Annotated in this window: 56 protein-coding genes, 2 tRNA genes and 1 pseudogene (2 of these 59 only partly in view); 20 read left to right on the plus strand and 39 right to left on the minus strand. The window is 70.2% G+C overall.

What is annotated here, in order from left to right:
- The 11 genes from ACH34R_RS12850 to ACH34R_RS12900 form a co-directional block, all read right to left on the minus strand.
- Positions 1-122: the 5' end (the start) of an ABC transporter ATP-binding protein gene (locus tag ACH34R_RS12850; protein WP_397561603.1), read on the minus strand. It extends 937 nt beyond the left edge of the window; only the first 122 of its 1059 coding nucleotides appear in the window; it begins with the start codon at positions 120-122; the stop codon falls past the left edge of the window.
- 34 nt (positions 123-156) lie between these two features.
- Positions 157-1041 carry an ABC transporter permease gene (locus tag ACH34R_RS12855; protein WP_397561604.1) on the minus strand — a complete coding sequence of 295 codons (885 nt, stop codon included), beginning with the start codon at positions 1039-1041 and terminating at the stop codon, positions 157-159.
- A gap of 121 nt (positions 1042-1162) precedes the next feature.
- Positions 1163-2098 (minus strand): ABC transporter permease, encoded by a 936-nt coding sequence (locus ACH34R_RS12860; RefSeq protein ID WP_397561605.1) that lies wholly within the window; start codon positions 2096-2098, stop codon positions 1163-1165.
- A complete protein-coding gene (locus tag ACH34R_RS12865; protein ID WP_397561606.1) occupies positions 2098-3156 on the minus strand; it encodes an LLM class F420-dependent oxidoreductase in 1059 nt (352 codons plus the stop codon). Before ACH34R_RS12865 ends, ACH34R_RS12860 begins: the two co-directional genes overlap by 1 nt.
- Positions 3157-3195: 39 nt before the next feature.
- The gene (locus ACH34R_RS12870) at positions 3196-3939 is read right to left on the minus strand and encodes an enoyl-CoA hydratase/isomerase family protein (RefSeq protein ID WP_397561607.1); all 744 of its coding nucleotides are present in this window, start codon (positions 3937-3939) and stop codon (positions 3196-3198) included.
- Positions 3940-3969: 30 nt separating this feature from the next.
- Positions 3970-5595, minus strand: a complete 1626-nt coding sequence (locus tag ACH34R_RS12875) for an ABC transporter substrate-binding protein (protein WP_397561608.1) — start codon at positions 5593-5595, stop codon at positions 3970-3972.
- Positions 5596-5799: 204 nt separating this feature from the next.
- The gene (locus ACH34R_RS12880) at positions 5800-6582 is read right to left on the minus strand and encodes an enoyl-CoA hydratase/isomerase family protein (protein WP_397561609.1); all 783 of its coding nucleotides are present in this window, start codon (positions 6580-6582) and stop codon (positions 5800-5802) included.
- A gap of 63 nt (positions 6583-6645) precedes the next feature.
- Positions 6646-7575 carry a phosphotriesterase gene (locus ACH34R_RS12885; protein WP_397561610.1) on the minus strand — a complete coding sequence of 310 codons (930 nt, stop codon included), beginning with the start codon at positions 7573-7575 and terminating at the stop codon, positions 6646-6648.
- Positions 7560-8273: a CoA-transferase gene (locus tag ACH34R_RS12890; RefSeq protein ID WP_397561611.1), complete on the minus strand. Its 714-nt coding sequence runs from the start codon at positions 8271-8273 to the stop codon at positions 7560-7562. The genes ACH34R_RS12885 and ACH34R_RS12890 overlap by 16 nt, the downstream gene beginning before the upstream one ends.
- A gap of 107 nt (positions 8274-8380) precedes the next feature.
- Positions 8381-9136, minus strand: coding sequence for a CoA transferase subunit A (locus ACH34R_RS12895; RefSeq protein WP_397561612.1), 756 nt, complete (start codon positions 9134-9136; stop codon positions 8381-8383).
- Positions 9133-9861, minus strand: a complete 729-nt coding sequence (locus ACH34R_RS12900; protein ID WP_397561613.1) for a GntR family transcriptional regulator — start codon at positions 9859-9861, stop codon at positions 9133-9135. The genes ACH34R_RS12895 and ACH34R_RS12900 overlap by 4 nt, the downstream gene beginning before the upstream one ends.
- 154 nt (positions 9862-10015) lie before the next feature.
- Here ACH34R_RS12900 and ACH34R_RS12905 point away from each other — a divergent pair, with 154 nt between their 5' ends.
- Positions 10016-10771: a GntR family transcriptional regulator gene (locus tag ACH34R_RS12905; RefSeq protein ID WP_397561614.1), complete on the plus strand. Its 756-nt coding sequence runs from the start codon at positions 10016-10018 to the stop codon at positions 10769-10771.
- A gap of 113 nt (positions 10772-10884) precedes the next feature.
- Here ACH34R_RS12905 and ACH34R_RS12910 read toward each other — a convergent pair whose 3' ends face one another.
- From ACH34R_RS12910 to tcuA, 9 genes are all read right to left on the minus strand, one after another.
- Complete coding sequence (locus tag ACH34R_RS12910) at positions 10885-12312, minus strand: aldehyde dehydrogenase family protein (RefSeq protein ID WP_397561615.1); 1428 nt, start codon at positions 12310-12312, stop codon at positions 10885-10887.
- Positions 12313-12349: 37 nt separating this feature from the next.
- Entirely contained in the window at positions 12350-13414 is a 1065-nt protein-coding gene (locus tag ACH34R_RS12915) for an LLM class F420-dependent oxidoreductase (RefSeq protein ID WP_397561616.1), read from the minus strand.
- Between the two features lie 27 nt (positions 13415-13441).
- The gene (locus ACH34R_RS12920; protein ID WP_397561617.1) at positions 13442-14206 is read right to left on the minus strand and encodes an enoyl-CoA hydratase/isomerase family protein; all 765 of its coding nucleotides are present in this window, start codon (positions 14204-14206) and stop codon (positions 13442-13444) included.
- 36 nt (positions 14207-14242) lie between these two features.
- Positions 14243-15202, minus strand: coding sequence for an alpha/beta fold hydrolase (locus ACH34R_RS12925; protein ID WP_397561618.1), 960 nt, complete (start codon positions 15200-15202; stop codon positions 14243-14245).
- Between the two features lie 96 nt (positions 15203-15298).
- On the minus strand, positions 15299-16234 hold the full coding sequence (locus ACH34R_RS12930) for a phosphotriesterase (RefSeq protein ID WP_397561619.1): 936 nt from the start codon (positions 16232-16234) through the stop codon (positions 15299-15301).
- Complete coding sequence (locus tag ACH34R_RS12935; protein ID WP_397561620.1) at positions 16219-17088, minus strand: MaoC/PaaZ C-terminal domain-containing protein; 870 nt, start codon at positions 17086-17088, stop codon at positions 16219-16221. The genes ACH34R_RS12930 and ACH34R_RS12935 overlap by 16 nt, the downstream gene beginning before the upstream one ends.
- 3 nt (positions 17089-17091) lie before the next feature.
- Positions 17092-17877: a citryl-CoA lyase gene (locus ACH34R_RS12940; protein ID WP_397561621.1), complete on the minus strand. Its 786-nt coding sequence runs from the start codon at positions 17875-17877 to the stop codon at positions 17092-17094.
- A gap of 91 nt (positions 17878-17968) precedes the next feature.
- Positions 17969-18907 carry an SDR family NAD(P)-dependent oxidoreductase gene (locus tag ACH34R_RS12945; RefSeq protein WP_397561622.1) on the minus strand — a complete coding sequence of 313 codons (939 nt, stop codon included), beginning with the start codon at positions 18905-18907 and terminating at the stop codon, positions 17969-17971.
- 1 nt (position 18908) lies between these two features.
- Positions 18909-20414, minus strand: a complete 1506-nt coding sequence (tcuA, locus tag ACH34R_RS12950; RefSeq protein ID WP_397561623.1) for an FAD-dependent tricarballylate dehydrogenase TcuA — start codon at positions 20412-20414, stop codon at positions 18909-18911.
- Positions 20415-20907: 493 nt separating this feature from the next.
- On the opposite strand from tcuA, the gene ACH34R_RS12955 reads away from it, so the two are divergent.
- Entirely contained in the window at positions 20908-21156 is a 249-nt protein-coding gene (locus ACH34R_RS12955; RefSeq protein WP_397561624.1) for a hypothetical protein, read from the plus strand.
- Between the two features lie 13 nt (positions 21157-21169).
- Here the strand turns inward: ACH34R_RS12955 and ACH34R_RS12960 are convergent.
- Positions 21170-21234: transfer RNA gene (locus ACH34R_RS12960), tRNA-Ser, on the minus strand.
- Between the two features lie 526 nt (positions 21235-21760).
- Here ACH34R_RS12960 and ACH34R_RS12965 point away from each other — a divergent pair.
- Positions 21761-24547, plus strand: coding sequence for a WD40 repeat domain-containing protein (locus tag ACH34R_RS12965; RefSeq protein ID WP_397561625.1), 2787 nt, complete (start codon positions 21761-21763; stop codon positions 24545-24547).
- Positions 24548-24564: 17 nt separating this feature from the next.
- On the opposite strand, the gene ACH34R_RS12970 is transcribed toward ACH34R_RS12965, so the two are convergent.
- From ACH34R_RS12970 to ACH34R_RS12980, 3 genes and pseudogenes are all read right to left on the minus strand, one after another.
- The gene (locus tag ACH34R_RS12970) at positions 24565-24837 is read right to left on the minus strand and encodes a hypothetical protein (protein ID WP_397561626.1); all 273 of its coding nucleotides are present in this window, start codon (positions 24835-24837) and stop codon (positions 24565-24567) included.
- 354 nt (positions 24838-25191) lie between these two features.
- Positions 25192-26724: pseudogene (locus ACH34R_RS12975) on the minus strand (ISL3 family transposase).
- A gap of 185 nt (positions 26725-26909) precedes the next feature.
- The gene (locus tag ACH34R_RS12980; protein WP_397561627.1) at positions 26910-30575 is read right to left on the minus strand and encodes a hypothetical protein; all 3666 of its coding nucleotides are present in this window, start codon (positions 30573-30575) and stop codon (positions 26910-26912) included.
- Positions 30576-30956: 381 nt separating this feature from the next.
- On the opposite strand from ACH34R_RS12980, the gene ACH34R_RS12985 reads away from it, so the two are divergent.
- Positions 30957-31325, plus strand: a complete 369-nt coding sequence (locus ACH34R_RS12985) for a hypothetical protein (RefSeq protein WP_397561628.1) — start codon at positions 30957-30959, stop codon at positions 31323-31325.
- Positions 31326-31448: 123 nt separating this feature from the next.
- Entirely contained in the window at positions 31449-31685 is a 237-nt protein-coding gene (locus tag ACH34R_RS12990; RefSeq protein WP_397561997.1) for a hypothetical protein, read from the plus strand.
- Here the strand turns inward: ACH34R_RS12990 and ACH34R_RS12995 are convergent.
- The 6 genes from ACH34R_RS12995 to ACH34R_RS13020 all read right to left on the minus strand — a co-directional run bounded on the left by ACH34R_RS12995 (position 31621) and on the right by ACH34R_RS13020 (position 34003).
- The gene (locus ACH34R_RS12995; protein WP_397561984.1) at positions 31621-31947 is read right to left on the minus strand and encodes a PadR family transcriptional regulator; all 327 of its coding nucleotides are present in this window, start codon (positions 31945-31947) and stop codon (positions 31621-31623) included. The genes ACH34R_RS12990 and ACH34R_RS12995 overlap by 65 nt on opposite strands.
- On the minus strand, positions 31865-32161 hold the full coding sequence (locus ACH34R_RS13000) for an ATP-binding protein (RefSeq protein WP_397561629.1): 297 nt from the start codon (positions 32159-32161) through the stop codon (positions 31865-31867). Before ACH34R_RS13000 ends, ACH34R_RS12995 begins: the two co-directional genes overlap by 83 nt.
- On the minus strand, positions 32158-32985 hold the full coding sequence (locus tag ACH34R_RS13005) for a Mu transposase domain-containing protein (RefSeq protein ID WP_397561630.1): 828 nt from the start codon (positions 32983-32985) through the stop codon (positions 32158-32160). Before ACH34R_RS13005 ends, ACH34R_RS13000 begins: the two co-directional genes overlap by 4 nt.
- A gap of 57 nt (positions 32986-33042) precedes the next feature.
- Entirely contained in the window at positions 33043-33198 is a 156-nt protein-coding gene (locus ACH34R_RS13010) for a hypothetical protein (protein ID WP_397561631.1), read from the minus strand.
- 73 nt (positions 33199-33271) lie between these two features.
- Positions 33272-33345 (minus strand) — tRNA-Lys (locus ACH34R_RS13015).
- Between the two features lie 58 nt (positions 33346-33403).
- Positions 33404-34003: a hypothetical protein gene (locus ACH34R_RS13020; RefSeq protein WP_397561632.1), complete on the minus strand. Its 600-nt coding sequence runs from the start codon at positions 34001-34003 to the stop codon at positions 33404-33406.
- A gap of 68 nt (positions 34004-34071) precedes the next feature.
- On the opposite strand from ACH34R_RS13020, the gene ACH34R_RS13025 reads away from it, so the two are divergent.
- Together ACH34R_RS13025 and ACH34R_RS13030 are read left to right on the plus strand one after the other, a co-directional pair.
- The gene (locus tag ACH34R_RS13025) at positions 34072-34572 is read left to right on the plus strand and encodes a DUF6328 family protein (RefSeq protein ID WP_397561633.1); all 501 of its coding nucleotides are present in this window, start codon (positions 34072-34074) and stop codon (positions 34570-34572) included.
- A gap of 36 nt (positions 34573-34608) precedes the next feature.
- A complete protein-coding gene (locus ACH34R_RS13030) occupies positions 34609-34758 on the plus strand; it encodes a GPGG-motif small membrane protein (RefSeq protein ID WP_225878487.1) in 150 nt (49 codons plus the stop codon).
- Positions 34759-34785: 27 nt separating this feature from the next.
- Here the strand turns inward: ACH34R_RS13030 and ACH34R_RS13035 are convergent, their stop codons facing one another.
- Both ACH34R_RS13035 and ACH34R_RS13040 read right to left on the minus strand, forming a co-directional pair.
- On the minus strand, positions 34786-35514 hold the full coding sequence (locus tag ACH34R_RS13035; protein WP_397561634.1) for a metallophosphoesterase: 729 nt from the start codon (positions 35512-35514) through the stop codon (positions 34786-34788).
- Positions 35511-35762, minus strand: coding sequence for a BON domain-containing protein (locus tag ACH34R_RS13040; RefSeq protein WP_111168766.1), 252 nt, complete (start codon positions 35760-35762; stop codon positions 35511-35513). The genes ACH34R_RS13035 and ACH34R_RS13040 overlap by 4 nt, the downstream gene beginning before the upstream one ends.
- A gap of 239 nt (positions 35763-36001) precedes the next feature.
- Here ACH34R_RS13040 and ACH34R_RS13045 point away from each other — a divergent pair, with 239 nt between their 5' ends.
- From ACH34R_RS13045 to ACH34R_RS13060, 4 genes are all read left to right on the plus strand, one after another.
- Positions 36002-36919 (plus strand): glycosyltransferase family 9 protein, encoded by a 918-nt coding sequence (locus tag ACH34R_RS13045; RefSeq protein ID WP_397561635.1) that lies wholly within the window; start codon positions 36002-36004, stop codon positions 36917-36919.
- A complete protein-coding gene (locus ACH34R_RS13050) occupies positions 36916-37161 on the plus strand; it encodes a hypothetical protein (protein ID WP_397561636.1) in 246 nt (81 codons plus the stop codon). The genes ACH34R_RS13045 and ACH34R_RS13050 overlap by 4 nt, the downstream gene beginning before the upstream one ends.
- 37 nt (positions 37162-37198) lie before the next feature.
- On the plus strand, positions 37199-38044 hold the full coding sequence (locus tag ACH34R_RS13055; RefSeq protein ID WP_397561637.1) for an SDR family NAD(P)-dependent oxidoreductase: 846 nt from the start codon (positions 37199-37201) through the stop codon (positions 38042-38044).
- A 64-nt stretch (positions 38045-38108) separates the two neighbouring features.
- A complete protein-coding gene (locus tag ACH34R_RS13060; protein ID WP_397561638.1) occupies positions 38109-39941 on the plus strand; it encodes a transketolase in 1833 nt (610 codons plus the stop codon).
- Between the two features lie 29 nt (positions 39942-39970).
- Here the strand turns inward: ACH34R_RS13060 and ACH34R_RS13065 are convergent, their stop codons facing one another.
- Positions 39971-40375: a ChaB family protein gene (locus tag ACH34R_RS13065; RefSeq protein ID WP_397561639.1), complete on the minus strand. Its 405-nt coding sequence runs from the start codon at positions 40373-40375 to the stop codon at positions 39971-39973.
- Positions 40376-40544: 169 nt separating this feature from the next.
- Between ACH34R_RS13065 and ACH34R_RS13070 the strand changes: the two genes are divergently transcribed.
- Positions 40545-41075, plus strand: a complete 531-nt coding sequence (locus ACH34R_RS13070; RefSeq protein WP_397561640.1) for a shikimate kinase — start codon at positions 40545-40547, stop codon at positions 41073-41075.
- Positions 41076-41082: 7 nt separating this feature from the next.
- Here ACH34R_RS13070 and ACH34R_RS13075 read toward each other — a convergent pair whose 3' ends face one another.
- Positions 41083-41886 (minus strand): PP2C family protein-serine/threonine phosphatase, encoded by an 804-nt coding sequence (locus tag ACH34R_RS13075; protein WP_397561641.1) that lies wholly within the window; start codon positions 41884-41886, stop codon positions 41083-41085.
- An 83-nt stretch (positions 41887-41969) separates the two neighbouring features.
- Here ACH34R_RS13075 and ACH34R_RS13080 point away from each other — a divergent pair, with 83 nt between their 5' ends.
- Positions 41970-43910, plus strand: coding sequence for an N-6 DNA methylase (locus ACH34R_RS13080; protein ID WP_397561642.1), 1941 nt, complete (start codon positions 41970-41972; stop codon positions 43908-43910).
- A gap of 44 nt (positions 43911-43954) precedes the next feature.
- Positions 43955-44857 carry a serine/threonine-protein kinase gene (locus ACH34R_RS13085; RefSeq protein WP_111168759.1) on the plus strand — a complete coding sequence of 301 codons (903 nt, stop codon included), beginning with the start codon at positions 43955-43957 and terminating at the stop codon, positions 44855-44857.
- A gap of 9 nt (positions 44858-44866) precedes the next feature.
- On the opposite strand, the gene ACH34R_RS13090 is transcribed toward ACH34R_RS13085, so the two are convergent.
- Complete coding sequence (locus tag ACH34R_RS13090; protein ID WP_397561643.1) at positions 44867-45694, minus strand: DUF4253 domain-containing protein; 828 nt, start codon at positions 45692-45694, stop codon at positions 44867-44869.
- Positions 45695-45789: 95 nt separating this feature from the next.
- Here ACH34R_RS13090 and ACH34R_RS13095 point away from each other — a divergent pair, with 95 nt between their 5' ends.
- A complete protein-coding gene (locus tag ACH34R_RS13095) occupies positions 45790-46602 on the plus strand; it encodes a GNAT family N-acetyltransferase (protein ID WP_397561644.1) in 813 nt (270 codons plus the stop codon).
- Positions 46603-46611: 9 nt separating this feature from the next.
- Here ACH34R_RS13095 and ACH34R_RS13100 read toward each other — a convergent pair whose 3' ends face one another.
- Positions 46612-50859: a hypothetical protein gene (locus ACH34R_RS13100; RefSeq protein WP_397561645.1), complete on the minus strand. Its 4248-nt coding sequence runs from the start codon at positions 50857-50859 to the stop codon at positions 46612-46614.
- A gap of 517 nt (positions 50860-51376) precedes the next feature.
- Between ACH34R_RS13100 and ACH34R_RS13105 the strand changes: the two genes are divergently transcribed.
- From ACH34R_RS13105 to ACH34R_RS13120, 4 genes are all read left to right on the plus strand, one after another.
- Complete coding sequence (locus ACH34R_RS13105; protein WP_397561646.1) at positions 51377-52066, plus strand: maleylpyruvate isomerase family mycothiol-dependent enzyme; 690 nt, start codon at positions 51377-51379, stop codon at positions 52064-52066.
- 40 nt (positions 52067-52106) lie between these two features.
- A complete protein-coding gene (locus tag ACH34R_RS13110; RefSeq protein WP_397561647.1) occupies positions 52107-52343 on the plus strand; it encodes a ribbon-helix-helix domain-containing protein in 237 nt (78 codons plus the stop codon).
- Positions 52330-52677: a type II toxin-antitoxin system PemK/MazF family toxin gene (locus tag ACH34R_RS13115; protein WP_397561648.1), complete on the plus strand. Its 348-nt coding sequence runs from the start codon at positions 52330-52332 to the stop codon at positions 52675-52677. Before ACH34R_RS13110 ends, ACH34R_RS13115 begins: the two co-directional genes overlap by 14 nt.
- A 74-nt stretch (positions 52678-52751) precedes the next feature.
- Positions 52752-52985, plus strand: coding sequence for a hypothetical protein (locus tag ACH34R_RS13120; RefSeq protein ID WP_397561649.1), 234 nt, complete (start codon positions 52752-52754; stop codon positions 52983-52985).
- 51 nt (positions 52986-53036) lie between these two features.
- On the opposite strand, the gene ACH34R_RS13125 is transcribed toward ACH34R_RS13120, so the two are convergent.
- From ACH34R_RS13125 to ACH34R_RS13135, 3 genes are read right to left on the minus strand one after another with little or no spacing between them, the layout of a single operon-like run.
- Positions 53037-53876, minus strand: a complete 840-nt coding sequence (locus tag ACH34R_RS13125; RefSeq protein WP_397561650.1) for a carbohydrate ABC transporter permease — start codon at positions 53874-53876, stop codon at positions 53037-53039.
- The gene (locus tag ACH34R_RS13130; RefSeq protein WP_397561651.1) at positions 53873-54811 is read right to left on the minus strand and encodes a carbohydrate ABC transporter permease; all 939 of its coding nucleotides are present in this window, start codon (positions 54809-54811) and stop codon (positions 53873-53875) included. Before ACH34R_RS13130 ends, ACH34R_RS13125 begins: the two co-directional genes overlap by 4 nt.
- Positions 54808-56070, minus strand: coding sequence for an extracellular solute-binding protein (locus ACH34R_RS13135; RefSeq protein WP_397561652.1), 1263 nt, complete (start codon positions 56068-56070; stop codon positions 54808-54810). The genes ACH34R_RS13130 and ACH34R_RS13135 overlap by 4 nt, the downstream gene beginning before the upstream one ends.
- 134 nt (positions 56071-56204) lie before the next feature.
- Here ACH34R_RS13135 and ACH34R_RS13140 point away from each other — a divergent pair, with 134 nt between their 5' ends.
- Positions 56205-56587 carry the 5' portion of an IclR family transcriptional regulator gene (locus ACH34R_RS13140; protein WP_397561653.1) on the plus strand. It continues 400 nt past the right edge of the window, so the window shows 383 of its 783 coding nt (coding positions 1-383); the start codon lies at positions 56205-56207; its stop codon lies beyond the right edge, outside the window.

Genomic DNA, 56587 nt, shown 5'->3' on the forward strand with positions numbered 1-56587 from the left:
ACCGCCGCCACGGTCCCGCGCGTGGTGGTGAACTCCGTCGTCAGGTTCCGCACGGACAGGCATCCGTCCGACGCCGGGGTCTGCGGGCGTTCGTGGATTTCGGGCTCGGTCACGCCGGTCATGGACTCTCCTTCGGGTCGGCCGGTCTCCGGCGGGTCAGTTGTTCGCGGTCCGGGGATCCAGGGCATCCCGCAGTCCGTCACCGAGGAGGTTGAAGCCCAGGGAGGCGGCGAAGATCGCCAATCCGGGCAGCAGTGAGAACAACGGGTCCGTCTGCAGGTAGGTGGTGCCGTCACGGAGCATTCCACCCCACGTCGACGTGGGCGGCGGCAGGCCGAGGCCGAGGAAGCTCAAGCCCGCCTCGATCCGGATCGTCACGGCCGCGGTCATGCTGCCGATGACCACCATCTCGCTGCGCAGGTTGGGCCAGATGTGCTTGTAAAGGATCCACGGCGCCCGCGCGCCGAACACGAGGCTGCTCTTCACGAACTCCCGCTCCCGGAACGCCAGGGCGGGACCGTGCGCGATCCGTGCGAACACCGGGACGATACCGATCACGATCGCCAGTGTGATGTTCCAGGTACTCTGCCCGAACAGGGCGACGAAGAGCAGGGCGAGGATGAGCCCCGGGAATGCCATCAGCACGTCGATGACCCACAAGATCCCGCGCTCGGTCTTCCCACGGAAGTAGCCGGCGATCATCCCGACCGGAATGCCCAGGGCCATCCCCAGCAGCACCGACGACACCCCGATGAGCATCGAGGTTTGCGCGCCGTGGATCAGCCGCGCGTAGATGTCCCGGCCCAACTGGTCGCGGCCGAGCCAGTGTTCGGCACTCGGCGGCTCCAACTGGGCCGTCAGATCCTGCTGCGCCGGGTCCTGCGAGGTGAACAGGGTCGGAAAGAGCGCGACGAAGACCAGAAACGCGATTATCAGCCCGCCGATGATCAGCAGCGGACTGAGCCGGCGCGGTCCCCGCCTCCGGGGCTTCGCGACATTTCGTGAGTCACCCTTGTTCGGCGGGGGGACGTCAGCGGTCACCACCGCTCCCGAGTCGTTCGTCGTCATGCTCGCACCGGCATTCGTGTCGTCTCGGCGTCACTCGGGCGCCGGGGGCTGTGGATACAGAGTGGCCGGAGGCCGATCGGATCCATTGAGGACCTCACGCCGTCTTGGTTCGGGGGTCGAGGACGTGGTAGAGCGCGTCGACGGCCGCGTTCACGAGGACGATCACCGTGGTGATCACGATGATGCAGCCCTGTACGGTCGTGTAGTCACGTGCCTGCATGGCCTGGACCATCAGGCTGCCCAGCCCAGGGCGGGCGAACACCGTTTCGATGAGCACCGCGTCCCCTACCAGGGTGATGAACGACAGGCCGGCGATCGGGACGAGCGGCAGCGAACCCGGCTGGAGCACGTGGCGCACCAGGACGCGGCCCTCTCGCACCCCTTTCGCCCGCGCCGTGCGGACGTGGTTCTCCCCGATGATCTCGACCATGAGCGAGCGGGTGACCCGCGAGGTGAAGGCGGTGCTCACGATCCCCATGGCCAGCGCGGGCAGCAGGATGCGTTGCAGGTTCGCGCCCAGGTCGGTGAAGGGGGCGACCCCGTTGGTCGGCAGACCGAGCGGCAGCGCGATGAACAAGATCAGCAGCACGGCGACGAAGAAGCTCGGGAAGGACAGCCCGACCAGCGCCATGATCCGCCCGACGACGTCGGGGGACCTGTCCTTCCACACCGCTTCCACGATGCCGAGGGTGATCCCGCCGAGCTTGCCGAGGATGAGCCCCGCCACGGCGAGTTCGAGCGTGTGCGGGAGCACATCCAGGATCATCCCGCCCACCGACTGGCCGTTGGTGAGCGACTCGCCGAGGTCGCCCTGGACGACCTGCGTCAGGAACCTCCAGAACTGCACCAGCACCGGGTCGGTGAGCCCGAGCTTCTCGTTGAGCCGCGCCACCGTGTCCGGGGACGCGTCCTGGCCCAGCATGGCCACGGCGGGACCGCCGGGGGTGAGCCGGATCAGGAAGAAGACACCGGTGGAGACCACCGCCAAGGTCAGCAGCAGCCGCCCGAACAGCCTGACGAAGTAGCGCATCAGCCGTTCTCCGTTCGTGAGGCCACGGGTGCGCCGCGGGCGGCTCGCGATGCCGCGAACACGTCGGCGAGCATGGGAAGGCTCTCCACGGAGGTCCGCGCGATGAGCGTCGTGGCGACGCAGTTGTGCCACCGCGTCTCAAGGTCCCGCTGGACCTTCTCAGGCGGGCCGACCAGTGCGATCGCCTCGACCATCTCCGTGGGCACGGCAGCCGCCATGCCCTCGCGGTCACGGGCCTTGAACCGTTCGACGATCTCCTTGCACTGCTCCTCGAAGCCGAGCCGGGCGATGGAGTTGAGGTGGAAGTTCATGCCTTCCGCGCCGTTGGCCGCGATCTGGAAGGCGACGCCCGGCCGGAGCTGGTCGGCGGCCGTCTCCACGTCCGGCCCGAACGCGACCATCACGCCGGGAGCCACCTCGAAGTTCTCCGGGCGTCCGCCGGGACGGCGGGCGAAACCGATTTCGAGCCGTTCCCGGTACCAGTCGTCGAACTCCGGGGAGAAGTTCGTCGGCAGCCAGCCGTCGGCGATCTCGGCGGCCAGCGAGATGTTCTTCGGCCCCTCCGCACCCAGGTAGATGGGGATGTCGGTGCGGGCGTCCCGGATGCCCGGGCGGATCGAGCGCCCCAACCCGGTTCCGCCGGACACCGGGAGCTTGTAGATCTCGCCGTCGTGGGCGACCCGCTCCCGTGCGAACGTGTCGCGCATGATCTTGACGTACTCGCGGGTCCACTGCAACGGCCGTTCAAAGGGCATCCCGTACCACCCCTCGACCACCTGCGGACCGGACAACCCCAGACCGACGACCACGCGCCCGCCGGAGAGCCGGTCCAGCGTCATGGCGGCCATCGCGGTCGCGGTCGGGGCACGGGCCGCCATCTGCGCGACGCTCGTGCCCAGGCGCATCGTCCGGGTCTTGGCGCCCCACCAGGCCAGGGGGGTGAAGGAGTCGGTGCCGTACGACTCCGACGTCCACCCCGACTCGTAACCCGCGGCCTCGGCGACCTCGGCGGCCTCGGCACCAAGCGTGTAGATCGAGCAGGCGAGCTTATCGATCACTTGGTACTCCTTCCGGCCCGACCACCACCCGGGGCGTGGTCACCATTGGAAGTTCGCCCCGTTCTCCCGCCTCGCCAGTTGCGCGGTGCGCATGACCCGGTAGCCCGCCTGGACGGCGGTGCCGTAGGGGATGTCGGCGGACTCGTAGAAGAACCTCTTCGCCATGTGCACGGCGTAGGTCTGGTTCGCCGCGATCTGCTCCGCCACCTCCATGGCTCGATCCCCGAGCCGCTCGGCGGGCACGACCTCGTTCACGATGCCGATCCGCAGGGCCTCGTCCGCCGGCACGCGCCTGCCGGTGACGAGCATCGACATCGCCGCCCGGGTGCCGACGACCTCACGCAGCCGCGGGATGCCGTTGCCCTGGACGAGGCCGTGCGTGACCTCCGGGTGCCCGAACACGGCGTCCTCGCTCGCGATCACGAGGTCGGTGAGGTTCACGAGCAGCGTCCCAAGACCCAGTGCGTAGCCCTGCACCGCCGCGATGATCACGGGCCGGGCGTACCGGAAGTTGTGCGACATCTCGGTGCCGGTGGACACCTCGAACGAGGGCGTCCGGTTCTGACCTAGCTGGTTGCCCAGCTCGCTGAGGTCGGTGCCGCCGCAGAACGCCCTGCCCTCGGCCCGCAGCACGACCGCGCGGCAGTCCTGCAACTCCTCGCCGGTGAGCACCTCCGCCAACAGCCGGTGCATCTCGAAGTTGAACGCGTTGAGCTTCTCCGGCCGATTCAGCGTGATCACGCCGACGCCATCGGTCACGACCTGGAATTCGACCTCGGCCATTACAGCACCTCTCTTCCGCACAGCATGGGATCAGCAGTCCTTCGCTTGGGCGTTGATGGTGGCCTGGTAGCTCGGCTGCCAGTTGCCCGGAATCGCGACCGGCGGCTCGGCACCGCCCATGGTGAACCCGCAGACCGCGCCGTACGCCTGGTAGGACACGTAGAGCGGCTTCGCCGCGGCGTCCTGGAGGATCTTGTCGTTGATCTGCTCCCACAGCCGCGCCTGCTCCTTGGAGTCGGACGCCACGGCCGCCTTCTCGATCAGGTCGTCGGCCCCGTCATATCCGCCGAAGTTCTGCACCGGATGCTTGCCGCCCCGTACGTACGAGGGTCCGTAGAAGAAGTCCGTGTACGGGATCTGCGGCGTGGGCCGGTAGGAGATCAGAGTGAGCATGAGTGGCTCCTGGCCGGTCATCATCGCCGTCTGCCAGGTGGGCACGTCCACACTCTTGATCTTGACGTTGACGCCGATCTCCTTCAGCTGGGCCTGAAGGATCTGGGAGGAGGTCGCGTTGCTGGGCGTGGTGATGGTGACGTCGAAGCCATTGGGATATCCCGCGTCCGCGAGCATCTGACGCGCCTTCGCCACGTCGAAGTCGTACGTCAGGCCGGCCTCCTGCACGTGCGCGTCGGGAATCCCGCCCGGTAGGTGGTCCCCCCACACGCTGAACGTCGGCTTCGACGTCCGCTTCCCGGCCGAGGCCACGTAGTCGGCGCGGTTCACCGCGTACGCCAGCGCCTTGCGCACCTCCGGCTTGGCGGTCGGGCCGGTCTTCGCGTTGAACAGCAGGTACCAGGTGCCGAAGAGCGGCGTCTCGACGACCTTGAACCCCGGCCGGGAGTCGATGACCTCAAGGCCCTTGTCGCCGGTCGCGGTGGGCGCCGCGACGTCGAGGTCGCCACCGAACAGGGCGGCCTGCCGGGCCGTGTCGTCCGACATGAACCGGATCTCCCACCCGGCGGCCAGCGGCTTGCCCAGGTAGTAGTCGTCGTTCGCCGTCAGCGTGATGCGCTGGCCCGGGGTCCACTTCTCGAACTTGAACGGACCCGGTCCCACCGGGTGCTTGCCGAAGTCCTCGCCCTCGGCTTCCGCGGCCTTCTTGCACACCACGAGCCCGCCCTGCCAGTTCGAGATCGTCGGCAGGAACGCGATGGGCGACACCGGGTGCTTCATCGTCACCTTTACGGTGGCGGGGTCCACCGCCTCGACCTTGTCATAGGCGCCGAACACCGAGGCGAAGGTCGACTTGTCGGGGTCGGCCGCCCGCTTCAGCGAGAACACCACGTCGTCGGACGTCAGGTCGTACGCCGGGGTCTTCTGGCCGGCGGGGCACTTCACGCCCGGCCGGAGCGCGATCGTCCAGACCTGCTTGCCGCCCTCCGTCGCGGGCTTTGGGATCTCCTTGGCGATGCCCGGCTCGAACGGCGCCGTCGCGTTGTTGGGCACGTACCGGACGAGGCCATCGAACAACATCATCGACAGCGAGCGGTCGGTCGGCTGTACGGCGCGGACCGGGTCCATCGACGTGATGCCCTCGGTGGCCACGCCCCATCGGATGGTCGGCCGCTCGGATGTCGCCGAACCGCCGCCGCTGCCGCCACCGCTGCCACAGCCGGTGGCCGCCAGTACCACGACCAGCGCGGCAGGGGCAACCACGCGGGTCCGAACCCCGCATATCTTCATCGTTCGCTCCCATGTCCCGGGCACTGACCCGATGTCCGAAAAGTTCAAAGAATTGCCAATACGGGTCGTGCCGAGACGGCGGCGATCCCGCCCCCCGAGTGATGGAAACCGCACTGCGCTGATTTCTCTTGCGAAATATCTTTGGATGTTACACCTGAAATATCACATATGCAATGGTTATTCCGTCTTGTGACCTGCCGGCGTCGCCGTCGCCCCGCGGGCGGCGAACATCGCCTCGCGGGTCATCAGGCTGATATCGCGGGCGTACTCGAAGGCGTGGTCCTGGTCCAGCTCCTGGACGGCCCGGAAGATCCGCTTGGTGAGGCGGATCGCGGTAGGCGACTTCTCCGCCACGACCTGCGCGTAGCCGACCGCCTCGGTCATCAGGTCGTCGGCGGGCACGATCCTGGTGACCATGCCCATCGCGTGGGCCTCGGCCGCGTCGATGAACCGGCCGGACAGCAGCAGGTCGAGGGCCTGGAGGCGCCCGACCACGCGGCTCAGGCCGACCGCCACCGTGACCGCGGCGATCCCGTGGTTGGTCTCGGGATAGCCGAACCGCGCCGTGTCGGCCGCGATGACGACGTCACACGACACCGCGAGCGCGCAACCGCCGCCCACGGCGAACCCGTTGACCGCGGCGATCACCGGCTTCGGCACCCGCGACAACCGCTCGTAGATCCGGTCGTGGTCGATCGTCTCCACGTACCGGCCCCACAGGTCGTCCGGCCGGGGGCCCGACCCGGCATCCTTGAGGTCTTGGCCCGACGAGAACGCGGGGCCGCTGCCGGTGATGACGATCGCGCCCACGTCCGGGTCGGCGACGGCGTCGTCCACCGCCTGGTGGAAGCGCCGCATCAGCTCGCTGTTCAGCGCGTTGCGGACCCGGGGGCGGTTGAGGGTGATGACGCGCACCCGGCCGTCGGTCCGGCACAGCAGCACCTCGGCGTTGTCAGCCACTCGCTTTTCTCCTGACGTCGATGAAACATGGCTGGAATCGGGAAATCGGATGGATCGGCGCACTCAGGAGCCGACGAGAAGGCGCACGGGATTGTCCACCATGATGGATTCGATGACTTCACCGGGAACTCCGGCCTCCCGCAGGTCGGGCACGACCTGGTTCAGCACGTACGCGTAGCCGGGCCCGCCCGCACTCGCGCGATCCCCCGGAATGCACACGTCATGGGAGATCAGCAGGTGCGACGCCCAGCCCCGGCGGATGAACTCCACCATGTTGCGGATTCGCCGTTCCTGCTGGTGGGGGTTGCGGGGGCCGTTGCGGTCGTAGCTCACCAGCGCGCCGCGCTTCGCGAGCAGCTCGTGGTAGTCCAGGTAGGGGTACATGTCGCAGTGGGCCACGGCGACCCGCCGCAGGTCGCAGCCCTCTTCTTCGAGCACGTCGAGCTGCCACCTCCCGACGTCGCTCTTCACCGCGTGCAGAACGAGCCCGAGTCCGGTCTCCTTCTGGGCCCTGGCCGCGGCGCGCAGCACCCGCTCCTCGGCCGCGGACAGGTAGCCGTGGTCGGCCCCGATCTCCCCGATCACGCCCGGCCGGATGCCGTGCACCCCGGTCCTGATGTCCTGGAGCAGGATCTCGGTCAGCTCCGCGACGCTGACCTTGTTCATGTCCTCCTCGTAGAAGGACTCCCGGTACCAGCCGCAGCCCATCACGATGTGCAGGCCGGTCTGCTCCGACACCGAACGCAGCAGACCCGGGTTCCTCCCCAGGCCGTTGTTCGTGCAGTCGATGATCGTGCTGCCGCCCGCCGCCTTGAACTCCTTGAGGTCGGCCACGGCGTCCTCGGACTCGTCCAGGGTGGGATCGGGCCGCGGCCGGTCCTTGATGAGGTCGCAGACCACGTGTTCGTGCGGCAGGATCCGTCCGAGTTCCGACGCCGGGACCGGGCCGCACACGGTCTCGACGGCCCGGGCGCCCGCTACGCCGCGTTCCACAGGTCGTCCCTGTCGCTCTTGAGCGTCACCTCGGCGATGCCCTCCGGCGCGGCCACGAGTTCCACCTCGGTGAGCCGCTGGGCGTCTTCGAGGCTCCAGCCGGGCACCAGCTCACGTACGATCGCCCTGCCGTCCACAAGGTCGATCACGCCGATGTCGGTGACCAGCCGGTCGACGCACCGCGGCGCGGTCATCTCCAGGTCGAGCCGATTGACGAACCGCCGCGGACGCGGCAGCAACTGCATGGCGACGATCACCCGCCGGGCGCAGAACGCGAGGTCCTGGGCACCGCCGATCGCGCCCGCCACCGCCCCGGGCAGCCAGAAGTTGGCGAGGTCGCCCTGCGCGCTCACCTGGAACGCCCCGAGGATCGTCGCGTCGAGGTGGCCGCCCCGGATCAGGGCGAAGGACTCCGCGTGATCCATGACGACCATCCCGGGCCGGGGGATGATCGGCTGCCGGCCCGCCGTGGCCAGCGACGGATCGACCTCGTCCTGGGTACGGGCCTGCCTGCCGTGCCCGAGGACGCCGTGCTCGCTGTGCAGCAGGATGTCCTCATCTTCGATGAAGAGGCTGCACAGCATGGGCACGCCGACGCCCAGGTTGATGACGTCTCCCTCACGGAAGTCCTGTGAGATGCGTCGCGCGATTCCGACCCTGGACAGGGATGGCGCGGAGGGGTGTCGAGCTGGCGTCATAGCCTGGCCGGGGGTTCGGGCTCAGTGTCCCCCGAACTCCTTTCCCGAGGATGGATTCACCCGAGGCTGCCCGACCGCCTCGGTCTTGGAACTTGCTGGACCGCTGATCACCGCACCATGAGGCGCCTGTCGCTCAGTACGATCCGGTCCACGTACGGACTGGGGGTGACGATGTGCTGCGGGTCCAGGTAGTCGACGACCTCCTCGACCTCCGCGATCGTCACCTTGCCGCTGCCGGCCACGACGGGGTTCGTCGTCCGAGCGCCGTGCCGGTAGATGAGGTTGCCGAACCGGTCGGCCTGGTATGCGGAGATGATGGCGAAATCGGGGTGGAGCGCCGTCTCAAGAACGTGCGGCACGCCGTCGAAATGACGGATGTCCTTGCCCGCGCCGATCTTCGTGCCCGCGCCGACCGGAGTGTAGACGCCGCCGAGACCCGCGCGCCCGCAGCGCAGCCGCTCGCACAGGCTGCCCTGCCCGATCAGCTCGATCTCCACATCGCCCCGCCGGACGCCCGCCTCCAACGGCCCGTCGAAGTTGGGGCTGTTGAGCGAGGAGAACGTGGTGATCGCCTTGCGCACCTGGCCCAGCTCGGCGAGGTACCCGACGGGGTAGACGCCGTCCTCGGGCTCCGGGATGTACGGCTGGTCGCCGCCCCTGACGCCGTACGACTGCGCGCCGGCGCGGCCTCGGCCGGACTCGCAGGCGATGATCGTCAGGTCGCGCAGGCCGCGCTCGGCGATCGCCTTGATCAGAGTGCTCGGGACACCGGGTACTCCGACGAAGCCGCCGAAAGCGATCATTGCGCCGCTTTCAATGTCGGCAACGGCCTTGGCCGCCGACTCCACGACCTTGTTGATCATCTGTCACCTTCCGTGCGTTTTGGCAAGTTTGAGTAGGCGGCGCGCACCGGGTCGCCGTTCGACTGCGCCGTCACCATGAGAAGGCGCACCCGCGCGGTGGCGTCCAGTATGTGGTTCCGCATGGCGATATAGGCCGCTTCAGGGTCACCGGCCTCGATCGCCTCCGCGATGGAACGATGCTGAGCCGCGGACTCGGTGAGCCTGCCGGGCTGGCTGAGGTTGCGGAACCGCAGCAGGCGCACCCGCCCGTCGAGCACCGCGAACGAGTCCCGCAACCCCTCGCTCCCGGCCATCGTGAGCAGGGCCTCGCGGCGTTCTTCCAGCGCTCGCACATATTCCTTCACGTCGTTGGAGTAAGCCAGCCGTTCCAGCTCGTCGAAGGTCCTGCGGAACGCGGCACGTTGTTCCGAGGTCCCGCGTACGGCGGCCCACGCGGCCATCATGGGTTCCAGCGCGGTCTTGATCTGGTAAACGTCGGTGATCTCCTGCGGGCTGATCTCCCGGACGAAGACGCCGACGCGCGGGGTGATGGTGACGAGACCTTCTACGCTCAACTGCTGTAGAGCGTCACGCACCGGTGTACGGGACACGCCGAACCGCTCGGCGAGTTCGTCGGTCGAAATCCGTTCGCCGGAGACGATCGTGCCGTTGTAGATCAGCGTGCGGATCTCTTCGATGACGACGTCCTTCGCCGAAAGAACACGAAGTCTCAGGGAAGTGCGCACGAACTCAAGTGTGAGCGCTGATATACTACATGTCAAGGATCAGCATCCCAGCGTCGTTTGATGATGCCACCCGATCGCCACCGGCCGACCCTGTCGTGCGGCTACGATCACCTTGAGGTTCTGCACATCAGCGCTAATGGAGTAGGTGAAATCGTTGGATCCACAGGTCCGGATTCTCTCGGCCAAGGATGTGGTCGCCGAGGCGATCCGCGCGCTGATCTACGACGGCACGATGGTCTCCGGCGAGCGGATCTCGACCGACGAGCTCGCCGAGCGGTTCGGCGTGTCCCGTACACCGGTGCGTGACGCTCTACAGCAGTTGAGCGTGGAGGGCCTGGTCACCATCACCCCGCGCGTCGGCGTCTTCGTCCGGGAGATCAGCCCGCAGGAGATCACGGACATCTACGAGATCAAGACCGCGCTGGAACCCATGATGGCCGCGTGGGCCGCCGTACGCGGGACCGAGGAGCAGCGGAGCGCTCTGCTGCGGTCGGTGACCGATCTGGAGCAGGCGGCCGAGGCCGAGGACATCCCCGCGTATGTCCGCATGATCGAGGAAAGGCACGAGCAGATGCTGACGATGGCCGGGAGCGGCGGATTACGCGACGCGCTGGGCGTTCTCGACGGCCGCGTGCGCCTGCTGCGCTTTCGCAACCTCAGCCGGCCCGGCGCTCTCGCCGAATCCGCGGCGGGACACCGCGCGGTCGCCGAGGCGATCGCCGCCGGCGACCCGCAGGCGGCGTACAACGCGATGCAGGCCCACAAGGTGCATTCGACCGCGAAGGTCCAGGCACTGATGCCGGCGACCGACAGCGACACGCCGTCGATCACCCAGTTGGCGGCGGGCCGGCGCGGGGCGTCCCGGTCGGCGCGCGGGTCCCGGAAGCGCTCGTCTTCGACCTCGATCTAGGGCCCACGTCAGGCCGGGCGGGGCCCCGGCATTCGCGAAGCCCCGCCGCCTGCCCTCGTTCACCGGAGGGTGCCGGCCCGGCCGGTCGTGCGTGTCACGAGTGGTGGCCGCGCCTACCCGCCACTCACGCTCTTCCCGATCCGGACCGACACGAACTTCGACTGGGTGTAGTGCCGTAGCGCCTCGACACCCTTCTCCCGGCCGTGACCGCTGTTCTTGTAGCCGCCGAACGGGCCCTCGATCAGCCCGGCCGTCCACTCGTTGACGAAGACCTGCCCCACCTGGAGGGCGGCTGCGACGCGGTGGGCCCGGCCGAGATCCGCCGTCCAGAGGCCCGCCGCGAGACCGTACTCGGAGTCGTTGGCCTTGGCGACGGCGTCGTCCTCGTCGTCGAACGGGATGACCGCCAGGACCGGGCCGAAGATCTCCTCGCGGGCGATCCGCATCTCGTTGGTCACCCCGGTGTAGATCGTCGGTTCGATCAACCACCCCTCGCCGACGGACCGCCCGCCCGTGACCAGCGTGGCGCCCTCCTGGCGGGCTACGTCAAAGTAGGACAACACCTTCTCGAACTGGGCCTTCGTCGTCTGCGACCCGTAGTCCTCGCCCGGTTTCACCGCCCGCACCCGTTCGACCAGCCGCGCCACGAACGCGTCGTGGATCTCGCGGGCCAGCAGCAGACGGGTGCCGTTGGAGCAGACCTGCCCGGCGTTCCCGACGAACGCCCTCGTCGCGCCGTCCACGGCGGCGTCGAGGTCGGCGTCGGCGAACACGATGTTCGGCGACTTCCCGCCCAGTTCGAGCGTGATAGGGATGATCTTGTCAGCGGCGGCCCGGCCGACCAGGCGGCCGGCGCGCACCGAACCGGTGAACGCGACCTTCCGGACATGCGGGTGCTCGACGATCGCGCTGCCCACGACGTCGCCCACGCCGGTCACCACATTGAGCACCCCCGGCGGCAGCCCGGCCTCGGCGGCGATCCGCCCCAGCTCCAGCGTGGTCGCCGAGGTGAACTCCGACGGCTTGCAGACCACGGCGTTGCCGACCGCCAGCGCCGGTGCCACCGCCCTGGCCGCCTGGTTGAGCGGGACGTTCCACGGGGTGATGACGCCGACCACGCCGAACGGCTCGTGCCGCGTGTATCCGTGGTAGCCGTCGCCGAGATCGAGGATCTCCCCCGCCGGCACGTTGACCAGGCCCGCGTAGAACTCGAAGAACGCCGCAGCGCCCCTGATCTCGACGTCCGCCTGCCGCAGCGGCTTGCCGGTCTCGGCGGCCTCCAGCTCGGCGAGCCGCTGCCGCTCGCGCCGCAACCCGGCCGCGATGGCCATCAGGACCCGGCCGCGGCGGATCGGCTTCGCCGCCGCCCACCCGGCGAAGGCGGCGTTCGCGGCGGCCACCGCCCGGTCGGCGTCCTCCCGGACACCCGACGGGATCTCGCACACGACCTCGTCCGTACCGGGCTTGGTCGACGTGAGCCATTCGTCACCCGCCGAGGGCGCCGGCTCGCCGTTGATCCAGTGCTCGTACCTAGTCACCATTCGCGAACTCCTCATCGACCGAACCGGTCTTTTCCAATCAGGCGGGCTGCCGTTGCGCGGCGCCCGTGGTCGTGCGGAACACCTCGGCCAGTTGGAGCAGGTCGTCGAAGCGCGCCCGGGCGATCAGGCTCGTCGCGACGCACTTGTTCCACTTCGTCTCCAGGTCGGCCCGGATCTTCTCCGGCGGCCCGACCAGCGCGACCGCCTCGATCATCTCGGTCGGCACCGCGGCCACCATGCCTTCGCGGTCCCGTTCGAGGAACTTGGCCTGGATCTCCCGGCAGGCATCCTCGAACCCGAGCCGCGTGTAGGCGTTCAGGTGGAAGTTCATGTTCTTCGCCCCGTTCGCCCCCACCTGGTAGGCGATGAACGGACGAATCCGGTCGGCGGCGGACTCCAGGTCCGGGCCGAAGGCCACCGACACCGCGGGCGCGATCTCGAAGTCCTCCGGGCGCCCGCCGGGCCTGCTGGCGAAGCCCAGCTCCAGCCGCTCCCGGTACCACTCGTCCGCGCTGGGCGAGAAGTTCGTCGGCAGCCAGCCGTCGGCGATCTCGGCCGCCAGCGAGATGTTCTTCGGCCCCTCCGCGCCCAGGTAGATCGGGATGTCGGTACGGCCGCCACGCAGCGTGGAGCGGATCGGGCGGCCCAGCCCCGATCCGCCCTCCGCCGGAAGCCGATACGTCTTGCCCTCATAGGCGACGCGCTCCCCGGCGATGGTCGCGCGCATGATCGCGACGTACTCCCGGGTCCAGCCGAGCGGGCGTTCAAAGGGCATCCCGTACCACCCTTCGACGACCTGCGGGCCGGAGAGCCCGAGCCCGATCACGGCCCGCCCTTCGGACAGTTGGTCGAGGCTCATCGCGGCCATCGCCATCCCTGTCGGGGGGCGCGCCGCCATCTGGGCGATGTCGGTGCCGAGCCGCATCGTGCGCGTATGCGAGCCCCACCAGGCCAGCGGCGTGAAGCAGTCAGCGCCGAACGCCTCATAGGACCACGCCGACTCATACCCCGCATCCTCGATCGCCCGCACCGTCGCGGCGACGTCCCCCGGGTGTTCAGGGTCGGAGAGCCCGCCGATGGCGCATCCCAGTCTTTCGATCACCGTGCATTCCTTTCGTCTCTGGCCTGGTCATTGCCCGCGGAAGCGCGCAGACCGGCCCTCGCGCGCCGCGGCCAGCCCTTCGAGCCGGTCCGTGCTCGTGAGGAGCCGGTTGTAAAGCTCGGCCTCCAGTTCGACCCCGCTATCGATCTCAAGCCGGGTGGACAGGTCGATGGCGCGCTTGGCCTGCGCGACCGCCAGCGGTGCCGCCGCGCTGATCTCGGCGGCGAGCGCGCCCACCGAGGCATCGAGGTCGGCGGCGGGCACCGCGTTGTTCACCAGCCCCCACTGCCGGGCCTCGGCGCCGGTGAACCGGCGGCCGGTGAAGATCAGTTCCTTCGCCCTGGAGAGGCCCACGAGCCGCGGGAGCAGTTGCGTGCCGCCGCCCGCCGGCATGGTGCCGAGGGTCGTCTCGACGAGCCCCATGACGGCGTCCTGCGTGGCGACCACGATGTCGCAGCTGAGCGCCAGTTCGAGACCACCGCCCAGCGCGTAGCCGTGCACCTGTGCGATCACCGGGCGCGAGCAGTGGTACATCGCCGAGAACACCCGGGGCACGAGCCTGCGCCTGCGCCGCAGTTCGTCGTCCGTCATCGTGGCGCGTTCGGTCCGATCCGCGCCGACGCTGAAGGCTCTGCCCCGCCCGCGCACCACGACGCACCGGACGTCCGCCGCATCCTCGATCTTCGCGAAGACCGCGAGCAGGCACCGGTACATCGGCGTGTTGACCGCGTTGAGCACGTCGGGCCGGTCGAGCGTCACGGTCGCGATGTGACCCGCGATGCTCAGATCCACGGGCTCTTCTGCCCCGGTGCCTGCCGCTCCCATGGCCTACCGCCGGTGCTTTCTGATGAACTTCAGCACCGTCTCGTTGAACGCGCGGTAGGACTCCCAGTGCGGGGCGTGCCCCGTCTCATTGAAGATCGCCAGCTCGGCGTTCCGGACGTGGCTCGCCAGCTCGCGCAGGCGCGTCGGCGGGAAGTAGAGGTCACAGTCGCCGGTGAGGAGGAGCATCGGCGTCCTGATCGACTCGATCGCCGGCCACAGCAGCTTGTTCTGCGGGGGCTGCTGCACGGTCGTGACCGGCAGCTCCGTGTGCTCGATCCACGTCGCCATCGCCTGCGGCTTCGCGGCCCGGTAGGACGGGCTCAGCTCACGGAACGCCTCGGGCAGGTTGAACCAGCCCTCCGGCAGAAGCTCCGTGGTGGCCTGGCTCCACGACGGCTCCTGGATCCCCGCCAGCGTCGAGCCCACCGTGCAGCTCAGCAGCCGGCCCGGGACCGACAGGCCGGCGTCGAACGCCGCGAACCCGCCCGCGGCCAGGCCGACCAGGTGGAACTTTCCAACGCCGAGCTTGTCCATCAGCGCCACCAGGTCCCCGACGATCGTGCCGGGCCGCTCCGCGGGCCCGGCCTCCGACCCGTGGTATCCGCGCCGTGAGTAGCTGATCACCCGGTAGCCCGCGGCGGCGAACGCGGCCTGCTGGTAGCCCCACGAGCCGCCGTGCCCGGTGTGCGGGTGCATGAACACCACGGCCGGGCCCTCGCCGCCGGTGTCCCAGACCGCCAGCCGCACGTCGGGGATCTGCACCACCTTCTTGCCGGTCATCGCGGGCACCGGGCCCCACGACTTCTGCGCGGGCAGCACGTTCTCGCGCCCGCCCGGCTTCCGGCCGCCCGCCCGCTCCTCCGCCGCGAACGCGGCCGAAGGGACGAGCGCGACGACGCCGGCTCCCGCCGCCCCGGCGAGCATGTTACGTCGATTGATGGTCCGACCGATTCTGTCGTTCATCGCTTTCTCACACTTTCTCGGAACTTGACAGAACAGACGCCAATGGATCCGGCAGCGGTCGTCCCCGAACGTTCGAGCCGGGAGAAAAGGCGTTCCTCAGTTGCCGTCAGGACGGTGCCCGGCGAGCAGTTGCAGCGGGTTCTCGCGGAAGATCGTCTCCACGACGTCCTCGGGAACCCCGGCCGCGATCAGGTCGGGACCGACCTGCCGCAGCACGTACGAATAGCCCGGCCCACCACGGCGCTCGCGCATGCCCAGTACGCAGACGTCGTGGGACAGCAGCAGGCTCTTGGCCCATCCGCGGCGGATCAGCTCGACCGCGTTCGCGATCCGCTGCTCTTGGAGCAGCGGGTCACCCGGGCCGTTGCCGTCGTACATCACCATCGCGCCGCGCTGGGCCAGCCGCTCGTGGTAGTCGACGTCCGGATAGGTGTCGCAGTGGCCGACCGCGACCCGGCTCAGGTCGCAGCCCTCGTCTTCGAGCACGTCGAGCTGCCAGGCGCCGACCTCGCTCTTGACCGCGTGCAGGATCAGCCCGAGCCCGCTCTCCCGCTGGGCGCGGGCGGCGGCGCGCAACACCCGCTCCTCGACCCCGGACACCCACTCACGGTCGGCGCCGATCTCGCCGATCACTCCCGGCCGCACGCCGTCCTCGCCCTCGAAGATGTCGATCAGCAGCCGCTCGGTCAGCGCGGCCGTGCTCAACTTGTTCATGTCCTCTTCGTAGTAGGGCTCCCGGTACCACCCGCAGCCCATCACGACGTGCACGTCGGAGCGTTCGGACACCGACCGGAGCACGCCGGGCTTACGGCCGAGCCCGCCGCTGGTCGCCTCCACGATGGAGCCGCCGCCGAGTTCCTTGAAGACCTTCAAGTCCCGGACCGCCTCGTCCGGGTCGTTCAGCGCGGCGAGACCCATCTGCCGTGCCACCCGGAACAGGTCGCACGCCACGTGCTCGTGCGGCAGCACGCGCCCGAGTTCGGACACCGCGACCGGGCCGCGTACCGTCTGTACCGTCAGTCGCTCAGCCACTGCCCATCCTCTCCCTCGTTGCTCTCGATCTCCGCACGGCCGACGGTGCTGACCACGCCGTCAGCGGAGACGCCGTACAGCGTGAGATGACGCGAGGGCCCGTCCCCGGCGCCCTCGTCCGCCCGGGCGAGCACGCGGAACGGCGCGCCGACCCGGTCCATCCCCCGGTAGGAGGCGCTCAGCTCCCGCACGAACGTCCCGCGCCCGCCCCACTGCACGGCGGCACGCGCCAGGTAGGCGAGCTTGAGCAGGCCATGGGTGATCGTCCCCGGCAGACCCCGCGCCCGCGCGAACGCGTCGTCGTAGTGCACTTCGTAGAAGTCGCCGGTGGCCGCGGCGTACCGCACGACCTCGCGGCTGCTCGGGGTGACCTCGATGACCGGCACGGCCTCGGCGGGCGGCTCGATGTGCCGCCCGGAACCGCCGCGGCCCTGCCGGACGCCCGTGCGGATCGTCGTCGTGGACGTGCGCGCCACCACGTCGCGCGTCATGCGGCGCCGGTACGTCGTCGCGAGCTGGTAGAACGTCAGGTCGCCGGCTCCGCCCCGCTTCGTGGTGACCGACTCGACCACCGTGCGCCGCTCCAGGATCTCACCCGACATCACGGGTGCCTCCCAGCGGCACCAGTTGCCTGCGTTGAGCCGGACGGGTGCGTCCGGGACACCCATGGCCGCCGGGTCGGTCCGATGGGCCACCAGGAACGTCGGGGGCAGCAACACGGGGCAGGGCACGTGGCCGTCGGCGTACGGCGGGCCGTGCGGGCCGGTGATCTCGTACAGCACCCGCGCCCGCCACTCGTCGCAGACGAAGATCTCCCAGCCCTGCTCCGGCTGCGACTCCACGGCCTCCGGCACCGCTCACACCTCCGATTCGATGCGGCTCGCGGCCCGCAGCGCGGCGCGCACCGCGGGGGCGATCGGCGCTTCGAGCTCCTCACCGATGTGCGCGACCAGCCCGGCCGTACGGCTCATCAGGGCGAAACCGCGGTGCAGTCGCCAGGGCACGCCCACTTCGAGCAGCAGCGCGGCGGCGGCGCCCGTCGCGTTGAGCGGGAGTGCCTTGCCGGTGAGCGCGGCGGCCCGCTCGACGACGAGCTTGAGGTGCTCGACGTGCTGCGCCGCGACCTTTTGCTCGCGTGCGACGTCGAGCAGCTTCCCGGCGCGCGGGTCACCGTCGCGGTGCAGGCTGTGGCCGAGGCCGGGGATGCGTTCGCCCGCGTCCACGATGGCGCGCAGCCGCGTGTCCACCGCGTCGCCGGCCCCGGCACCGGCGGCGACCTCGGCGGCGATGTCCGTGAGCAGGTGCCCGCAGCCCTCCATCGAACCGAGCAGCACGCTTCCCGCGCCGAGCAGCCCGGCCGTGACGGCCCCCTGGATCGCCTCCGGAGCCGCCCAGAACGTCAGCCGCGCGGCGAGCGCGCTGGGCGTCAGCCCGTGGTCGAGCAGGCTCACCAGTACCGCGTCCACCACCTTGGCCTCGGCGGGGGTCGGCCTGCGGCCGGTCACCGCGAGCAGCGCGACCTCGGTGTGGGTCAGCTCGCCGATCAGGTCATCGACGAGATCCAGTCCGCGCACCTGCACGTGGTGCTCGTCCGCCGCGCCCACAGCGGTGCCGATCTCCAGCGGCACGCTGCGCCCGCTCACCGCGACATCTCCCCGGCGCGCGTGGCGGAGCACGCGAGCCCGTCCCGGATGGCGGCTGGATCGTGCGGGGGGTTCGCCGTCGGCCGAGCATTCATGTTCCGTCTCCCACTCCGAGGATGTCCGTGGTCTGATGGTCGGACGCGGCCGGCGTCGGCAGCCCGAGCGCCGCGAACCGGCGAAGCGGCGTGGCTCCGAGCCGCTGCCGGACCGCGCCGGTCACGTCGGAGTATGTGAACTCGTCGGCGAGGCGCACGCTCTCCTGTTCCTGAGCGGGTGCCCACCGGGCGAGCCGGCGGCCGGCCGCCGTGAAGGTCTGCCCGGTAATGTGGCGGTTGGCCGGGTCGAGCAGTGCGCGGATGAGCGCGGCGACCAGTTCGGGGCCCTGTCGCTCGGCGTCGGGCCTGCTGGCCTGCATCCGTTCGGTGAGCCGCGAGGTCATGCGCGTCGCCGCGGAGGGGACGACGCAGTTGACGTTGACGCCGTAGCGTCCCATCGCCAGCGCCGTGCTCTGGGCGAGACCCACGACGCCCGCTTTGGCCGCCGCGTAGTTGGCCTGTGCCGGGCTGCCCTCCAGGCCCGCCGCCGAGCTGAGCAGCACGATGCTGCCACCGCGCTGGCGGCGCATCTGCTCCGTGGCGAAGCGCACGCAGTTGAACGTGCCCTTGAGGTGCACGGCGACGACGGAGTCCCACTCGTCCTCCGTCATGTTGAAGATCATGCGCTCGCGCAGGATGCCGTGGCAGGTGACGAGGCCGTCGAGCGAGCCGAACTCCTCGACCGCGCGCCGGGTCAGGTCGGCCGCCGCGTCGAAGGAGACGACGTCGTGCTGATGGGCCAGTGCGCGACCGCCTCGGGCCCGGATCGCCTCGACCACGGACTCCGCCACCTGCCGGTCCGGGTCCTGGCCGTCGACGGACACCCCCAGGTCGCTCACGACGACGCCGTAGCCCGCGGCGGCGACGCACTCGGCCACCGCGGCTCCGATGCCGCCACCGGCACCGGTAACGATCACTCCGCCCGGCACGGCCACCTCACGCGCTCACTGACGACGCGGCGGAGCGGCCGAGCGCGCCCGAGGCCGCCGACCCTGCGATCCGCCCGAACACCGAGCCCGCCGTGAGCCCGGTGCCCCCCGGGTAGTTGAAATAGAAGATCCCGCCAACGATCTCCCCGCACGCGTACAGCCCGGGAATGGGCGCTCCGGTGACGTCGAGCACGCGCGCCGAGGTGTCGATCTTCAGGCCGCCGAAGGTGAACGTGATGCCACACGTCACCGCGTAGGCTTCGTAGGGTGGTGAATCGAGGGTGTTGGCCCAGTTCGACTTGGGCACCGCCAGCCCGGAGGCGCCCCGCCCGTCCTTGATGTTGGGGTTGAACGGGACCGACTGATCGACCACCGCGTTGTACTCGCGGACCGTCCGCAGGAACTGCTCCGCGTCGATGCCGTCCATCCGCTGGGCGAGTTCCTCCAGGGTCGGCGCCACGATCTTCGTGACCTGCCGGATCCGGTACTCGTCGCGCAGCAGATGAGCCACCTTGCTGTCGAAGATCTGCCAGGCGACCTGCCCCGGCTGGCGCAGAATCTCCTGGCCGTACTTCGCGTAGGTGTAGTTCCGGAAATCCGCGCCCTCATCGACGAACCGCTCGCCGCGGCTGTTGACGATGATCCCGAAGGGGTAGCTGTGCTTTTGGAACCCGTCACCGACCTGGCGGTCACCGAACGCGGGCGCGTTGCTGTCCCAGCCCACCGCGTGGCAGCCCGACCAGTTGCCCCACGACATGGCGCCGATCTCCAGCGCCATGCGATGTCCGTCGCCCACATCGAACTGGGTGCCGCGGACCTTGGCGAACTCCCACCCAGGTCCCAGGTAGCGGGTGCGCCACTCCGCATTCGCCTGGAATCCACCGCAGGCCAGCACGACGGCGTCAGCGGAGATCGTCCGGATCTCCCCACCGGTCCGGACCACGACGCCGGTCAGTTTGCCGCCGTCCTCGGTGAGGCCGATGGCGCGGTGGCCGTAGAACACCTTGCCGCCCGCCGACTCGAACGCCTCGAACAACGAGTCGACGAGCCCGGGGCCGCCTCCGTTGACCTCCAGCGTCAAACCGCCCCAGAAAGTGAACTTCCCGTCCACTTGGAACGCCTGCCGGCCGTAGATCGGCAGGAACCGCACTCCCTTGTCGCGCATCCACTTCAACGTGTCGAAGCTGCGCGTCACAAGCAGATCGACCAGGTCGGGATCACAGCGGTACTGCGTGACCCGGGCCATGTCGTCGAAGAACTGGTCCTTCGGGTAAGTGCCGAAGTCGGTCTTCGCGAGTTGCCCTTCCGACAGGTCGGGGACGAGCTGGACGATGTCCTCCCTGCCGTCATAGGCGAAGCGCATCGCCCCCGCGGTGAATCCGGAGTTCCCGCCACGCTCGGACTCAGGGGCGGCTTCGAGCACGGTCACCTCGGCCCCGCCGTCGATGGCGGCCAACGCACTGCACAAGCCGGCGTTACCGCCGCCAATGACGACAACTCGACTCTGGCCCACGCCTACCCCTCTCCTTGCATGTGTAACGTAAACTCTAATATATCAGATGTCAATGTCGCAGCAAGGTGCTCCCGGTGCCTCCGCAGACGTCCGCCGGTGCGGCGATCGTGTTGAGGGCGTACGATCGCGACACGTGTGGTAAGCGGCCCGGCAGAAGGCCAGCCCGTGCTCGCAGGCCGAGGGCAGGTGGTGCAGCAGCACGTCGCGGGCGCGATCGGTGCCGATCAGGTCGGAGTAGGCGACCCGGACCACGTCGATGCCCTGCTCGGCAAGCCGGTTCAGGGGAAAGTGGACGTCTTCGGTGTCGGGTGGGCTACTGAGATCTCCGTGGGCTGGCCGGCCATTCGGATGCGAGCGGTCGCCGCCATGACCGATTCGCCGAAGGCGGCACGAAAGCCACGACGGTCGCGCGGGCGCGTTCAGCATGGAGAAGTGCGTGAGGCTCTGCTGAGGCCGCCGTGCGGTCGCGAAGGAGGCAGGTGTCGCCCATGGCATGGTCGTTCACCACTTCGGCTCCACGGACGCGCTGATCGCGGAGGCGTTCACCTACACCGTGCGCCAGCGTGACGGCGGCTTGCCGGAGCCGGGCACCGGCAAGGTCACGGACTTCGCGGCCGGGCTGAGCACGATGGTCATGTCAGGGCCGGAAACCCGGACTTCCAGCACGAATTGCCGCTCGAATCGCGGCGCGGACCGGAGCTTCTCTCGCCGATCCGCGAACTGTACGACGACGACGTGTTGAAGTTCTGCTGAGGTGCGCCGCCAGGGACTCGAACCCCGGACCCGCTGATTAAGAGTCAGCGACCCCGTAGTACGGCCCGTCCTACAGGGGACACATGCGTGTCACTTAATGCCGCTCTGTCTATGATTCATGTGGTTGTCGTGTCCGGCAGTGCCATAGCATTCCGCATCGGTTCATGACATACGAGCACACCACGAGCACACCGCATGGCGCTGGTGTGCTCATCGCCCGTGAGAGCAGGGAAACGCAGGCTCCAGGCGGGAATGTTGAATGTCGAGTAGTTCGCCGCACAATCCAGGTCGATCCGCCGCCATCCCGCTCCACTGAGAGCATCAATTCCTCTTCATCGGCACCAACAGGCCGCTGGCATTGTTTTACTTACACAGCGCTGAGGTGGCGGCTACGCTCGGCTCAGCGACCGGATTCGCGCACTGGGGAGAGGCCGATGGATCCGTGGTGTCAGCCGCGGCAACCGCGCTGGTGACGGCGATGACCACCGAAGGCTGGCAGCAGGCCAGAACTGCGATGCTGTCAACGGCCGAGTGCGTGTCGCCACTGGTGGCCAGGTAGAGGTCCCCACGTCTTCGCAGTTGACTACTTCTTGGTGAGGCGTCCCCCTGTCCTGGTCGCACAGAGGATTTTCCTTCGGTGCACAGCAATCAGCGAAACGAGCGCGGAGAGCCGACGCACGGCCGCGCTAACCGAGTTCCTCCATGACGGACAGCCGGAATCGACGCGGCAGATTCTGAATCGCCTGGCTGACGCCCGTTTACTGGTGATCGACGGTGACACCGTGGAGATCGCGCACGAGGCGTTGATCAGGGAATGGCCGCTGCTGCGGGACTGGCTAACCCGCGATCGCGACATATTGGTGTTGCACCGCCGGATCCATGACGCCGCACGGGACTGGAATGATCAGCGGCGGCCTTCCGATCTGCTGCTTCGCGGTGAGCGACTCGCTTTAGCGATCGACCTGAAGTCACGTGACGACAGCCCCCTCAACGCACTCGAAAGTGACTTCGTCGCGCACAGCGAAGACGCCCAGGCGAATGAGCTTGTGACGACGCGCCGCCGCAACCGCCGACTCAGGCTGATCGCGGGGGTCTTGTGCGTGCTCGCCGTGCTCTCGCTCGCCGGTGGGGGGACCGCGTGGTGGCAATACCATCGCGCCCAAAATGCCCACTTGCTGGCCGTCTCACGCACTCTCGCCGCGAGAGCGCAGAATGAGGTCACCCGCTCGCCGCAGCTGGCCATGCTCCAAGCCCTTACATCCGTGAAAATTGAGTCTACCAGCGAAGGACGGCAGGCGATATTAGAGATGCTACGCGCCTCTCCGCACCTGCACGGTTACCTCAACGACCATCGTGGGACGGTCTGGTCGGTCAACTTTAGCCCTGATGGTCGCATAGCCGCCTCGGCAGACCAGGAGAACGCCATCCTATGGAATGTCGAGCAGCGAAAGCCCATCCGCGTCCTGTCGTCGACCGAGCAGGTCGTGTTCAATCCTCACCGCCCGGTCCTCGCCCTCGTCAAGTCCCGTAAGACCGACACCGGTGCCATCGATTTGTGGGGTCTTCGGCAAAACCGTGTCATTGGAAGCCTGCGTCGATCGTCGTTTGACGCCTTTCAAATCGGCGACGTCGATTTCAGCCCGAACGGTCGATACTTGGCTGCGGCCACCCTCTCCCCGGAACAAATCGTCCTGGTCTGGGATCTCGACCACCCGGGGCGGGCTCCGCAGACCTTCAAGGACCAGGCCTATTACGGGCTGGCCTTCGGTCCAGACAGCAGGCTGCTGGTGGCTGTGGCCAACGACAGCAGCATCCTGGGCGGAGGGACGGTCGAAGTGCTTGACCTGGACGCCGGGAAAGTGGAGAGAAGCATAAAACCGCCGAAAGGACGCGGGCCGACCCATCAGGTGTGGCTCAGCCCTGACGGTCACACCCTCGCCTGGGACACGCCGGCCAACGACATCGTGTTACTAAACTTCCACACCGGCCAGCAGATCGGACTGCTCCAAGGTCACAAGGACCTCGTGTCTGCGGCAGCCTTTAGCCCCGACGGAAGCCTGCTCGCCACCGGCAGCGCCGACACGACTATCCGTGTGTGGGACGTCAGATCGAAACGCCTGCTCGCCACGATGGCCGGACATAGTGACAACGTCAGCTCCCTCTCCTTCAGTCCGGACAGCCGCCGGCTCATCTCAGGAAGCGACGGGGAAACCGCGCTGTGGAGCGTAATGGCACGTCCGCAAATCCGCACACTTGCCGACTTCGGTCAGCTCAAGTCCGCCCTATATCTGCCCGTGCAGATCACGCCCGACGGGCGGCCAGTGATCGTGCAGGCACGGCGCAACGGTGTTCAGGTAGAGGACGTGACCTCGGGGATGCCGGAAACGGCTTCCGCCGCACAGCGGTTCGACCTCAGCCCGGACGAGCGGACAGTCGTAGAGGAGGACGGGAAGAAGGCCCATCTGCGGACCGTTCCCGCTGGCGAGAGCCTGCTGACCTTCTCTGGCATAGGGCCAGACTCCTTCCTCTCGTGGGACTTCGCTCCGCGAGGAGATCTTCTCGCGTACCCCGTTAACGGCAACAATATTGCGATCTGGGATGTGGCCAACCGTAAACAAACAGCCCTCATTCCCGAGCACGTAGCCCGCACCGTGTCTCCGGGGTGGAGCCGTTTCAGTGGCGATGGCAAAAAGATCGCGGCCCGCGCCAGTGACACGTCCATCGCGCTGTTCGACTCGCGCAGCGGAAAACGGATCAGGGTTTTCGCCAGTGCTGGTGAGTTCATCGCCGACTTCGAGTTCAGCCCCGACGGCCAACTGATGGCCGCAACACACCTAGACCACACGATCACCGTCTGGAACACTCGTGACGGCAGCATGCAAGCCTTCCTTACCGATCTGGCCGAGCGGCGTAAGGACGGGGGACTCCTCTTGGGTCCCGAGATCCGGTTCAGTCCTGACAGTCAGCTCATCGCGGGAGTCGCCGACGACGGCTCCGTCGTGGTCTGGGGCCGCGATGGCAGCCGGCAAGCAGATCTGTCAATGCCCGGACCGTGGTCGCCCTTGGAAATCGAGTTCAGCCCCGACAGCCGACTCATCGTGGCCGGTCGCTATGACGGCATCCTGGCCGTGTGGGACGTGCGTGGCGGACCACAGCCTCTGATTACTCTGAGAGAAGCTCAGAGCCCGGTCCGTCGTCACTGGTTCCGAGAGGGCACGCGCCAACTGTTGTGGCTGCATGAGGATGGCAAGCTCCGAAGCCTCGAACTGGACTTCGATCACTGGTATGGAGACTTGTGCCAGCTGGTCGGGAGAAACCTGACCGAGACGGAATGGCAACAGCATGTCCCGGATGTCGGCTACCGCTCCGTCTGTCCTTGATCCCGGATGGAACGCGACTACGGTGTGCAACTGGCACAACTTGAGATCGAACTTCCGGCCGCGCAGCTCCCGTACAGGAACTCGTATGCGTCCCGCGCCAGCTCACTGTCCAGCCGGTCCTGACGCAGCGGCGCCTCTCGCCCCTCATAGCGCGGGCCGGGGAAGGCGTCGGCGTAGGCGTCGCTGACCTGGTCGCTGATTTCCCGATCCAGCGCCTTGAAGGCCTTGGCTTCGCTGGAGCGGGTCTCCGTGATGAGTGATAACCGGCACGCCTCCCGGGAGCGGAACATCTTCGGCTGTGTGGCCGACCACACAGCCGTCGCGGCGATCAGCCCGCCGGGGTGTCGACCGTATCGGGGCCGAAGCCGACAAAGAGGCCATGGACGCCTCCCGCCGACGGCCGGCATGGGGCGAGCCCGGCCGGAACCGGTTCGGGGTGATCGTCACCCCGGCGAACAGCAGGCGTGTCTCGACACACCTCGACAGCCGCTCGGATACCGGCTGAGTACGGATCGCCTCCGTTGCGGCAAGAAGTCGTAGCCGGGCATCAGCCATCTCGGGCACGGCCGCCCAGCGACCGGAAAGCGCCAAAGGGTGTGTCCAGTCAGTGGCTCTGGCCCACTTTCGGTGGTGACGGACTGTGGTTACCCGAGCAGGATGCGATGGCGGAGGAGCGCGAACCCGGCTCGCCCGTACATCCGCCTTTTGATCATCTTTGTCTTGGTGTTGACGCCTTCGGTGCCGCCGTTGTGGAACGGGAGGGTGAGGGCGGCGTCGACGGCGGCCCGGTCGTGGTCCAGCCCACGGGTGAAGGCGTGCAGGTGGGGCAGGCCGGCCTGACACGCTTGTGCGATCCAGGCGGTCAGTAGCCGGTCATTGCCCGGCTTGGGATCGAGAAGGGTGGCGAAGTCCCCGACGAGTCCGGCGAGCATGGTCATCTCGTGGCAGGCGGCGATGGCGGCATCCAGTCGCTCGGCGTGGTGGTTCTTGAGCTTGCCCGGTTCGGTGAGGAGAAGGCCGGCCAGGCGCCTGGGTGAGATCGCGGGCCGGTCGCATTCGACGCGGCCTTGGTCGATGTACCGGTAGAGCAGGTTCTGGCTGCCGGTGTAGCCGAGGTTCTTGATCTCGGTGAGGAGTTGCCGGACCGGGACGGCGGGATCTTCGGCCCGGCGCCGGCGCAGATGGTCGCGGAATGGATCGACGAGCGTGGGCCGGTACTTCGGCACGCGCACCAGCCGCTCGGGCTCGCCGATGTGGGCGTAGCGTTTGACGGTGTTGAGCGCCAGGCTCGGGCGGCGTGCGCATTCCCCCAGCCCGACACCTTGGTCAAGCAGGGCGTGCACCCGTTGCCGGCGTTCGCGGGTGGTGGCGGTGCGGACGCCTTCTTTCAGCGGCGGGCCGGTCTTGCCCCAGCAGACGGAATGGGCGGCGACCTCCTTGACCACGGCCTCGGCAAGGGTGTGCCGGACATGCCGGCGATCACCGGCCTGCACCGCGTCAGGCAGGGCCCTGCGTATACGCCCCTGCGTATACGCCCCTGCGTAAACGCCACTACGTAGGCGCCGCTGCTGTCCCGGCACACCACCCGCACGCCGGGATGGGCGCGCAGCCACGCCTCCAGGGTGTCGGCCTGACGATCGGCGAGCACGTCGATCCGCTCCCGTGTGATCGCGTCGATGATCACGGTGGCGTAGCGGTGCCGTTCGCAGAGCGCGAAGTCGTCTACCCCGATCACCGCCGGCACCGGACGGATCGGCAGAGGCAGGCGCAGTAACGACCGGATCGCGCTCTGCCGCGACATCCCGACTCCCAGCACGGCCGGCAGCCGAGACGCCGCCCGTCCGGCCGGCTCCCGTACCACCGCCCCCACCTGCGTGGTCAAGGCGATCGTGCGGCGCTGATACGGCTCGGCCAGCCCAGGTAGCGGCTCGGCGGAACGTCTGCCGCTCGCACCCGCCCCGAGCGCACCTCAGCCGCCGAAACCGCAACCGGACCAGCACCCGCTGCCCGGCTAACGGCAGGCCCGCCAGTTGCCGATCGACATGGCCGTGCACCCGCCCGGCTGCCCCGCAGCCGGGACACTCCGCCGGCGCGCCCGTGGAGGCGACATGCACCACGATCCCCTCGGCCCTGGGCTGAACGCTGCCAATGACCAGGTCGGCCAGATGCGGGAGCACCAGCCCTGCAAGATCCTTTATGTCACACCGGCGTCACCCTGACACAGGCCCCTGAGACAGCCATGGACCGACACGAACTATCACTTTCCGTCACCACCGAAAGTGGGCCAGAGCCGTTCTTTGTACAGTCCCAGGCCGGTGGCCACATGTGGACCCGGGTGGTTGACGTGGGCTCCGGTGGCGCCTCACGGGCAGGGTGGTCGGTAGGGCAGGTCTGCGAGGTATTGCCGCCATTGGGTGGGGGTGAGCGCGGGGCGGGCTTGGGTGCACACGCGGGTCGCTGCGTCTTCGGGGTCGAGGGGCCAGAGCCGGACAGTGTGGTCTTCTGAGGCCGTGGCCATGAGACGGCCGTCTGGGCTGAAGCTGACGGCGTAGACGCGGTCGGTGTGGCCGGTGAGAGTGGCCAGGGGCCGGGGGTGCGCGGGGTCGCCTATGTCCCACAGTCGGAGAGTGCGGTCCAGGGAAGCGGTCGCGAGTGTGCGGCTGTCGGGTGAGAAGGCGACACTCTGGAGTGCGTCGGTGTGGCCGGTGAGGGTGGCGATCTGCCGGATGCGGCCAGGTTCGCCGACATCCCACAGCGCGACGGTGCGCCCCAAGGTGGCTGCGAGTGTGCGGCTGTCGGGGGAGAAGGCGGTGGCTTGCATCGTCTCCGGCTGCGTGGTGCTGGTGGTCAGCCGTACCGGAAGGCGGGGATTGCTCACATCCCACACCACGAAGATGATGCCGTGCACGGTCACCAGCCGTCGCGCGTCCAGAGTGAAGGCGAGTGCGGTCGCTCCGGTGCCGCCCTCGCGTACCGAGCCGGCCGCGCGCGGCTGGTCGGGTTCGCTCACATCCCACAGCCGTACGACGGGGTCACTCGAGCTGGCGCTGGCCAGCAGGTTGCCGCGGGAGGTGAAGGCGATCGCGCGGATGCCTTCCTGGTGGGCCCGGATGGTGGCCAGCGGGGTGGGGCGGGCGCGGTCGGCGGTGCGCCACAGCCGTATGGTGCCGTCGATACTGCCGGTGGCGGCCAGGGCGCCGGTCGGGTCGAAGGCGACCGCTTTGACCTGGCCGGTGTGGCCGTTCAGCCGGGGCAGCGGGGCCGGCTGGTAGGGGTCGGTGATGTCCCACAATCGGGCGGTGAAGTCCTCACTGCCGGTCAGGAGGGTGCGGCCGTCGGGGCTGAAGGCGAGTGCCGATAGTGCCGCCGGGTTGCCGCCGAGGACGGGGCCGGGCAGGCGGGTGAGCCGGGTGGTGCCATCGACGGCGGAGGAGGCGAGGAGGTTGTCGCCGGGCCGCCAGGCCAGTGCCCAGACAGCATCGGTGTGCGAGGTCAGCACGGTGGTGGGGCCGGGCGGCTGGTTGATGTCCCACAGCCGGATGGTGTGGTCCCAGCCGGCGGTGGCCAGGCGGTGGCCGTCCGGGCTGAAGGCCAGTGCCTGCAGCGGGCCGCTGTGCCCGGTCAGGACGGCGGGGCGGCGTGGATCGGCCACCGGCCACAGCCGGACTCGGTGATCCCATCCGGCGGTGGCCAAGCGCCGGCCGTCGGGGCTGAAGGCGACGGCGGTGACCTTGCCTTCTTGCCCGCGCGGGCGGGGCAGCGGCCTGGGGTGCTGCGGGTCGGCGAGGTCCCACAGGGCGGCGCCGTCCTCGGCGGCGGTGGCCAGCGTGGCGGACGAGGGGTGAAAGGCGAGCGCGGTCAGCGCCTTGGTGTGGGCGGTGATCGTGGCCAGCCGGCGGGGGGCCTCCGCGCGGGCTATGTCCCACAGCCGCACGAGGCCGTCGCCGCCGGCGGTGGCCAAGATCGTGCCGTCAGCGCTGAGCGCGACGGCGAAGACGGGCGCGGTGTGGGCGGTGACGACGGCCATGGGCTTCGCCTGGCCCGCTGCGGCCGCCCGCCACATCTGGACGGTGCCGTCATACAGGCCCGCGATGAGGATGCGCCCGTCCGGAGTGAAGCGCAGCGACTCGATGTCCTCGCTCTGGCCGGGCCACTCGGCGAACAGCGTGGGCGGGCCGCTGTCGCGGACGTGCCAGAGCCGGATGGTGCGATCGTCGCCCCCGGCGGCCATGATGCGGCCGTCCGGGCTGAAGGCGAGCGTGTTCGCCTCAAGATCGAGCCGGTCGCTGAGCGGGGTGGTGAACGCGCTGAGCAGGCTGCCGCGCGCTTCGGCGGTGGGGGTGAGCCGGTAGGCGGCGAGGCTGAGCTGGGCGGCCAGCGGCGCGTCGGCTGTGCGGAGCTGGATGGCCTGGTCGGCCACCCGCTGCGACAGGGCGGTGTTGCGCTGGCTGGTGGCCACTTCCTGCTGGCTGCGCGCATATCCGGTCGCGGCGGCGGCCAGCACCACCAGCATGCTCAGCACGGCGATGAACATCCTGGCGGCCAGCGCGCGGCGCCGGGCCAGCGTCTGCTCCCGCTCGCGGGCGCGGCGGCTGGCGTGCAGGAACTCCTCCTCGGCCGAGCTCAGCACGGGAGTCTGGCGCGCGGCCCACTGCGTGGCCTCGTCCAGGCGCAGGCCGCGGTAGAGGGCGCCGGGGTCGCGGTCCAGCGTCTGCCAGGTCTCGGCCGCCTCGGTGAGGCGGTGGTGGGTGCGCAGCCCCTGCCGGTCTTCGGCCAGCCATTCACGCAAGCGCGGCCAGGAACCGAGGAGCGCCTCGTGGCTGATCTCGACGCTGTCTTGCTCCAGCACCAGCAGGCGGGCGGCGGTCAGCCGTTCCAGCACCTGGCCCACGGCCGGGTCGTCGCCGAGCTGGTGGCGGCGCGCCCGCCGCCTGGTGTCCGGGGCGTCCTGGCCCGGCGTGACCAGGCGCAGCAACACCCTCCGGGCGGTTTCTCGCTGGCCGGAGGTGAACTCGGTGTAGGCGCGCTCGGCACTGTGGGCAACGGCGTGCTCGATGCCGCCCGCGGCCTCGTAGTCGGCCAGGGTGAGGGTGTTGCCGCGACGCCGCCGCCAGGTCTCCAGCATCACGTGGGAGACCAACGGCAGCACACCGCTGTGCCCGGCGGCATCGGCGACGACCCGGGCGGCCAGCGCGCCCTGCACCGTACAACCGGTCTCGGCGGCCGGCCGTACCACGGCTTGGCGCAGCTCCTCACTGCTCATCGGCCCGATCGGTAGCTGAGCTTGGCGCAGCACCTCCAACAGCCGAGGCTCGGCCAGGCAGTGGCCGTAGAAGTCGGCGCGCACGCCGATCACCACCCGATGGGCGAGTGCGGCATCGATGAGCAGGTCGATGAACCGCGCCCGCTCCCCTTGGTTGTGGCAGAGTGTGAAGACCTCCTCGAACTGGTCCACGATGATCAGCGTCTCGGCGGGACCGACCGGTTCCCACTCGCGCGCCGGGTACGCCCCCGGCGTGAGCAGGACCACCTGCCAAGGCCGTTCCCCTGCCAGCACGCGGGACTGCAGGCCGGCGCGCAGCAGCGAGGACTTGCCAGCTCCAGACGCGCCGAACACCGCCACGAAACGCTGTTCGCTCACCCGCGCCAGCAGTTCGCGCACCAGTTGCTCGCGGCCGAAAAAGCGCGCCGCGTCCGCCGCCTGGAAAGCCGCCAGCCCCAGGTACGGCGCAGCCTGCTCGCCGACCGGCTCCGGCACGGCCGCCGGTCGGCCGCTCAGCTCCCGCCAGCGCCGCTCCCACTCCCCGGCATCGCCGCCGCAGGCGCGGACGTAGGCCAGCGTGACCGCCAGCGTCGGCAACCGCCGGCCCGCGGCTGCCTCCGACAACGTCGCCGCCGCGTAATGTGCCCGGCGCGCCATCTGCCGATACGTCGGCTCGCCCGCCTTGACCCGCAACAAGCGCAGGTCCGCGGCGAACCGCAGCACCGCCGGGTCGTCCCCCTCTAGTGGCCGCTCAGGCCGCGGCACCCCCGCCTCCCCCCGACTCGGGTAACTCCGCCGTACACGTCCACCCGCCTGAACCCACTCAACCCCAAGCCCCTGAGGTGATCAACCCCCCGACGATTGATTGCCATTGATTGACCGGCATGATCGGCCCGGGTCCAATCAACTTCCCCCGTGCAAAATCAGAACGGAAATGCCTTCGTGACCTGGGGCAGCGCTCACGACACAACATCAAAGGCTGGTTTGGAGGCGCTGGAGCCACGGCAGCGCCCAATGGGGAGAACAGTGAGGGATTCCGCCTTCGGAACCCCTTGGCCGCTACACCAGCCCTCGGGCACCGCGATGGGCGCGGGTCCGAGCAGCCACGAAGGCAGAGACGTCCATACTCGAAAAGGGAGATGAGTTATGAAACGCAGCTTAAGAACGCTGCTGGGCGCGGTCGCCGCGCTCGTCTTCACCGGCACGTTGCTGTCAGCTCCCGCAAACGGCCAGACCAAGGCGATACTTGGCTGCGACTGGGGCACGAATCACGACGTCTACGTGGAGTGCGTGGGCGGCGCCGACCGCTACAGCGCCGTGGGACGAGCCAGGAACTACTTCTACGGGCAGATCCACCTATGGGGACCGAACTTGGATGTCTGGGGCCCGGTCGGAGACTGGCCAAGCGCGTCCGGCCAGGGCCACAACGGTGGATGGGTGTGCGCGGAAGGCTGGCGCATCAACCCGGACGGGAGTCGGAGTTCGGTGGGCCTTCCCTGCGTCCAGGTGACCTGACAGGCCCAAGTGAATACTCTCGGTCGTCCTGCTGCCTGCGACGGACACCACGTGCCCGGTTAGGCTCCATCGTCCTCGAGATCCTCACCGGGGTCGTCGCGAAGCTGACGTGAGAGTTCTCGAATGGGATGGCGGGCGATTCCTACGCTGATCAAGCGCCAGGCCGTCCGCCGACAGATCCCGGCTGCGCGCCGGGCCGAGCTCGCCGCCCGGCCCGGCGCCAGCATCACCGCCCTGATGGCGGAGTTCGGCCGCAGCCGCGGCGCGATCCGGTCCCGGCTGGAACGCCTGGGCGTCAGCGCCGACCTGCCTCACCGGGCGAACATGGACAGCGGTGCGACCGACACGGCGCGGGGGTGAGCCGCTTCGGTCCGGCCAGGGGCCGGGCCGGACGGGCCGCGCGGGGGGAGGTCAGCCCGCGCCGTAGTGGCGGGTCACCATGTTCGAGCCGTTCTGCGAGGAAGCTCCACGTCCTCCAGAATTCTTGGAGGTACTCCTGTCCCTGGGCATTGACGGAGTACACCTTGCGCGGCGGCCCCTTATCGGACGGGACCTTCTCCACATCGACCAGGCCGCGTTGCTCGATCCTGACCAGTAGCGTGTAGATCGTGCCCTCGGCGATGTCGGAGAAGCAGCTTGGAGATGCGCAGACCGGTGCGGAAACGACGGTCGTCGCGGACGGCGAGTTCCTCGGACAAGACCAGGTCGAGGAAGTCCAGATAGCCCATCTTGGCCTCATCGGCCCGCTGCGTGTACTGGGTCAAGGCTTCGGCCAGATGGGGCAGGCCGAGCTTGGCAGCGGTGGCATGGATGCGGGTGGAGACCAGCTCGCTCAACGGGTTTCCTTCGTCGGATTGTCGGTGGTGAAGGGGCGGGTGCCGGTCAGTTCGTCATAGACCGACAGCGGGCGTCGGCTGACCTCGACCTGGGCGGCCGCGGCCCGGTTGAGCAAGGCCTGCAACGATCCCGCGCCGGGTTCGGGACCATCGCCTCGGCCTTGTCGCCTGGGGGTGGGCAGATCGTCATGGCCGGTGGTGACGCGGCGTCCGGCTCCGGTGGGCAGCCCGTCCCAGTGCCGCTCATCCACGACGCGGCAACTGCGGCCCACCGCTCGCGAGTGTGTGGCCAGCAGCGTCTCACCTCGGTGATCGGGCGTGGTGGCGTGCAGAGTGATCTGGGCCTTGGTCGCTCGCACCTCGACCAGCTGGCGCGGCTGGACGCGACTGGCCGGCACCGAGTAGAGGTTGGCGTCGAAGGCGATCAGGCAATCTTTGCCGACGTAGCGTAGGTGCCGCTGCACCACCACGTAGGGCGCGGCCGGCAGTGGCCGCAGCGCAGTGTGGTCACGGGCCGCTCGCACTCCGATGACCTCGCCATGGGTGCCGTGTACTTTGGCGCGTCGCAGGGGGACCCAGGCGGCGAAGGCCGCGTCGTTCTCCTCGATCGAGGAGAACGCCCGCCCGGCGAGGACGTGGTCACGGACGATGGCGACCTGCCGTTCCACGCGGCCTTTGCCGGTGGGCCGGTAGGCGGCCAGCACATCGACGTCGAAGACGTAGTGGCCGGCGAACGCGACCGTCTCTGGGTGCAGCGGGACCGCCTTGCCCGGGGCCACGTGCCGGCGCACCACGGTCTTGGTGCGGTCGTAGACGATCGACATCGGTACCCCTCTAATATGCGGGTGTCGATGTCAAGGGGTTCTCGATGATGAGTGCGGTCAGGATGCCTGTCCGTCGAGCCGGTTGAGCAGCCCGTTGAAGATCTGCTCGCGGGCGACCTGCCCCTTGGCCGCCGCATCGTCTCGCTGGCGTTCCAGGGTCGGGCGGAACTCAATGGTGGTGACGAAGAAGGTGCACGAGCCCCAAGCGAGCACACCCAGGGCCGGAAACGACTGCGGGCGTCCTCGCAGGAAGCAAGAACGCCCAGGTCGGCCATGAAACGAAGGGTGCGCCGCCAGGGACTCGAACCCCGGACCCGCTGATTAAGAGTCAGCTGCTCTGACCAACTGAGCTAGCGGCGCGTTGAAGAAAGGATACAGGACGGTTGCGCGGGTTCGTACGGCATTGGCGGGGGGTGGGTCAGGGCCAGATGGGTTCGGTGGTGGGGGTCGGGGGGTTGGGGAGGATGTCGAGGCGGTGGAGGAGGGTGAGGAAGGTGGCGGCGTACGGGGAGGGGGCGGCGACGGAGGCGACGCGGTTCCAGTCGACCTGTTCGCGCAGGGCGCGGACCTGGGGGAGCAGGGAGCCGTAGTCGCAACTGTGCTCGGACAGCGGCAGCAGCCAGGAGATGACCAGGTCGGTGGCCTCCAGTACGGGGAGGATGACGGCGTTGGCCTTCAGCGGCTCGGCGCGTTTGATCAGGTCGGCCGTGACCGGGCGGTCGGCGACCCGGAAGATGAGGTCGACCAGGTGGTTCTCCTCGTCGAACGCCTTGATCAGCCAGTCCTCGGGGGGCTGGGCCATGCGGAAGCCGAGGCCGGTGAGCGTGTCGGAGGCGAGCGGGATGTCGTCCTTCGGTATGACGAAGTCGACGTCGTGCAGGGAGGGGGCGGCGCCGCGGGCGTACGCGGCGCAGCCGCCGGCGAGGGCGAAGCGGACGTCGGCGGCTTTGAGTCCGATGCCGGCTCGTTTGAGGGTTTCCAGGATGGCATCGGTGACCTCATGGCTGTGGCTGCCCATGAGCGTCGGGCTACCCCAGCGGTCACAGGCTAGACATGACCTGCCCGGCGGCGGGTAGCCGCCCGCCCATGAATGAGCCGACCATACGCCAAGACTCGGACGACGAGAGTCACAAGGAACGAGTGAATCGGGAGCTGGCCGAACTGCTCCAGGGGTTACGGGTGGCCGTCACGGGGGTGCAGGTGCTGTTCGCGTTCCTGCTGACCGTGCCGTTCGCCGCCGGGTTCCCCAAGGTGGACCTCGTCGGCCGGTGGCTGTTCTTCATCTCGCTGATGGCCGCAGCCTTCGCGTCCGTGTGCTTCATCGCCCCGGCCGCCCAGCACCGCCTGCTGTTCCGCACGGGCCTGAAGGAGCGGATGCTGCGCGAGGCGAACGCGCTGGGCGTGGCCGGGGCGGTGTTCCTGGCCGTGGCGATGACGAGCGCCGTGGCGCTGGTGACCGAGGTGGTCATCAACTCCTGGCAGGCCGCGCTGTTCGGGGCCGCCGTGGTGCTCGCCTGCGGGTGGCTGTGGTTCGTGCAACCGCTGCTGTCCCTCTACCGGCAGCGGAACGGTGAGCGCCCGCGATGACGTTAAGCCGGTGGGCGGCCGGGCAGTAGCGGGGCCATGGCCACATTGCTTTGGATCATCGCGGTAGTGCTCATCATTTCCGGGATCTACGTGATCCTGGCCCGTCGCGACATCCTGTGGGGTGTCGTCCTCATCGTCCTCGGGTTCCTCGTCGGCCCGGGCGGTGTCAGTATCTTCAATGTGTAGACGCCGGGCCGGTCATGCCCGCGGCGTCTACACGTTGAGGTCCTCCTTGAGGCTGTAGACGCCGTAGGCACGGCCGAGCACCGGCAGCGCGACGTTGCGCACCCGGATGCCTCCGGGCGTCAGTCCCTTCTCGCTGCCCAAATGGGCGTGGCCGTGCACGATGAGGTCGGCGCCCTCCGCGTCCACCGCCTCGGCCAGCAGGTAGCTGCCGAGGAACGGGTAGATCTCCTTCGGCTCGCCCTCCAGGGTGTCCTTGACCGGTGAGTAGTGCGTGAGCACCACCCGGTGGTCGGCGGGGGTCTCCTTCAGCGCGACCCGCCAGCGTTCGGCGATGTCCTTGGTGTGACGGACGAACGCCTTGGTCTCCGGCTCGCCGAACTCGCTGGCGCACTTGCCCGCGAACCCTCCCCCGAACCCCTTGCCGCCCACGATCCCCAAGGTCTCACCATGACACTCGATGACGGCCGCCTGGTCCTCCAGGACGATCATCCCGGCGTCCCGCAGCAGTACGGAAATGATCTCCTCGGCGTCGGAGTGGTAGTCGTGGTTGCCCAGTACCGCCACCACGGGGATCGGCAGGTCGCGGAACTCATCGGCCACCACCCGCCCCTCCTCCTCGGTACCGTGCCTGGTCAGGTCGCCGGCCAGCAGCAGCACGTCGGCCCGCTCCTCGATGCCGGCGAACCGGGGACGGAACCGTCCGCGCAGGTCCTCGCCCATGTGGATGTCGCCGACCGCGGCGATGCGCACCTTCACAGGTTCTCCTCCTCTCCGGGGTCGCGTACCTCGACCACGCTGATCTCGTTGTGGAGCTCCAGTTCGGGCGCGGCCTCGCCGGCCACTCCCGCGATCGTCTCGCGGCGGTACTCGTCGCCGACCTGCCCGCGCAGGAAGATCTGGTCTCCCCGCACGTCCACGCGAATGCCGAGTTCGTGGGTGCGCTCGTCCTCGGCGAGCGCGCGCTGGACTCTGGCGGCGACGTACTGCGGCGCCTCACCTGCCATAGTGGCTCCTTTTCAAGCTCCGGCTCGCAAAGCCCTGACGTTCCGGGCTCCTGCCAAGGTCCGCTTGCCCGGCGGCCGGGCGACGAAACCGGCCCCGGGGGGTTCGGCGGACCGGAAGTGGGAACATCATCGCCAGGGCCGTGATTGCCCCGTGTCTAGGACGCAGGCACACTCGTTGATTTCGTCATGCCAGAACCGGATTTCCCCGAGATCTCCGGCGGGCATACGAAGGAGTGGCCATGCGGCTCGTCGGTGAACACCCCCATGCGCTCGCGGGGCCGCGTGCCCTGGTGCTCGGCGGCCCTGGGCTCGGCGGCCTGTTGTCCGCCGTTCCCGCTTTGCGCGCGTTGCGCGGCTCCGGCCAGCAGGTACATCTGGCGGCCCCCGCCCGGCTGGACGAGCTGGCCGAGCTGACCGGCGCGGTCGACCGGCTGCTGCCGACCGTGCCCGGCCGTCCCATCCCGTGGTACGCCTCGCACGGCGAGCCGCCGGACCTCGCGGTCAACCTGCGCGACGCCGACCCGGCGAGCCACCGCAGACTGCTCGAACTGCGTCCCGCCGACCTGTGGGGGTACGAGCCGGGCGGAGCCGCCCCGCCGGGCGTCAGCCGCCCCAGGTGGGACGGCGGGGAGGACGAGGTGCGGCGCTGGTGCCGCCTGCTGGCGTGGTACGGCCTGCCCGCGGACCCCGCGAACATCGCGCTGCCCGTTCCGCTGTGCCCGAACCCCGACAAGGGCACCGTGGTCCTCCACCCGGGACATCCCGGGGCGCGGTGGCCCGAGCACCGGTTCGCGCTGGTGGCCGATGTGCTGTCGGGCGTGGGGTGGCGGGTGGTGGTGACCGGTGACCGGTCGGAACGGGCGCTCGCCACCCGCATCGTGGCTCAGGGCTTCCTGCCCCCGGGGGCGATGCTGGCCGGCCGTACGTCGCTGCGGCGGCTGTGCGCGCTGGTCGCGGGGGCGCGGCTGGTGGTGTCCGGGCATCCGGGGCCGGCCAGGCTCGCGGCGGCGTACGGCACGCCGTGCCTCACCGTCCGCGGCCCGGACGCCGGGGTGGACGAGGTCCTCACCGCCGCGCTCGACCGGCTCGACGGGCATGACCGAAATCGCTCTGGGTACGGGGGTGCGGCCCCTGCGGAACAAAGGAGGGGAACATGATTCGCCGTGAGAAGCCCGCCGTGCCGGCGACACCGCTTGATGTCGTGCACATCCGGCTCGGCTCGTTCTTCCTGTTCTTCGCGCTCGCCGTCGGCGCGCTGGGCATCGTGTCGAGCGTCCCGTGGCTGACGGCCGCGATGGCCGTCGTGGCGGTGATCACGATCATCGACATCGTGCTGGCCATGCGCCGTCAGCGGGCGCGTGAGGCCGAAGGGGAGGAAGGCAGTGACGGGCTCGAATGATGGCCATACAGGATATGACGGCTATGCGGATGTCGGTGTGAAGGAACCATTCCAACGCGGGAGCGAGCAGAACGGCAGGCTCGCCGGTCAGGTGGTGGTGGTCACCGGGGCGGGCGGCGGCGTCGGCCGGGCGACCGCCGCGCGGCTCGGGCGGGAGGGCGCGCTCGTCGCGCTGATCGCCCGTGGCGGGGCCGGGGTGTCCACCGCCGCCGTGGAGGTGGGCGCGGCGGGCGGCAGCGGCATCGTCTATGAGACCGACGTGGCGGACTATGAGCAGGTCAGGACCGCCGCCGAGCGGATCGAGACGGACCTCGGGCCGATCGACGTGTGGATCAACGTGCCGGACGCCGCCACCTTCGCGCGCTTCACGGACGCGCCCCCGCAGGACTTCCGGCGTGCCACGGCGGCGACCTTTCTCGGCTGCGCGTGGGGCACACGGGTGGCCCTGGATCTCATGCGTCCGCGCGGGCGGGGCACGATCGTGCAGGCCGGCTCGGCCCTCGCGTACCGAGGCGTCCCCGGGCGCTCCGCGTACTGCGCGGCCGAGCACGCCATCAGGGGCCTGACCGAGTCGATCAGGTCCGAACTCCGCGAAGCGGACAGCCCGCTCAAGATCACCACCGTCCGGCTCCCCGCACCGGACGCCGGGCCCTTCAAGCCGCGCGACCACGGGCAGGAGGCCGCCGACGCCTTGGTCTTCGCGGCCTGCCACCCGGAGCGCGAGGAGTACCGGGCGGACACCGTCACCGCCATGATCACGCGCCGCCTGACCGGTGGGCGCGGCCCCTGGTCCTGGCCGGACCGGCGCCGCGCGCTGACCGCCGCCGCCCTCGGCGCGGGCACCGGCGCGGCCATCGCCGCGCTCCGCCGCCGCCGTGCCTGATCAGGGCGGAGGTTTTCGCCGGGCTGGCCGGGTAGTCGGGGGCAATGCAGAGAAGGGAGTCCTGATGCCCGAGCGTGACCTCCGCTACCTGGCCGACCTGGCGGCGCAGCTCCGCGTGGACGCGGTGCGGGCCTCGGCCGCCGCCGGTTCCGGCCACCCGACCTCGTCGATGTCGGCGGCGGACCTGATGGCCGTGCTGCTCGCCTGTCACCTGCACTACGACTTCGACGATCCGCACGCCCCCGGCAACGACCACCTGATCTTCTCCAAAGGACACGCCTCGCCGCTGCTCTACGCGCTCTACAAGGCGGCGGGCGCGATCTCCGACGAGGAGTTGCTGAGCTTTCGCAGGCACGGCAGCCGGCTGGAGGGTCACCCGACCCCGCGGCTGCCGTGGGTGGACGTGGCCACCGGTTCGCTGGGGCAGGGGCTGCCGGTCGGTGTGGGCATCGCGATGGCGGGCCGGCGGCTGGATCACATGCCCTACCACGTGTGGGTGTTGTGCGGGGACAGTGAGCTGGCCGAGGGGTCCATCTGGGAGGCGGCCGAGCAGGCGGGGTACGAGGGCCTGGCGAACCTGACCGCCATCGTGGACGTGAACCGCCTGGGCCAGCGCGGGCCGACCCGGCACGGCTGGGACACCGGCGCGTACGCCCGCAGGCTGTGCGCCTTCGGCTGGCACACCGTGGAGATCGACGGGCACGACCCGGGACAGATCGACTACGCGCTCACCGACGCCCGCAACGTCCGCAGGCGGCCCACCGCGATCCTGGCCAGGACGCGCAAGGGCGAGGGCGTCTCGGCGGTCGAGGACCGCGAGGGCGCGCACGGCAAGCCGCTGGCCGACGCCGAGCAGGCGATCGAGGAACTGGGCGGGCGGCGGGAGGCGATCCGCGTCCAGGTGAGCCCGCCGGAGCCGGCCAAGGAGCCGGACGGGGTGCCGTACTCGCCGCTGAAGCTGCCAGTGTTCGAGCTGGGCGAGGACGTGGCCACCCGGTCGGCGTTCGGGGAGGCGCTGGCCGCGCTGGGCACGGCGCGCGGCGACGTGGTCGCGCTGGACGGCGAGGTCGCCGACTCCACCAAGGCCCAGGCGTTCGCCGACGCCCACCCCGACCGGTTCTTCGAGTTCTTCATCGCCGAGCAGCAGATGGTGGCGGCGGCGGTGGGCATGCAGGTCCGGGGGTGGGTGCCGTTCGCGGCGACGTTCGCGGCGTTCCTGACCCGGGCGGCGGACTTCATCCGCATGGCGGCGGTGAGCCGGGCCGACGTACGGCTGGTCGGCTCGCACTCCGGCGTGGAGATCGGCCAGGACGGCCCCTCGCAGATGGGCCTGGAGGACCTGGCGATGATGCGCGCGGTGTACGGGAGCACGGTCCTTTACCCGTGCGACGCGAACCAGACCGCCAAGCTGGTGACCGCGATGGCGGACCGGCCGGGCGTGAGCTACCTGCGCACCACGCGCGGCGCGACCCCGGTGATCTACGACGCGGACGAGCACTTCCCGATCGGCCGGTGCCGGGTGCTGCGCACCTCCCCCGACGACCTGGCGACGATCGTGGCCGCCGGGGTGACCGTCCACGAGGCGCTGGCGGCGGCCGACGAACTGGCCCAGGAGGGCATCCGGGTCGGGGTGATCGACCTCTACTCCGTCAAGCCGCTGGACATCGAGGCGCTGCGGGCGGCGGCCACCACGACGGGCAACCTGATCACGGTGGAGGACCACTGGCCGGAGGGCGGGCTCGGCGAGGCGGTGCTCTCGGCCGTCGCGGACCTCGGTCCGCGCGTCATCAAGCTCGCGGTGCGTCAGATGCCCGGCTCGGCCACCCCGCGCGAGCAGTTGCGCGACGCGGGCATCGACCGCGACGCGATCCGCGACACCGTCAAGCGCCTGCGGTGACAGAGGTCACCACAGGCGCATAACGGGGGTCAGCGGCTTCTGGCCTTGTTCGTGGCCCTTCGGTTGGCCTTCTTGATGGCGTCCACGAGTTCCTTCTTGCTCATCCTGCTGCGTCCGGTGATGTCCAGACGCTGCGCGGTGGCGTACAGGTGCTCCCTGGGCGCGCTCGCGTCCACGCCCTCGGCCGTCCTGCCCGGGGCCGGGGTGCTCTTCCTGGCCTGTTTGTCCGACGGGCCCCTCCGGCCGCCGGCCTTGCGCTCCCAGTGGTCGCCGATCTTCTCGAAGGAGTGCTTGAGCGCGCTGTAGGCGGTCCGGTGGGACCGGGCGCCCTCGCCGTACTCCTGCACCGCCGAGTCATGCGCCTTGATCCAGGTCTCCTGCGCCTCCTTCGGCGAGCGCCGCAGGGTGGACGGGAGTTCTTCGCGTGCGGGCATCGAACCATCACCTCCACATCGGTCGGTCCTGTGCCACGACTGCCCGTCCGGTCGGCTCCGAAACGAACGCCGGGCCGCCCCGGACGCCCCCGGGTAGAAGGTCATCCGAGGGCGCAGGAGAATGGCTCTCACGCACGCGACCACCCGGCCGACCCGGAGGTGACCGAGTTTGACGCCGCCCCCTTCCGACGCGACCCCCATCGTCGTGGTCGGGCTCATGGGCTCAGGAAAGACGACCGTGGCCAAGCTGCTGGCCGAACGACTGCACCGCGAAATGCGCGACAGCGACCCCGACATGCGGCGTCGCTACGGCGCCACGGCGGCCGAGATGGCCGAACGGCTCGGCCCCGCCATACTGCACGAGCGGGAGTGGGAGCATCTGCGCGAATCGCTCACCGACCACCCGCCGTCCGTGATCGCCGCCGCGGCGAGCACGCTGGACCGCCCCGAGGCCCCCGCCGCACTTGAGCCCGCCCTGGTGGTGTGGCTGGACGCCCCCGACGAGGTGCTGGCCGAGCGGATGGCGAGCGGCGCGCACCGCCCGCACTTCGAGGCCGACCTGCGCGCGATGCTGGCCAAGCAGCGCGCGCGCCGCGGGCCGGTGCTGGCACGGGTGGCCGACCTGACCTTCGACGTCGCGGCGCGCAAGCCGGAGGAGGTCGTGGCCGGCGTGCTCGGCGCGCTCGGCGTCGGCGAGTGACCCGGGTTCAGGCCGGGTGCTCGGCGGCGGCCCCCACCATCACGCCCGGGACCGGCAGGTCTTCCTCGGCGATGTCGGCGACCTCCAGGAAGTCGGCGGCCACGCAGGAGATGTTGTCGGGCCCGCCGCCCTCGTTGGCCATCTCGATCAGCCGGGTCACCACCTCGCCCAGGTCGTCCAGGCCGGTCAGCACCTCGTGCAGGGCCTCGGGGCCGAGGACGGAGGTCAGCCCGTCGGAGCACAGCAGGTAGCGGTCGCCCGGCTCGCCCTCGCGGACGCGCACGTCGGGGTCGCCGTCGCCGGTGCCCTCCAGCACCCGTAGCAGCATCGAGCGGCGCGGGTGGACCGACGCCTGCTCGGGGGTGATCCGCCCGTCGTCCACGAGGGTCTGCACCAGCGTGTGGTCGTGGGTGATCTGGTACAGGGCGCCGTCGCGCAGCAGGTAGGCCCGCGAGTCGCCGATGTGCGCCAGGGCGAAGCTGCTGCCCTCCCAGAGCATGGCGGTCAGCGTGGTTCCCATGCCGCGAAGGCCCGGGTCGTTCTCGGTCATCTCGTAGATGGTGTGGTTGACCTCTTTGACCAGCGACCGCATGGCGCCGTGGAGGTCGACTCCCGCCGTGGCGGCGCGCAGGCTCTCGTCCAGCGCGGCGACTGCGGCGATGGCGACGGTACTGGCCACCTCACCGTGGGCGTAGCCGCCCATCCCGTCGGCGACGGCGAGCAACCTGGGGCTGGCGTAGGCCGAGTCCTCGTTCTGCTCACGGCGGCGGCCTACGTCGGAGGCAACGGCGTAGCGCAGGATGTGTGCCATGTCAGTAGTTAATCATTGGTTGAGTCACTTCACAAGCAAGTAGGTCGTAGACCGATGGGACAGGTTGAACTAGTCTGGCGGCCATGAGCAGCGACGCCACCCTCAACGCGGGCGACATCGCCCGGCTCGCCGGTGTGGGGCGGGCCGCGGTGAGCAACTGGCGCCGCCGCTACGACGACTTTCCGCGCCCGGTGGGCGGCACGGCGGCCAGCCCGCTCTTCTCGCTGCGCGAGGTCGAGGACTGGCTGCGCGAGAACGGCAAGGCGTTCGAGGTCTCGCTGGGCGACCGGGTGTGGCAGTCGCTCCGCGGCGCGGGCGATGACCTGCGCCTGCCCGAGCTGGTCGCCAGGGCCGGTGCCGTGCTGCTCTACCTGCACCGCGACCCGGACGGCTGGCGCCGCCTGGCCCGCGACCCGGCCCTTTCCGGCCTGCCCGCGGCGGTGGAGAAGGCCACCGGCGACCTGCCGCGGGTGGGGCAGGCCGGTGACGACCTGGGCGGCGACCTGGTCAGGCTGCTCGCCGGGCTGGCCGCCGAACGCGGCGCGGACGGGGCGTTCGAGCTGATCTGCGAGCGCTACGTGGAGGCCCACTCGCGCGCCCTCGACGTGACCCGCGCCGACATCGCCGCCCTGCTGGCCACGCTGATCGGGCCGGGGCCGCGCGTGGTGCTCGATCCGGCGTGCGGTGTCGGCACCCTGCTTCTCACCGGCGGTGGCCGGGACGTGCGGGTGCTCGGGCAGGAGCTCGACGAGACGGCCGCGGCTATCGCGGCCGTCCGCCTGCTGCTGCGTGGAATCCACGCAGAGATCATTGCAGGAGATGCGCTCACGCGTGACGCGTTCGCGACGACGAGTGCCGACGCGGTGGTATGTCATCCGCCGTTCAACGAGCGGGCGTGGGGCTTCGACGAGCTGACCGGCGACCCGCGCTGGGAGTACGGCCTGCCGCCGCGCGGGGAGTCGGAGCTGGCCTGGGTGCAGCACTGCCTGGCCAGGGTACGGCCGGGCGGCACGGTCGCGATCCTGATGCCCCCGGCCGCGGCGAGCCGCCGGTCCGGCCGCCGCATCCGCGGCAATCTGCTGCGCGCCGGGGCGCTGCGCGGCGTGGTCACGCTGTCGGCGGCCGGGCCCGATCTGTGGCTGCTGCGCCGCCCCGCGCCGGGCGAGCGCCCGCCGTCGGAGCTGCTGCTGATGGACGCGAGCGACGATTTCGCCGCCGTCGCGGCGGCCTGGCCCGCGCACCTGGCGGGCACGGCGGGCACCGCCGGGCGTACCGTGCGGATCATCGACCTGCTGGACGACGAGGTGGACGTGAGCCCCGCCAGGCACCGGCCGCGCCGCGACGCGGCCGAGCTGGGCCGCGGGTTCGCCGCCGCCCGCGACGGCTTCCACGCGGCGCTCGAAGGGCTGCGCGGCGGGCCGCCGGAGCTGCGTACGGCGGGGCGCGACCGCGAGCCGCTGATGACGACCGTGGCCGAGCTGGTCAAGGAGGGCGCGGTCACGGTCCTCCAGGCGCCCTTCAAGATCCCCATGGCGGAGTCCGGGACTCCGGTGCTCACCGGCGAGGACATCGCCGCGGGCGGCCCCCCGTCCGGCCGTACCCGGCCCGGCCCCGCGCTGGTGACACTCGCCGCGGGCGACATCGTGGCCGCGCCGACCGGCGCGATCCGGGTCGTCACGGCCGAGACGGGCGCGGGCGCGGCGCTCGGCCCGCAGCTCACCGCGTACCGGGTCGATCCCGACACCCTCGACGCCGACTTCGTGGCCGGGTTCCTGCGCTTCGCGGGCACCTCGGCCGCCACCTCCTCGCGGGTACACCCGGCCTCCAGCCGTACCGACGCCCGCCGGGTCCGCATCCCGCGCCTGCCGCTGCCCGAGCAGCAGGCGTACGGCGGCGCGTTCCGCGGGCTCATCGCCCTGGAGGACGGTCTGCGCGAGACGGCCGCGCTGGGCGAGGCGCTGATCCGGCTAGGCTTCGAGGGTCTGGTCGACGGACATCTGCTGCCGTGCGACCAGAGGGCGTAGTTCCGGCTTTGCGAGGTCCCCTGGAAGGCCGCAGGAGGGGTGCGATGGTCATCGCCGACCGCTACGTGCTCGATGACCTCCCCCTCGGGCAGGGCGGCATGGGCGCGGTCTACGGCGGGCATGACCGGCATCTCGACCGCAAGGTGGCGGTCAAGTTCCTGCGCGTGCCCATCGAGCACGACGCCGAGCTGGAGCAGCGGTTCATCCGCGAGGCGCGCATCCTGGCCCGGCTGGAGCACCCGGGCGCGCCGGTGCTGTACGACTTCGGCGCGCACGACCAGCGGCTGTTCCAGGTCATGCAATTCATCGACGGCGTCACGGTGGCCGACGTGGTCAGCGAGCACGGCCCGCTGCCGGTCCAGTGGGCGGCGGCCATCGCCGCGCAGGCGTGCGCGGTGCTGACGGCGGCGCACGCGCTGTCGATCTGCCACCGCGACCTCAAGCCCAACAACCTGATGCTGTGCCCGGACGGCGACGTGAAGGTCCTCGACTTCGGGCTCGCGGTGCTGCGCGAGGCGGGCGCCGCGCCCTTCACCCGGATCGGGCAGATCCTCGGCACGCCCGCCTACATGGCGCCGGAGCAGATCCAGCGCGGGGTGGCGAGCCCGCGCAGCGACCTGTACGCGCTCGGCTGCGTGCTGCACGAGACCCTGACCGGCCGGCCGGTGTTCGCCGGGCCGACCGACTACGCGGTGCTCGACGCGCACGTGAACCAGCCGCCGCCCCGGCTGGGCGGCGTGCCGCCGGGCCTGGCCGCGCTCGTCACCGGCCTGCTGGCCAAGCGACCCGAGGACCGGCCCGAGGACGCGGCGACCGTCTACGGGCTGCTCGAACCGTACGCGGTGGACCTCCCGGCGCTGCCCGGCTTCCTGACCTCGCCGTCCGTGCCCTGTCCCGGGCGGATGTACGCGCGGATGGTCGGCCGGGTGCTCGGCGGCGAGCGCTAGCCCCGCCGGTCAGTCCCACCAGAACGACCAGGCGTTCACCCCGGTGATCTGCTCGGCGTACCCGTGCAGGTCGCCGGGCCCCTGGATGATGCTGTCCGGGCAGAACGCCCAGTGCTCGGCGGCGACGTGCAGGGCGTGCTCGTGCGTGGCGGGCGGGGCGGCGACGCTGAGTTCGAGGGTGTTGAAGCCCATGCCGACCACCCGCGCGCCGAACCGCTCCTCCCAGCTTCGCACCACGGCGGCCAGCGGCGGCGTCCACTCGTTGTGGTGCAGCGCGCCCTGCCAGCCCATCACGGCCATGGCGTCGGCGCCCCGGCGTACGGCGGCCAGGCCGAGCGGCATCCCGCGCTCGGCGAGCACGCCCGCGTACCAGTCGGCGACCTGCTCGGCCGGGACCACCGCGCGGCCGGGCGGGGCGAGCCCCGGGCACTCCGCGCCGAACGGGGCCAGCTCCTCCGCCACCTGGTCGGGGTGGGCCTGCGCGCACCAGTCTTCCCACACCTCGGCCAGGAACAGCGCCGGCTTGTAGTTGTCGATCTCCCCGGGCACGTCGGGCACCAGATGCCCGGCCGCCCACGGCTGTACCGACTCGTCCAGCAGCACCGGCCACAGCCCGGAGCGCCCGTGCTCGGCCCGCAGCGCAGACCACAGGTCCGCCGCCACCGGCTCGTCGCTCATCCAGAAGGCAGGCCGGTCGGTGGGCCGGAGAGTGTCTGCGGGGTCGGGCCACAGAAAATCCCCCGGTGGGAGATCGACCGTGAGGGACCGGCCCACGCCGCCGTCGGCGAACAGCTCCCCAAGCCCTGCCGGCAGCCCTCCCCGTTCGCGCTCGTCCATTCCAACCGTTCCGTTACCGATCACCAGACCATCCCGGCGCAGTCGAGATGGTAGTGCCGTACCGCCGTCGCGCGCTGCCCCAGTACGCTGGTCCGGTGGAATGGGCCTTCTGTTCCGAGGTCACGGCCTTCCCGGAGGAGGCCGAGCGCTGGCTGCGCGGCGACCCGATCCGCAACACCGTGCCGCTGACGCTGCTGGTCCGGCTGCGGCTCGGCCAGGCGGCGGGCGGCGGGCTGCTCGGCTGGCTGGCCGACGGCCCGGCGGTGCGCGGCCTCGTCGTGCAGACCCCGCTCTATCCGCTGGTCATCACCGACGTGCCGGCCGAGTCGCTGGAGCCCTTGGCCGCCGCGCTGCGCGCGCACGGCCTGCCGGGGGTGACCGGCCCGGCGCCGATGGCCGAGGCGTTCGCGCGGGCCTGCGGGCGGCCCGAGTCCGGCCGGATGGACCAGCGGCTCTACCACCTGGCCGAGCCGCGCGAGCCGCGCGCCCCGGGCCGGGCCCGCGCCGCCGTGCCCGGCGATCTCGACCTGCTGGCGGGCTGGTACAAGGCGTTCCTCGACGAGTCGCAGCCGGGCCATCCGTGCGACGACCCCGCGCCGGGCGTACGGCTGGGCATCGAGCGCGGCGAGCTGTTCGTGTGGGAGGACGACGGCCGCCCGGTGGCGGCGGCCGGGCACACCCCGCCGGTCGAGTCCACCGCGCGGATCGCGGTCGTCTACACGCCGCCGCACGCCCGCCGCCACGGATACGGCGCGGCGGTGACGTACGCGGCCTCCAAGGCCGCGCTGGCGACCGGCGTGGACCGCGTGCTGCTGTTCACCGACCTGGCCAACCCCACGTCCAACTCGATCTACCAGGCGATCGGCTATCGCCCGGTGGCCGACTACGCGCAGATCGTCTTCGGCTGAGCGGGCTCGTCACCCGCCGCAGCCGCCGGGCTCCACGTCGGTGATCTTCCACCCCGCCCCCTGGTACGGCGACATGAACTGCGCGAGCAGGTCGATCGCGTAACCCTGGACCTGCCCGCCGGGGTCGAGGAAGGACACCATCTGCGGGCCGTCCGCGCCGCGCAGGGTGATGCCGTTCCTGCGCTCGGCAGTGACGAGCCCCGGCTGGGTGCTGATCGACACGCAGGCCAGCTTGGCCGGGCCCATCATGAACCGCTGCTTGGCGCTCATCGGACGCAGCCGGGTGTCGTAGCGGCGGAAGGACAGCGAGTCGGCGGGCCCGATGCGCAGCTTGTCGGTGAAGGCGTCGGGGCCGACGCTGCGGTCCATGGTCACCGCGACGTCCACGTCGGGCCGCAGGTCCACGCCGCGGGCGGCGATGTCCAGGCGGTGGTAGGCGCCCTCGAAGGCGGGCGCCAGGTAGCCGAGCGCGCGGTGCGCGGTCATCCCGAACGGGATCTTCCCGGGGCGGATGCGCATCCGCGAGATACCGTCGATGCGCAGCGACAGGTCCCCGATCGTGCTGCGGCCGAGCCCGAAGTGGCCGGCCAGCTTGAGGTCGAACAGGCCGCCGGTGTAGGGGATCTCCTGCTTGGCGGTGACCTTCTGGCGGGCCACCGGCTCGATGGACAGGCCCGCGTGGACCTGGAGCCGCTTGGTGGGCACCGGCGCAGACACCAGGTCGGTGGAGTAGTCGTCGTTGAGCGTGACGGTCGTCTGCGCGGCCAGGTCGGTGACCTCCACGGAGGCGTCCAGCAGCCGCCCGCCGGCGGGCTTCCAGACCTGCTCGACCAGCGAACCCTGCACGGCGAACAGCCCGTCGAGGGTGTTCTCGCCGCGTTGCGCCCGATAGGTGAACGCCGGCAGTTGCAGGCCGGTGTCCGGGACGTCGGAGGCGAGGCCGAACGCGGCGGGCACGTCGCCGAACCGCACCACCCCGGTGCCCGGCCGCCCGCCGGGCGGGGCGGCGGTCACCCGGGCGAGCAGTTTCTTGATCGGGGCGGAGTTGCGCACGTCGATCCGGGTCTTCTTGCCGTAGACGCCGGTCACGGACACGCGGGCGGGTACCGGGTCCAGCTCCACCTGGCCGCGCAGGACGCCCCTTGCGGGCCCGGCGTCCACCTCGGCGTCGGCGCGCAGCGAGGTGATCGTGGCCGCGGGCTCGATCGCCCACCCGGCCCGTACCACGTTCGCGGCGCGGCCGTCGGCGTCCTTGCCGTCGCTCACCTCGAACGGGCCGATCGCCATGCTGGTGATCGACCGGGGCAGGCCGTCCAGTACGGCCCGCGCCTTGAACGGCAGCGGCGTCATCACCGAACCGGCCAGGTAGACGCCGATCTTGCGGTCCTTGGGCCGGAAACCGGCGAAGGAGAACGTCCGCTTCGCCGGATCCACCGTGATCTTGCTGGGCAGGCCGGTCAGCCGTACATTGCCGAGCACGCCGAAGCAGCCCCGGTCGGGGGTGCAGAAGGGACCGGCGTCCACGGCGCAGCCGGGCGCGCCCGGCTTGCAGCCCGCGTCCATCAGGGACACCCCGGAGTCGAACCCGGGCACACCGGATTCGGCGCCCGCCACGGCGGCGGCCTTGCCCAGCCAGATGTTGGCGGCCAGGTCGAGGTTGGCACCGCCGGTGTCGTAGGTGACCGTGCCGCCCTTGCCGGCGGCGACGGAGAGGCGGCCGGGGATGGGGCCGACCGTGCCGAGCGCGCCGAACCGCAGGTCACCGGCGAGTGACACGTCGGCGTCCAGGGCGACGGTCTGCCGCTTGCCGTTGAGTTCGGCGCGCAGGTCGGAGCCCGCGCCGGCGAGTTCGGCGCTGGTCAGCCCGTCGAGCCGGACGCTCGCGTCGAGGTTCTGGTCGGACTGGCGGTAGTGGGCGGCCAGGTGCGGCCCGGTGGGAGCGGTGGCGCCGTCGTGGTTGGTGACCGCGATGGTCGCGGCGCCGATCGGGCCGCTGACGCCGCGGAAGCGGTAGGCGCCCTGGCTCCAGGTGGCCTCGAAGCGGGCGGGCACGTCCTTGACCTCGGCCGCGGCGCGGAAGTACCGGCCCTGGGCGCGGACGCGGGCCAGCGCGGACACCTCCGCCACCGGCTCGTCGGCCGTCCAGTCCAGGCGGCGGGCGGGGACGTCGGCGGTCACCGTCACCGACCGCCGTACGCCCTTGACGGTCAGGGCCAGGTCCTCCCCCTCGGCGGGGGCGACCTTGGTGACGGGGGCGCGGTTGACGTACAGGTCGACCTTGCCGAGCCTGGCCCCGGTGGACAGCTTGGCCACCGTCCGTTCCCCGAGCTGCCAGGACGTCTCGACCTTGGACCGCACGCCGTGCACGGTGCCGTCGATGGTCGGGCCGTGCTCGGTACCGGAGTACGCGGCGCGCAGCCGGGAGATCACGCCGCTGGCGCTGTATTCGGCCTTCTTGGCCTCGGGGTCGATCCGCACGCTGACCTTGGCGGGGGTGTTGGACAGCTCCATCCGGGTCAGGTGCGCGCCGTCGATGTCGGCGGCGGCCAGGAACGAGCGTCCGGGCGAGGAGAGGCGCAGCGTGGCGGCCGGCCGGGCGCCGTAGGTGACCTCGAACCCGGACAGGCCGTTCATCCGGCCGGACACGCCGAGCCGGTCGCCCTTCTTGATCATGGTGAGGTGGCCGCCGCCGGGGGCGGCGACCGCGCCGCCGTTGCGCTGGAGCACCGCCGAAAAGCCGCCCAGGCGGGAGCTGGCCTGCTGGCTGACGGTCCGCTTGGCGGCGTCGCTGACCAGGCGCAGGTTCGCGGGGAGCCCGGTGAGCCTGGCGGTGAACACGGTCTTGGCGGCGGCCTGGTCGTAGTAGACGACGTCGGCGGACTCGGCGCGGCCCGAGCCGGTCTCCAGGGTGAGTCCCTGGGTCTTGCCGCCGCCCGGGTCGTAGCGGGCGCGGAAGTCGGCCGGCAGCCCGGTCATCGACACGCCCGCGATCTTCACGGGCCGGGTCCCCTGGAAGACGTAGTTGTGCAGCTCCGCCGAAGGGATGCGGCCGGAGGCGGTGAGCTTGATCTCGGCGGCGCCGTCCTTGGCGGTACGGCCGAGCCTGGCGGTGAGCTCGCGCGGCGGCTTGGCCACGCTCATCTGGGTGACCTGCTCCCGGTACTGCCCGCCGCCGCGCCGGTCGGTCACCACCAGCGCGTCCAGCCGGCCGCCGCCCTGCGAGGTGAGCGTGATCTCGCTCTCCTGCCGGGCGAGGTCGAGCCGGGCGCGCGCGGTCATCTGGGCGGGGGCGGGCTTCTGCGCCAAGCTGGCCACGGTCGTGCCGGCCGGCTGCCCGCCGCGCAGGGCGGTGACGCCCGCGACGGTCGCGGTGGACTCGCCGGTGTCCGGCCGTTTCACCTCGGCCCGTACGTCGATCACGCTTCCGCCCGCCTTGGCGGCGCGGAAGATCCCGAAGATCTCGGCGGGCAGCGAGTCGCCCCGGTGCAGGCCGTCGAAGCCCACCGAGACGCGGGTGCCGGACTCGCCGGGCAGCTCGTACTCCGCCCAGACCTGGGCCTTGAGCGGGCCGTCCTTGGTCTCGCTGCGGGAGGCCCGGGTCACCGAGACGCCCGCGCCACCGGACTTGCCGCCCTTCTCGAACATGGGGACGACCTGCACGGTGACGTCCGGGGTGCCGTCGCCGGTCACGTCGGCCGAGGTCGGCTTGAACACCGGCCGGGGGCCGGAACAGGACACCCCGTGGTCGGCGGATTCGGCGCACAACCGGAAGGTGAACGCCGCGTAGGCACCCGCGGCCTTCTTGCGCAGGGCGTCGAGGTCGATCCCGGTGAGGTCCTTCAGGCCCGAGGTCAGGCCGCCGATCTCCTTCGCGAGGGGGACGCGGACCGGCAGTCCCGGCGCGTCGCCCGTGGCGGGCAGCAGCTTGCGGGCGTCGGGCACGCCGCCACGGAGCCCGCCGGCCTTGAGCCGCTCGGCGGCGTCGGCGGCGACGCGGTCGGCGAGGGCCGGTCCGGCGGGGATGGTGGCCGGGGGGATCCGCGGGCCGACCTCGCGGGCCGGTACGGGGCGGGCGGCCAGGGAGGGGCCGCGGGGCACGTTCACCGCCGCCTTGGGCGGGGCGTGGACCGCGGGGACGGCGGCGATCTTCGGTTTGGCGGCGCTCGGCCGAGACGTCTCCAGGGCCTCGGCGCGGGCGGGCGCGGGCAGGGCCGCCACGGCGCCGGCGGCCAGCGCGATGGCAAGGACACGCGACAAGACGTGTCGCTGGAGACGCGGCATCTGTGGAATTCCCCCCGCGGGTCGGCTGAGCATCGACCGAAGAATCAGGAGTTCTAGAGCCGACCACATCGACCCACTGGCCGTCAATCGGAAGCTGACAACCCGATCGGCCGATCACGAGGCGCAGGACCTGCCCTTTTGGCGGTCACTTGAGGGGTATATCCGTTATATATGGACGGCCAGGATGTCCAGTAAATTATGAAATATAGGACGGGCCCGCCGGGCCGCCGGTGGTGGCCCACCTCCCCGAGCAGGCGGTCCACCTCCGTCACGGTGGGTCGCGAAACGCTCACGCATTTGTCACCCCGGCTGTTCGGGTGCGAATTCCCGGCCTTTTCCGAGGGGTCGGACAATCGCCGCCCGAGGCGCGGTGGAAGAATTGTCGGCGATATGATTTGTCTCACATGGTGATACAGGTCATGGTCGCCAGGTGATACCGACAGCAGGCCAGATACCGTCATACCGACACTGCACCGATGACAGGAGACCCACGATGGTCGAAACCGGACAGGCACTCCGCTGGGTGGAGGAAGGGCAGCGGCTCTTCGAGGAGCAGGTCGCCACCGCCGACCTCACCGAGCCCTCGCTGCTGCCCGGCTGGACCCGCGCCCACGTCGCCGGGCACGTGGCGGGGTCCGCCGACGCGCTCGGCCGGCTGCTGACCGGGGCCCGCACCGGCGTCGAGGCGCCCATGTACACCAGCGACGAGTCCCGCGCCGCCGACATCGAGCGCCGCGCCGCCACGCAGACTCCGAAGGAGCTGTACGACGAGACGGTGGCGTCCGGCAGGCGCTTCGCCGAGGAGTTCGCCGCGCTGCCGGAGTCCGCCTGGTCCACGCAGATCCGGCACCGGACCGGCATCGTGTTCGCCGCGAGCGACATCCCCTGGCTCCGGGCCCGCGAGGTGTGGATCCACAGCGTCGACCTGGACACCGGGATCGGCTTCGACGCCTTCCCCGCCGGCTTCGTCGACGCCCTGCTCGACGACGTCAGCCGCGACCTGGCCCGCCACGACGGCTGCCCGGCCGTCACCCTCGCCCCGGACGACCGCCCCCGCACCTGGCAGATCGCCGGCACCGGCCCCGCCCACACCGCCACCGGCCCGGCCGCCGACCTCCTCGCCTGGACCCTCGGCCGCCGCCCCGCCCCCGCCGACCTCCCCACCCTCCCCGCCTGGCTCTGACGGTAGCCAAGGAGGTAGTACCAGAGGTAGCATCAGAGGTGTGATTGTGAAGCTGAGCGTCAGCCTCCCCGAGGAGGATGTGGAGTTCCTCGACGACTACATCTCGCAGAGCAACGCCTCGTCCCGCTCCGCCGCCCTCCACCACGCGGTCGACATGCTGCGCATGGCCCGCCTGGAAGACGCGTACACGAGCGCCTTCGCGGAATGGGACGACGGCGACGACGCCGCGTTGTGGGACTCGGCGAGCGGAGACGGGCTGGCCGATGCGCCGAGGTGACGTCTACTGGGTCGAGTTCGACCCGGTGCAGGGTTCGGAAACGGACAAGTCCCGTCCCGCTGTCGTGGTCAGCAATGACGCCGCCAACCGGTCTGCCGAGATCGGCGGCAGGGGTGTTGTCACCGTGGTGCCGATCACGTCGAACATCCGGCGTGTGCTCCCGTTCCAGGTACTCATTCCCGCACGTACGTGTGGCCTGCGGGCCGATTCCAAGGCGCAGGCCGAGCAGGTACGGGCGGTGTCGCCGCAGCGGATCCGCGACCGGATCGGGCGGCTCACACCGCGCGAGCTGAAGATGCTCGACGGTGCGCTACGGCTGCATCTTGGTCTGTAGGCGGCGTGGGCTAGGCGGGCCGGGGGTGGGTAGGGGAGGTCTGATGTGGCAGGGCTAGAGAGGGGAAGGGTCCGATGTCCACCGAAGACCCGCGGGACAGGTTGCGTCAGATCGATGACGATCTCGCGCGGTTGCGCGATGACCTGGGGAGCGGCGTCGACGGCCCGAAGGACGCGGCGGACGACGCGTCCGCGCTGAGCCAGCGGGAGGAGCACAACGCGCTGATCGAGGCGCTGGAGTCGGAGCGGGCGCGGATCGTGCGGCAGCTCGGCGAGGGTGAGGGCAGGCGGGGTGAGGGGTCCTCATGAGCGTGCCACCCCCAGGCAGGCCCATGAGGACGCTTTCCCCACCGGGCGGCGTCAGTCCTTGACCGCGCCGCCGAGTCCGGCGACCAGCCTGCGCTGCACCGCCACGAAGAAGATCAGTACCGGGATCGTCATCAGGGTCGAGGCGGCCATGATGCCGCCCCAGTCGTTCTCGTCCGGTTTGAAGAAGACCAGGAGGGCGGCCGGCAGGGTCTGGTTGTCCTTGGCGGAGATGATGAAGGTCCTGGCGAAGATGAAGTCGTTCCAGGCCGTGATGAAGGAGAACACGCTGGTGGCGATCAGGCCGGGGGCGACCAGCGGGAACAGGATGCGCCACAGTACGACCGGCCGGCTCGCGCCGTCGATCATGGCGGCCTCCTCCAGGGCCTCCGGCACGGCCGCCACGAAGCCGCGCATCATCCAGATCGCGAACGGCAGCGAGAACGCCAGATGGACGAGCACCAGCGAGCCCAGCGTGTTCAGCCCGACGCCGGGCACCGCCGTACCGATGTCGCGCACCAGGAAGAACAGCGGGATGGTCAGCGCCTCCACCGGCACCATCTGGGCCACCAGGAACATGATCAGCACGGTGGTCCTGAACCTGAACGTGAACCGGGTGACCGCCACCGCCGCCAGGAACGCCACCAGGGCCGAAAGTGCCACCACGGCGAGCGCCACGATGAGGCTGTTGAGCAGGTAGCGGGCGAAGTTCTCGCCGCCGAGCACCCGCTGGAAGTGCTCCAGGGTGGGGGCCAGCGTCCAGGGACGCACCTGGAGCGACTGGATCTCCCCCGCGGGCTTCAGCGCGGAGAGCGCCATCCAGTAGATCGGGAAGAACGTGACCACGGCGGCGACGATCGCCACCGTGTTGGCGGCCAAGCGGGCCCGCTTCACAGCCGCTCCCCCGTCCGGTACAGCGCACGGATGTAGAACATGGTGATGACCAGCAGGATCAGGGTCATGACCACGCCGATGGCCGAGCCGAGACCGTACTCCGAGGAACCGAACGCGGTCTGGTAGGCGTAGACGTTGAGCACGGAGTTCTGCAGGGCGATGCCGCCTCCGTTGGTCATCACGTAGATCTGCGTGAAGATCTTGAAGTCCCAGATGATCGACTGGATGACCACGATGGTGACCAGCGGGCGCAGCATCGGCAGGATGATCCGCCAGAACGACTGCCACTCCGACGCGCCGTCCAGCCAGGCGGCCTCGCGCACCGAGTGCGGGATGGCCTGGATGCCCGCGTACAGCGTGACCATGACCAGCGGGAACGAATGCCACACCACGGTCGCGCCGATCACCCCGAAGGCGACCCACTTGTCGTAGAACCAGTTGAAGCCGTCCAGCCCGAGCACCTGGTTGACCAGGCCGAGGTCGGCGTCGAACAGGAACATCCACACCGTGGACCCGGTCATCGCCGGGGCCGCCCAGGCCGCCATCGCGGCCAGCGACAGCAGCAGCCGCGGCCACCGTCCCGCGCGGGTCAGCACCACGGCGAGGGTCGCGCCGACGGCGAGCGTGACGACCACCAGCGCCACGGCGAAGACGAGCGTCTGGAGGAGGATGGACCAGAACCGCTCGTCGCCGAACAGCGTGGCGTAGTTGCCGAGGCCGATGAACCTCGTCGGCTCACCGCCGCTGACCTGGGCCTGCCGGTAGTCGAAGACCGACAGCAGGCCCAGCATGTAGATCGGGTAGCCGAACAGCGGCACGAGCACCGCGGCTGCGGGCAGCAGGTAGAGCAGGGGCCGCCCGCGGCCCCGCCGGGTCGCCCGGGGCCGGGCGTGCCGTACACGCCCGGCGAGCGGCGCTGCGGGGGTGTGGGTCATGACCGTCCGAACGCGGCGTTCACCGCCGTTGCCGCCTCTTCGGTCGCCTCTTCGACGCTCGACTGCTTGGTCGCGATCTTCTGGAGCATCGTGGGGATGACCTTCTGGTTGTCGATCTTCACCCAGGCCGGGTCGATCGGCACGAACTTGGTGCCCGCCGCCACGGTGTCCAGGAACGGCTTGAGGAAGGGGTCCTTGGCGGCCAGTTCCTCGCGCGCCGTGCTGAGCGTCGGCAGGTTGCCCATCGCCTCGTACATCTTGAGCTGGTAGGACTTGCCGGACAGCAACTGGAGGAACTTCACCGCGAGCGACCGGTGCTTGCTGCTCTTCATCACGCCCAGGTTGTTGCCGCCCGCGAAGGCCGGCGCGACCGAGCCGGGCTCGGCGCCGGGCAGCGGCATGACCTCGTACTTGCCGGCGGCAGCGCCCGCGTCCACCGCCGAGCGGTTGAAGTTGCCGAGGATGCCCATCGCCGCCTTGCCGCTGGCGAACAGTTCGACGGTCTTGCCGCCGGTCAGGCTGGCACACGCCTGCGGCGGGCAGACGTCGTCGCTGAGCAGGTCGGTGTAGGCCTGGACGCCCTTGCGGGACTCGGGGGAGTTCAGTTTCTCGATGTCGCCGCCGGCGTCCCAGACGAAGGGCAGTGCGCCGAAGGTGTACTCGCCGCCCACCGCGATGCCGTACAGATCGGGCTTCTTCTCACGGATCGTGCGCGCCGCCTTGGTGAGGTCCGCGATGGACTTCGGCGGGTCCAGCTTCAGTTCCTTGAAGACGTCGGTGCGGTAGTAGAGCGAGCGGATGCCGATGAACCACGGCACGCCGTACAGCTTGCCGTCCACGGTCGCGGACTGGAACAGGTCGGCGGAGATGTCCCCGCGCTCGGACCAGTTCGCGAGGTCGGGGCCGAGGTCGGCGAAACCGCCCGCCGCGGCGTACTCGGCGAGGTCGGTGTTGCCGTACTCGGCGACGTCGGGGGCGCTCGCCGGGTCGTTGAAGGCGCCCTTGAACCTCTCGTGCCGGGCCGGGGTGGTCGGGATGTAGGTGACCTCGACCGAGGTCCCGGCGTTGGCGGCGGTGAACTCTGCGATGGCCTCCTTGACGACCTTCTCCTTGGGCGCCCGGTTGGGCTCGTCGAAGAGCCACACGCGCAGGGTGCCCGACTTCTCATCACCACCGGTCGCGGTCGGGGCGGTGGACGGCGCGCAGGCCGCCAGCATCACCAGAGCCGCGCCGGTCACGGCCAAGTTAAGAATCTTCACTAAAACCTCCCGATGGCGGCAGACCCTAAGAGCGCGTCCACAGCACCGGAAGAGCACGACCGGTTTGTTCTGCATTGCACAACGATGTTGTGCATACGTGACTTTGCCGGGAACCGCTCCTACCTTCTGAACCGGTGACGAACGAAACCCCCGCCGAGCGCAACCGGTCGGCCTCACTGCGGCGGGCGCTCGCCGTACTTGAGCACGTCCGCGACCACGCGGGAGCCGATCTGTCGCTGACCCGGCTCGCCGAGGCGGTCGGGCTGCCGAAGAGCACGGTGCTCAGGCTGACCACGCCGCTGCTGGAGGCGGGCCTGTTGGTGCGCGACCGCAGGAGCGGGGCCTACCGGCTGGGGCCCGCCGCGCTGCACCTCGGCCAGGCGTACCTCGCCAGGCTGGACCTGCGCACGGTCGCCGCGGAGGAGTCGCACCGGCTGATGCTGGAGGTGAGCGAGACCGTCCACCTGGTGGTCTACGACCCGCCGGACGTGGTCTACATCGACAAGGTGGAGAACGC

The organism is Spongiactinospora sp. 9N601 (genome assembly GCF_044326295.1).
Classification (GTDB): Bacteria; Actinomycetota; Actinomycetes; order Streptosporangiales; family Streptosporangiaceae; genus Spongiactinospora; species Spongiactinospora gelatinilytica.

Excerpts from the sequence above, each read along its gene's own strand:
- ACH34R_RS13040 (WP_111168766.1), bottom strand. The coding sequence starts at position 35,762 with ATGGCAGGTGAGGCGCCGCAGTACGTCGCCGCCAGAGTCCAGCGCGCG.
- ACH34R_RS13120 (WP_397561649.1), top strand. The coding sequence starts at position 52,752 with ATGTCCACCGAAGACCCGCGGGACAGGTTGCGTCAGATCGATGACGAT.
- ACH34R_RS13020 (WP_397561632.1), bottom strand. The coding sequence starts at position 34,003 with ATGGGCAGCCACAGCCATGAGGTCACCGATGCCATCCTGGAAACCCTC.
- ACH34R_RS12990 (WP_397561997.1), top strand. The coding sequence starts at position 31,449 with ATGGGATGGCGGGCGATTCCTACGCTGATCAAGCGCCAGGCCGTCCGC.
- ACH34R_RS12910 (WP_397561615.1), bottom strand. The coding sequence starts at position 12,312 with ATGGTGACTAGGTACGAGCACTGGATCAACGGCGAGCCGGCGCCCTCG.
- ACH34R_RS13050 (WP_397561636.1), top strand. The coding sequence starts at position 36,916 with ATGATTCGCCGTGAGAAGCCCGCCGTGCCGGCGACACCGCTTGATGTC.
- ACH34R_RS13005 (WP_397561630.1), bottom strand. The coding sequence starts at position 32,985 with ATGTCGATCGTCTACGACCGCACCAAGACCGTGGTGCGCCGGCACGTG.
- ACH34R_RS13025 (WP_397561633.1), top strand. The coding sequence starts at position 34,072 with ATGAATGAGCCGACCATACGCCAAGACTCGGACGACGAGAGTCACAAG.
- ACH34R_RS13045 (WP_397561635.1), top strand. The coding sequence starts at position 36,002 with ATGCGGCTCGTCGGTGAACACCCCCATGCGCTCGCGGGGCCGCGTGCC.
- ACH34R_RS13075 (WP_397561641.1), bottom strand. The coding sequence starts at position 41,886 with ATGGCACACATCCTGCGCTACGCCGTTGCCTCCGACGTAGGCCGCCGC.
- ACH34R_RS13130 (WP_397561651.1), bottom strand. The coding sequence starts at position 54,811 with ATGACCCACACCCCCGCAGCGCCGCTCGCCGGGCGTGTACGGCACGCC.
- ACH34R_RS13060 (WP_397561638.1), top strand. The coding sequence starts at position 38,109 with ATGCCCGAGCGTGACCTCCGCTACCTGGCCGACCTGGCGGCGCAGCTC.
- ACH34R_RS13115 (WP_397561648.1), top strand. The coding sequence starts at position 52,330 with ATGCGCCGAGGTGACGTCTACTGGGTCGAGTTCGACCCGGTGCAGGGT.
- ACH34R_RS12890 (WP_397561611.1), bottom strand. The coding sequence starts at position 8,273 with ATGACGCCAGCTCGACACCCCTCCGCGCCATCCCTGTCCAGGGTCGGA.
- ACH34R_RS13085 (WP_111168759.1), top strand. The coding sequence starts at position 43,955 with ATGGTCATCGCCGACCGCTACGTGCTCGATGACCTCCCCCTCGGGCAG.
- ACH34R_RS12860 (WP_397561605.1), bottom strand. The coding sequence starts at position 2,098 with ATGCGCTACTTCGTCAGGCTGTTCGGGCGGCTGCTGCTGACCTTGGCG.
- ACH34R_RS13030 (WP_225878487.1), top strand. The coding sequence starts at position 34,609 with ATGGCCACATTGCTTTGGATCATCGCGGTAGTGCTCATCATTTCCGGG.
- ACH34R_RS13090 (WP_397561643.1), bottom strand. The coding sequence starts at position 45,694 with ATGGACGAGCGCGAACGGGGAGGGCTGCCGGCAGGGCTTGGGGAGCTG.
- ACH34R_RS12970 (WP_397561626.1), bottom strand. The coding sequence starts at position 24,837 with ATGTTCCGCTCCCGGGAGGCGTGCCGGTTATCACTCATCACGGAGACC.
- ACH34R_RS12925 (WP_397561618.1), bottom strand. The coding sequence starts at position 15,202 with ATGAACGACAGAATCGGTCGGACCATCAATCGACGTAACATGCTCGCC.
- ACH34R_RS12985 (WP_397561628.1), top strand. The coding sequence starts at position 30,957 with ATGAAACGCAGCTTAAGAACGCTGCTGGGCGCGGTCGCCGCGCTCGTC.
- ACH34R_RS12895 (WP_397561612.1), bottom strand. The coding sequence starts at position 9,136 with ATGATCAACAAGGTCGTGGAGTCGGCGGCCAAGGCCGTTGCCGACATT.
- ACH34R_RS13105 (WP_397561646.1), top strand. The coding sequence starts at position 51,377 with ATGGTCGAAACCGGACAGGCACTCCGCTGGGTGGAGGAAGGGCAGCGG.
- ACH34R_RS13065 (WP_397561639.1), bottom strand. The coding sequence starts at position 40,375 with ATGCCCGCACGCGAAGAACTCCCGTCCACCCTGCGGCGCTCGCCGAAG.
- ACH34R_RS12870 (WP_397561607.1), bottom strand. The coding sequence starts at position 3,939 with ATGGCCGAGGTCGAATTCCAGGTCGTGACCGATGGCGTCGGCGTGATC.
- ACH34R_RS12955 (WP_397561624.1), top strand. The coding sequence starts at position 20,908 with ATGGTCGTTCACCACTTCGGCTCCACGGACGCGCTGATCGCGGAGGCG.
- ACH34R_RS13080 (WP_397561642.1), top strand. The coding sequence starts at position 41,970 with ATGAGCAGCGACGCCACCCTCAACGCGGGCGACATCGCCCGGCTCGCC.